We start from the raw sequence: 45,801 nt of genomic DNA, 5'->3' as shown, positions 1-45,801 counted from the left end.
CAAGCGAATGCACAAGCAGAGGCACAGAAAGCCCAAGCTTCAGGTGCACAAAGTGCAAATGCTAGCTATGGTACAGAATTTGCAACTGAAACAGATGTACATGCAGTGAAAAAACAAAATGCACAATCAGCTGCAAAAAAATCACAATCTTCTAGCTCTAATCAATAATGAAGGGAAAACACTTCTCTATCTTAAGAGAAGTGTTTTCTCAGGTTGTGAAGAAAGTCTTCTCTACAACCTATTTTTGTGTCTGAACAAATACATAATGTATCACTAGCAACTTTAGATGATGAGTTTGCCACAGTTTTAAAAACTGAAGATTTCTTTTAGAGATACTGAAATTGTGCCTTTAACTGGTTCACATCCTTCAGCAAATATTTCATATGAAATTGAGTGTAAGTTGTTATCATTTTCTAGAGGTTCTGAGCCATTTAGATGCTGTTCTTTTATTTTATTTTTTAGAGATACAACAGCTATATGGGTATATGGATGTATGACATTATTATAGCCACCAATAAATCCAACCAATAAAAATTTCACGTATCATAATAGTTATGAAGAAATTCTTTCAACAAATGGTTATACAATTCAAAACAAAAAAATGAACATCTTCAGAGGAAATATAGGATTAGAGGTTCCTTTCATATTCTTCATATATTCTGGTAGTAACATCCTTAATGCAATGTCCATTCTGATTTTCCCTGCACGTATCAAGGTATGAATTTCACTGCCATGGAATCCGTCTAAATCTGTACGAAGCCCAGCTAAAAGCATCTCAATATCCTCTTTATCTGTAGAGCGAGGTGGCAATTGATAGCCTGGTAAAGTGATTTGGTCGGTATAGAAAGGATTATTATTCTTATCTATTGAACTACCCCCATTTTCACTTCGTTTAGAAGAGAGGGATTCCTAAGTAAAGAGTTCTATCGAACTCTAATTGATTAGGCTAGCTCCACAGTCCTTGCGGTTAGAAGCCTTACCGCTTCATTCTTTAGATTAATACTTGCGTTAATATCCCTCTCATGGTGTGTGCGACAAGAAAGACAGTCCCATGTACGTAGGTTTAGATTTTTAACGTCTTTGTTTTGATATCCACAACAAGAACATAATTGACTTGAAGCAAATGTTTTCGATACGACAATGACTTGTTTGCCGTACCATTTTGCTTTGTATTCTAACATGGCTCGAAACTGTGATCATGATACCTCACTAATTGCTTTTGCTAACGTATGATTCTTTAACATATTCGATACTTGCAAATCCTTTATACCAATAACATCGTGGCTTTTGATGATTTCAGTCGAGATTTTGTTCAAGTAATCTTTTCTAGCATTCGTCATATATTCATGAATTCTAGCTACCTTTACTCGTTGTTTATTCCAGCGAAAAGATTCTTTCATTCTTCTAGAAAGAACACGCTGCGCTTTCGCCAATTTCTCTTCTAATGATAGAAGAAATTAATAAGGTGCATCAAGCAAACCTATTAGAAATGGAAAAGAGACTAGGTGATCGCATAGACCAAAAGAACAAATTGATAGAAGAGGATATAAAAGAAAGAAATAGATTGATAGAGGAAGATCTGAAAGATTGTAAGGAACGTGAAGAAAGGATAGAAAAAAGGTTAGAGCTAAGAGATGATAATCATATGAAGATGGTCAGAGAGGTTCAAGCTGCTAAACGTACTATTGTATCAGCACAGGAAAAAATAGCGGCAAATCCTGGTGGAAGTTTTGGAAATGAGTACATTCATTGCTAAATGTACTTATTTCTGGGATAAAAGGAAAAATATTCTTGCCCTTTTTATTTATACTAAACTATAATTTCACATACCTTACTATGTATAAGATCAGTAAGGCGCTTGATAAGAAAGCTTTTGTAGAAATGGTCTTAAACAATGGTTCACTTCCAGCAAAAGGGATTGCACCGTTCAATTTTGCGAGGGGAACGGATGAAAAAAACTTCGGGAAAGTGAGTGGGAATTTAGTAAAATATGATGTGAATGCAGCGAAGGAAAGCTGGAAAAAAGCCAAACAAGAACTAGGTAAAGGGGAAGTAGTATTGGAATTGTTAACAAGCGATAATGCGTTAGCAAAGAGAAATGCAGAGTATTTAAAGGGTGAACTTGAAAAGAATTTGAACGGACTAACCGTGAATATTAAACCTCAGTCACGTAAACAACAAATCGAATTGTTATTCAATAGCGATTATGACATAGGTGTTGATGTATGGGGCCCTGATATTCCGGATCTTTTTACTTTCTTAGATTTATTTACGACAGATAGTACATATAACTTTGATAAGTATACCAATAAGCAATATGATGAACTAATACATAAGGTGAAAATCGATTTAGCTGATGAAGAAAAGGCACGTTGGGAAGCAATGAAACAAGCAGAGAAAATATTATTAGAAGATGAAGTAGTAGCGCTGATCTACCAACAAGGAAGGTCATATTTACAACGTTCTTTTGTCAAAGGTATTGTGACCAACGATTTTGGTGGAAAAATTAACTATAAATGGGTTAAAGTTAAAAGGTAGATGGGTAAATTTGAAGTATGATGAAGAAAAGGAATACGAAAAAAGGAGTCGATATCCGAATCCTTTTAGTTATAAATAACGTGGAGTTAGAGTATAATTTTATATGGGTATACGGTATTAGATGAACACTTTATCCTTTAATGGTGATTAATGAGGGATTGTGGGAGGGGCTTACAGCCCTTTTTTTTATGGTATTCCATAAACTTTCTTTTATAATTAGATACAGTTTGTATCAAGCAAATTGTTAAATATCGATCTAAGTAATTTTAAATTTGAAGCAAAACCCAAAGTACTTTATCATTCTAATCAATGAACATAATGTAGATTAGTAACAGGTTGTTGCTGTTTTTAAGCATATAATATGATGAATTCTATTATTATTTTAAATTAACTGAAATGTACATTAATAAAAGATATAGCTCTAGTTCCTATTGGTTTGCTATGAATAACTGATGTTAAGTAAGAAAGTTGGTACAAGTTAATAGACGACAATAGATAAGATGACTTTAACGAGTAATTCAAGGGTTAATCTCATTTTATTTATTATATATTTTAATATAAGGTATTAAGAAGGAAGTTATGGATAACTGGTATACCCATTTCAGAGAAACCTACAATATGGTGAGAATCTAATGTTATTTTTTTACTTACTTTGTATGTAAATTAGTTGGCGAGCCACATACCCATCAAGCTAAGAAATTCATTGTTCCTCAAAAAGAAAAAATGAGCTGATTTTTCAAAATAACTAACTGTAGATTGCCTTTTTTGCAACAAAGAAAAAGCTTATTAAAAATCGCTATATGATTTTATATATGGGCTTCTTTTTAAACTATTTTTCATGGGAATTTGACGCATTACTGGTAATAATACTTACAAAAACTTACCCTATATAATTTTAGTTACCATAACCCTACTTATCAGCAGGCCATCTATCTAAAAACTTAGAAAAGTCCTTTCAGAAAATCTGAAGGGACTTTTCTTTCACATAATTTATATTTATCAGTGGTGTTTATTTTCTATTTTTAAACACTTCTAATGTTCTAATTTAATAGATAAGACGGCACAACATTCCGTACAAACATCAATAATTAATCTAGAAAATTGATTAAAGAGATTATTTGTACTAAAAGATTTTAAATATACTTGAGAATCTAATGAACCTTGTCTAATTGCTCTAGAACCGCAATTACAACATATCTTATTCATTTTCAATGCCTTCTTTCTAAAATTTAGTCCACATAAACTCCGTTAGCCGTAATATAAAAAGAGGGATTATCCCTTCTCATAAAGAATGATCATTCTCCTTATTTATCCAATTATGTCGTAGGAAAATTTTTCTCCTCTAATATTTCAAATTTAATCTCTCCATTTTCATAATATATCCGCTTTATAATCGGTATAGTTTCCATTTCATTTTCTTTGTCACTTGTATAATAATTTTTTGTTTCTATGTGAACGATATTCATCAGACATAACCTCCTTTTTTATCCATAACAAAAAACAAAGAACACATTTTTCTCACAGTTGTATATGTATTCTCATATTTTTCTTTTATTCTTCTTATTTTATGGGGGTTAGTTCAGTTGGATTTCCGATTCCGTAAAAAATAAATTACCAAAAAGAGAGCTAAATGGCTCTTTTTTTGTGCTTTATTTTGGAAAATATTTCTTTTATGATGAAATCAAATTGCAGAATGTGTTTATTGTTGTCATGTTTTCAGAGTATAAAATACTTTTTTAGGGCGTCGATTAAGCGAATATATATAAGATGAAGTCATTATTAATATCGTTTTGTCAGAGAAAAATGAGTTTAAATCACATGAGATTGTGCACGAATGGGTATTCAATCTGAATTTAATTGGTCCGACAATTCTACCAATTCCTCCTTTTACATTTCCGACGGAATCGACTGGGGCAACGGGATCAACCGGGTCAATATCTACCAATCGAATTTACGTAAGAAATCCAAATAGTAACAACGTTTCCGTGATTGATAGGATAACAAATAGCGTGATTAAGACTATTCCGGTGGAGAATGCTCCAGTTGGAGTAGGAGTCAATCCCTAAAGCGAATATAAAACACTAACAGTGATAATTAAAGGTACTTTTGCATCCGGAAACTATGTAAATATTATGAGAAAAGACTCTACCCCTTAGGAGATTCTTTTTCGTTGTTAGAGAAATCTTTTAATCAGGTATGACTCACAACATTAGCTTGGTGGTCCATGGATTGTACCAAAAATTAAGCTAATATCTCATGTAAAAAATTGCATTTAGCATTTTTTAAGAACAACATAAATAAAAATAAACTAAAATGAGGTGATTTTATGGGAGAGAAAAATCTACATTTAGGTTGTGGCCGGACCATTCTCGAAAACTGGATAAACCTTGATGTAGTAAAACAAGATGGAGTAGATGTTGTCGCTAATTTAGATAATTGTAAAAATAAGCGTTTACCCTTTGAAAATGATAGTATTGATCAATTTTTAGCTGAACATTTATTAGAACACATACAATATCCTTTATTTTTAATGGAAGAGTTACATCGCATTGCTAAACCAAATGCAAAAGCAGTTTTTAAAGTGCCTTATGGATCAAGTGATAGTGCTTTTGAAGATCTAACGCATGTAAGACAATATTTTTTACATTCTTTTGATTATTTTTACCAACCTTGTTATTGGCGTGCAGATTATGGGTATTGAGGTGATTGGTTAATTGAAAAAATTATAATTATTGTAGATGCAAACCAATATCAAGGGAAAACTAGGGTAGAGATATTAGATGATGTGAATAAGTACCGGAATATTGTTCTTGAAATGATAGTTGAACTACGAGCTATAAAACCAATTCGAGAACTACAACGCGAACTACTTAGAGCCCCACCTATTGAGATTCGTTTAGGTACTACGTTTTAGGTGGAAAATCTAAATTCAAATAAAATAAAGATATCTATAACAGAGGTGCTCAGATGATTACAATTAGTTTATGTATGATTGTAAAAAATGAAGTTGAAACACTTAATAGATGTTTAGAATCAGTTAAAGACATTCCTGATGAGATAATCATTGTAGATACAGGCTCAACAGATCAAACGAAACAAATAGCTAGTAAATGGACGAAACAAATTTTAGATTTTAAATGGATAGATGATTTCTCAGCAGCTCGAAATTATTCTTTCCATCAAGCTTCAATGGATTACATTTTATGGTTAGACGCTGATGATATACTTTTACCAGAAGAACGTAAAAAGCTACTTAATTTAAAACAATCACTCACTCAAAAAATTGATGCGGTTTCCATGATTTATCACGCAGAAATTGATAAATTCAATAATGTTTTAACCAGCATTCGCCGCAATAGATTAGTTAAAAGAAGTGAAAATTTTCAATGGCATGGCGTTGTTCATGAAGATCTAAGTATTCATGAACAGTATAATTGTCTCGAAAGTGACATTATAGTCACCCATAAAAAAATTTATGCCGATTATGAATCAGATCGAAATCTCAAACTATATGAACAATTTTTGAAAAAAAATAATGGTAAGATGACAGTTCACGATATATTTCATTATGCTAGAGAATTACATAAACATAAAAAATATAAACAAGCCATTGAATTTTATAACAAGTTCTTAGATTACGAAGATATCCAATTAAAACACAGGCTTTTTGTTATGCATAAATTAGCTAGTTGTTATCATCTAATCGGAAATTTTAAAAAAGAAATAGAAATAACATTTCAGTCTTTAGAATACGATGTTCCTCAACCGGAATTTAGCTGTCGCTTAGGTGAATTCTTTCTTAAGAATAATCAGTTTTCTCAAGCTGCCTATTGGTATAATCAAGCTATAGAAGCACCTTCAGCAAATTCTGCTCATTTCATTGAACAACAGCCCTTTAAAACTTGGTTACCGCATAAACAATTAGCGTTTTGCTACTTACAGCTAAAAGACTATAAACAGACTTATCATCATAATCAAATGGTTCTTCGTTTCTTACCAACTGATGAGGAGACCCTTAATAATATTAAAGTAATTGAGGAGTTAATGATAACTGATTAACAATTATAGGATGTTTATTTATCTGTAAAGTGAAATTTTTTCGGAGGATTTAAACATCCTATAGACTTAATAGTTTTCATGTTCATAAAGATTTGAAATCCCTTTAAAGACATTTTTGATAATTTATACCCCATTAGAAATGTTATGAATAAAATCAATTAGTTACAGTTCTATGCTTCTAGCTTCGTTTTTATATTATCCAGCACGTTCTTCTTCAGATAAAAAAATACTGTTTCCTCTTCTCTCTTCATTTCTGGCTGTTTATGCAGCTCATCCAAGAATTATTACTCCGCATCTTCTACGATATTTTAATAATATTTTTTGTTTTCTCTATAAACTAATCGTTTGAATTGATTCGACAGTATACAGTACATGTGAATAATGCTAGGTGCCCCTCTAATATTATTTTGTGGTATGGAGCCAGACCCTCAGAATGAGTCTATGTGTATGTAAAGTAACAATATATATTCTCATACAATAAAATAAGCGAAGGGGACAATGAATTGGATGATACACATATTAATGATTTACATAAAGACAGAAATAGGGAATATCTATGACATATCCAATTAGAGTAAGAACAAGTGCATTAATCATTAAAAATAGCAATTTACTATTAGTTGAATTTAAAGATGAGAATGGATTACATTATAACTTGCCAGATGGAGACGTTGAGAAAGGAGAGACTTTGATCGAAGCAGTTAGAAGAGAAGTATTAGAAGAAGCTTCTGTTTTAATTAATGTGGGACAAGTGGCATTTTTATATGAATATGGACCCTTTAAAAATAAAGAGAAATATGGGACAGTTCATTCGCTAACAACGATTTTTGAATATGAGTTAAAAGAAGGAGAAACACATTGTCTTTCGGATAATCCAGATGAAAATCAAACAGGTGTTAAATGGATGCCGTTAGATGAATTGTAAAACATCCTTCTATATCCTAATCTTTGTAGCGAAATTCAAACATACATAAATAATAAACGAAACATTGAACTTATGGAAGAACAACAATTAAATGGATATTAATAAAGTTTTTGGAGAAAAAATAAGAGCTTAAAATAGTATCTTTAAATTAAAATACTATATAAAAATATTTTAATTATTAAATAGAGGATTAGCCATGGAACGAATCTTTGTAGTATATGCGCTTATTTATCATTTTAACCAAGAAGACTCCTTCCTCAAGGACCGTGAAGGGGCACAGCCCAGTGAGTAGGCGGGAGGCGTTCAATTGTATATAACCCCTTTTATGTTCAATTAATATTAGAACATATAAAAAGACACTATGTATACATAGTGTCTTTTTATATGTTGACTTATTCTGAAAGAAAATGTAGTGATTAATCATAATTTGTTGGATACTTCTTGGTTAATAATATTATAACATTATCATAGAAGAATTTAAATGTATTTATTCATATATATGATTTTGGTGTATTTTAGACTCGTCTTAATTTCATTCTATTACCAAAAATTCCAGTTTATTTATTTTCATATCTATAATATAATTTAACTGCTAAATCGTAAAAAGGAGTTCTAATAGATATGGAGATGAGAAACTTACAAAAACTAATTGAAGACAAGAAAGTAGAATTAATTAAACTTGTAGATAAATATGGATTTAGACATCAGCAGGTGCTAGATTTAAGTCAAGATATAGATGTGTTAATAAATCAGTTTATTTATATAAAACATAAAAACGAGTAGAACTTTGCATTTTAATGAGGATTACTTTGGGATATTTTAAATTGCTTAAAATTAGTACAAATGCTGAATAGGCATTTTTGAAGCTTTTTAAGATAAAGGGAGGTTTTATAAATAAATAGACGGTCTTTATTTGATAAATAAAGAAGTTTGTGGAAATGAATGGCTTATATGAAAATATTTTTACGTGATTGCATATAAAAGAGCAGCTAGCAAAAAATAACTACTTAATACAAGGATATACAGAGAAAACCACATTTAAATGAGTTTCGATATATAGTCTACATACAGTGTTAACGTAACACTTATTTTAAATCCAATTTATTTAAAGTAAACATACCAATACATAAAATGGCTGCGCCTACTGCAGAACCTAACCAGTCTCTCCAGCTTAATGTACTTAAAGGTGTATCTTTTAAATCCATAATTAAGAAGATAACAAAAATTAGTACACCGAATGCTAAGCATCCCCAAAAGTTTCTAGAGATTTAATATTCTTCTTTCGAAATCTGTTCATCTAAATCACCTCTATTAATCCTTAATACTTTTATAAACAAATTATTGCTTGTATAAAAATTGAAGTTACAAAATACACAATACGTCAAATTACAACTCAATAAAATAGGAACTTTGTGGCAAGGGATAATTAAATTAGAAAAACCGAAACAGATAATACTTATTAAAAGAACATATTTTACAAATTAGATTATGATAGTTGATATTCTTCATATTGACCAGAAAAGAATTAAAAACTCTAGTGAAATTCCAAGTGTCCTTTTCCTAGTTTTTTGAAATTCTTTAATCAAATAGCCAATGGCACTAATTGCTATAAGAATAAAGAGAATAAGTTCTAGTGTAACTGGCATTTTATCTACCCCTAGATAATTTTAAAAATTAAATATATAAAAATTATAATATATTTTATAGTTAGTTGCGAGAATTAAATGAAAAATATAGTTCAGCAGAAAAGAAGATTAGATAATACAAAAGTATTCGGGAGAAGTGGTTAATAAGTAAAAAAAAGAGTAAAGATGAAAAAGAGCAGTTTTCAAAAGCTAACTGCTCCAATCATGGAATATGGTTAAGAAATGGGTTGTCTACATTATTGCCGGAATATTTAATTTTATCAAGGAGCCGCGATTAAACTACACAAAATTTCTGATTAATATCCAGGTAGTAAATATAAGAACTAAAGTCTCAGCAATTGTCTAGGATTTGTTTTTATGCGTTTTTTGACTTTATTTATAAAAGTGATTTTGAACGTAAGGAATTTGTAAGGAAGAGGTAAGAAAAAGGAGATTTTCATTGTGTATGATTAAAATGTAAAGAAGAGTGAGAGGAGGAACAAATACTATATATTTATATGAAAAAACAAATCAATTAATAAGACTTGTATGGGAGAAAAGAGAGATTACAAAGGTTAACACACTTGTAAGAAAAGGATAGGGCATTTTCAGGTCAGAAATTTGTTTATGAAATAGTGGGTATAAGAATAATTACAAATTCAATATCGTACTTTTGTCTTTAGTTAAGATGAAAGCCGTGTGATTAGTTTAAAAACAGTAAAAAACCATCTATACAATATGAATAGGGGAGAGGAATATTTTAATGAAAAAGCACTGTCACATTACATGTACAGGTTTAGCCCTTTTAATAACTGGAGGTTCCCTGTTATATACAACGCCAACCGTAAGTGTAAAAGCGGAGTCCATTCAAAATGTATCTAGTTCGTTACAAAGAAGCAACCAAAGAGATCGTAATTCCGTCAAAGAGGCAATGCGGGATACATTAAAACTTGGATATCCAGGGATACTTGCTAAAACTTCTGAGGGTGGAAAAACATGGAGTTATGCGGCTGGTGTAGCTGATCTGAGTACCAAGAAACCAATGAAAACAGATTTTCGTTTTCGGATTGGCAGCGTGACAAAGACGTTCACTGCAACAGTTGTACTTCAATTAGCAGGAGAAAACCGCTTAAATCTAGACGATTCTATTGAAAAATGGTTGCCTGGTGTCATTCAAGGAAATGGATATGATGATAAACAGATTACTATCCGGCAATTATTGAACCACACAAGTGGTATCGCTAATTACACAAGGTCAAAGGATTTTAATATGATGGATACAAAAAAATCTTATACTGCTGAAGAATTAGTAAAGATGGGAATATCCATGCCTCCAGATTTTGCTCCAGGAAAGAGCTGGTCGTATTCAAATACAGGATATGCATTACTAGGAATTCTTATTGAAAAAGTAACTGGGAACAGCTATGCAGAAGAGATTGAAAATCGAATTATTGAACCACTTGAATTATCGAATACATTCTTACCTGGAAATTCAAGTGTCATTCCAGGAACCAAGCATGCCCGTGGATATATCCAATTAGACGGAGCAAGTGAGTCAAAAGATGTTACTTATTATAACCCAAGTATGGGGAGCTCGGCCGGAGATATGATTTCTACAGCTGATGATTTAAACAAATTCTTTTCTTATTTACTTGGAGGCAAATTACTGAAAGAACAGCAACTAAAGCAAATGCTTACAACAGTCCCTACAGGAACAGATGAACTTGGTGATTCCGGGCTTGGAATTTTCAAAATGAAGCTTTCAAACGGTGTATCGATATGGTGGCATGGAGGAACCATTCCTGGCTTTTTAACTTTTGCTGGGGGCACACTTGGAGGTAAGCATACCTTGGCCGTCAATTTGAATAGCCTTAAAGCTGATAGTCCTGATCCTTTTAAAAATATTTTACTTGCTGAATTTACTAAGTAGTTTAAAAGTAAAGACGAGTAAAATTTATCATAGTTTCATAGTTAAATAAATTAATAATAAAATCGATCAATTATCTAAGGAGGAAATTTCCTCATGAAAATTAAGCTAACTGGTGTGTTAGTCGCTACATTAGCGCTTATGATCCTACCAACAGGGGCGAAAGCATTCTCTGATAATAAGACTACAGTTGTAACTAATGAAGAAGTAGCTAGCCGAGAACTGAAGAAGATTGCAGCAGAGAAAAGAATGACCGTGACGTTGCCATCAAATGGTTCATTTGCGGTGTATGATGAGAAGGGAGTTTGCGTCAACTTCACCATTCTGAGTGGCAATAACAAGGTGAAACTGCCGAAGAACGGAACAATCGTATTCGCTGGGGCACCGAACTCAGAATTTGCAATCTCGATGAACTAGCATACAAAAAATATATAAATAATTATTATCAATTTTATTTATATATTAAAAAAACTGAATGTCTATTCAAAAAAACTGTGCATAAAAACTTGCATTATAACAAGTTTTTATGCACAATTTTTTTATTTTATGCCTTTCATTAAACCGTGAATCTTTGGGGCCATAAAATATAAAATTACATTTAAAATGATTGAAAGGCCACCAATTACACCGAATTGAACTACCCCCACTTTCACTTCGTTTAGAAGTGAAAGTGGGTTAACCTAAGTAAAGAGTTCTATCGAACTCTTTACTTAGGTTAACCCCGCAGTCCTTGCGGTTAGAAGCCTTATTGCTTCATTCTTTAGATTGATACTTGCGTTAATATCCCTATCATGGTGTATACGACAAGAAGGACAGTCCCATTCACGTAGGTTTAAATTTTTAACGTCTTTATTTTGATATCCACAACAAGAACATAATTGGCTGGAAGCAAATGTTTTCGATACGACAATGACTTGTTTGCCATACCATTTTGCTTTATATTCCAACATAGTTCGAAATTGTGACCATGATACCTCACTAATTGCTTTTGCTAACTTATGATTCTTTAACATATTCGATACTTGCAAATCCTCTATACCGATAACATCGTGGTTTTTGATGATTTCGGTTGAGATTTTGTCCAAGTAATCTTTTCTAGCATTTGATATGTATTCATGAATTCTAGCTACCTTGACTCGTTGTTTATTCCACCGAGAAGATCCTTTCATTCTTCTAGAAAGAACACGCTGTGCTTTCGCCAACTTATCTTCTAATGATCGGAAAAACTTCGGATTTTTATAGGGTGTTCGATCTGACAAAATAGCGAAATCTTTTAGTCCTACATCTATTCCAATGTAAGAATGTGTTTTCGGAAGTTCTTGTACTTCTGTTTCAACTAATAGTGACACAAAATATCTGCCAGAATGGTTTCGTCTAACAGTGGCACTTACAATACGTCCCTCTACTTCACGACTTTTGGCACATCGAACAAGGCCTAGTTTCGGCAACTTTATTTTGTTCCCTACAACGGCAATATTTTCATTTGTTTGTTTTGTGGTATAAGATTGTACGTTGTTCTTCTTAGATTTAAAGCGCGGGGCGCTGTTTTGTTTTTTGACAAAGCGCGTATAAGCATCCGCAAGGTTGCGAACAGACGACTGAATCGCAATACTATCCACTTCTTTGAGCCAAACAAAATCTTTCTTCATGGCAGGGAGTTTGGCAGAGCATGTACCATAGGTCAAGCCTTGTCCTGTCTCTTTGTATGCGTGATCCCATAAGGATAGGAAATGATTGAATACAAAGCGGGAACAACCAATCGTTTTGTTGATTAGAATTGCTTGTGCTTGATTTGGATAGATACGAAACTTATAGGCTTTATTAATCATCATTTCATTCACCTCCATTTCGGTATATAACCATTATAAACCAAACGTACATTCGATAGTTAGTAAAGTAACACTTTCTATATGTCGAACAATTAAGATGGCTTCCTGCCATCCCTTGTTCGAAGCCAATTTAGCTCCCACCTACTCCTGGGCTGTTGCCCTTCACACACTCCTTGAGGAAGGAATCTTCTTGGCTAAAATGATAAAAAGAAAATTAGATGTTTAGTATTAAATAAAATTAGTATCAATACAATCTTGGTCCTTTAAGGAAACCAAATTAGAGAGCAACATTTCAAAGGGTATCTTGTGATATAACTAAGTAGAATTTTTAAGCAAGGGGATGATGAGATGAATAAATTGAAGGGGAAAATTGCATTAGTAACAGGGGCTAGTAGAGGAATAGGCCGAAGCATTGCCTTACATTTGGCACAGGCTGGTGCGTTAGTCGTTGTTCACTATAGTAAAAGAAAAGAAGAAGCAGAAAGTGTAGTGGATAAAATTAAACAAGATGGCGGTTCCGCATTTGCGATTAGTGCAGACTTAAGTACCTTTAACGGTATTAATAAATTGTATTCAATGATGGATCAATCTCTTCAAAAATATATAGGCGATACTACATTTGATATTCTTGTAAACAACGCTGGAATTGGGCAGATTTTAACGTTAGAGGAATCTACAGAGGAGTCTTTTGATGAGGTTATGAATATTAATGTGAAAGCTCCATTTTTCATTATTCAAAAGGCTTTGCCACGTTTAAAAGATGGAGGCCGGATTATCAATATTTCGTCTTTTGTCACACGGGTAGCCTCCCCAAGTGTTTTTGCCTACAGTATATCTAAGGGGGCAATTAATACACTCACTCATACTTTAGCACAACAACTTGGTGCCCGTGGTATTACAGTAAATGCAATTCTCCCGGGTATAATTAATACAGAAATGAACGCTGAGACATTGGGGAATAGAGATGGACAAAAATATGCCGCAGGTTTATCGACATTTAATAGGTGGGGAGAACCTAATGATATAGCTGATATTGTAGGTTTTCTTTCTTCATCAGACAGTCGTTGGATAACTGGTGAGTTAATCGATGCAAGTGGTGGATCTTGCTTATAATACTTAGAGGAAAAGCCAACTTAAATTAAGGTGACTTTGCAATTCTATTATTTATTTGTTAAACCTGTGGACTATGTACCATTTTTTAGTTCTTAGAATAGTCACCTTGAGATGGGGCCAAATGTGGTAAGTCAATTAGGGGAGAGAACTAATTATGCTTTAGTATGATTTATTTTAAGTATAAATGGTAAAAAGCAATGAATATGCACAATTTCATATGTAAATAGGTACTTTTTGTTAACACTTTCATAGAGAAGGAAAGGTATGAATTTAGTATGATAGAATCAATTTGTATTAAATATAAAGGGGATGAGTATATGCTAAAAAGAATGATTTTAGGAGTTTCATCATTAGTAGTGGGAGCAACAGTTGGCTTAGCGACTGATGTATCCGCAGCACCTGCACCACCATTAACATCATTAAATGTGGTAAAAGTTGAATCTCAATTAGGCGGGGTTGAATTTATTGGTCCTAATAATTTAAGTACAGTTAAAGATCATGGAGGGAGCTATTTATACATTTATACAAATGAAATGGGATATGGTAGAAATCCAATTGCTCAAATGAGTGGTCAAAAACTAAAAAAAGTAGATTCTAAGATGATTGATATAAATGGGGATAGAACAGTGGATGGATGGGAATATAAATGGGATGCTTCAGGACAGCAAAATGGGCAATTTAAATATCAAAATACATCTACAAATGCACCTTGGAATACATTATCTACGTCATTAAATATTAAATAAACTAACAGAAGAATTCGATGTTAGTTTTTTATGTTTGTTATATATGTAATGTTTAGATACCTAAAGGAGTCTACGTTTTTAAGTAGGCTCTTTCTAACTAATGATAAGATATCAGCAAATTGATAAACTATTTTGTCTAATCGGCAAATCAGAAGTTTACATAACATTTTTCTGGTAAACAATTCTAGGTTTAATTAGTGTAATCAATAAAAGAAGGAAATCTTTCATAAAATCAATTAAGTTATTTAGTGGGTCTTTCATCATAAATATCTAAAACTACATATTTATGAAATTTTATAAAATTTTCACTTTATATTTAGTCCTAAATCATACGATTTTAATACAAAATACTATAATTTGATTAGTAATAGCAGTGAAAAAAACATTAAATATATCTAGATTTTAAAGTTAATGTTACTTTATTACATAATTTGTTTAAAGGGATATATAGGGTTATTATTCAATGTAACTAAAATAATTTAAAAGGAGATAGAAAGTTATGTTTAAAGTAAAAACAAGGGGAAAAATAAAAAAAATTGTTATGGTTTCAACGGCTTGTACCATGTTGTCAATGTATGGAGCACCAATTTCTAGTACAAAGGCAGCAACCCGATCGCATGCCCCATCAGTTTATGTAACACCACAAAATACTGCTGCTTCAGATATTATTAGCATTGACTGGTCACCAGTCCAAACAGCACCTTATACATATTGGGCTGTGCATAACTGGAATCAGGGAGGAGAGGGTGGTGGTTATGCGGGCTTCCAACAACAAAGTGGTTTTGATCAATTCGGTAAACGAACCCTTCATTTTGCACTTTGGGATCCAATAGCATCAGACCAAGCAATAAAAGCTGAATATTTATCGCCGTCTTCAGAAGCCAGTAGATTTGGTGGAGAAGGGACAGGTCTAAAGGTACAAACAACTTATAATTGGAAAGATAGTGAATGGTATCGAATGACTCTACGTTCTTGGCAAGAAGATGGCCATACAAAGTTTGGCCAGTGGATAAAAGATAATACATTAAATCAATGGAAGTTAGTTGCTATTATGGATCATCCAGTTGCGAATGTTGCATTTAACTATGGTTTATCGATGTTTCAAGAGGACTGGGCTGGTAATGGACAAGATGTAAGAGAAGCACGTCTTAAAAATGGATACAGCAGAAAAGTTTCAGATAAACAATGGAATTCTTGGAATAATCAGCATATCTCTGGACAACATGATACGTCCTATCAATACGATGGAGGATCAACTTCAGAATATCTATGGGTTAGGGCAGGAGGAAATACTCAATCAACTATTGGTACTGGAAAAACTTTTAATATAAATCAGCCTAGTCAACCAGAAATGGGCAATTTAGATTTTGATATCCAAAATACTCGCTTTGAAGCTGGAAAATTAAATGTTTCATGGAAATTGAAAGAACAAAGTACTCCACAGTTTAAAGGGAAAATTGAAATCTATGACAATGAAAAGTTAATGGGACAACCTTTAAAAGTAATTGATAATATTAAGTCCTACCAAACTGAGGTAAGTCAAACTATGCAATTGCCTCAAACAGCTTTTGCTAAAATTACATTAACAGATATATTTGATCGAACTGTAGAGAAAAAAGTAGAAATTATAAATGGAAATTCTGATATTTTAGTAGGGAATCGATTTGCATGGTCCCTAAAAGGAATTAGTGATTTCGAGTTTGCAAAAATCAATTTCAATAAGTCGACAGAAGAAATGCAAATTGACTTAAAAGCAGGCGTACCGCATCATTATTTTAATGAAACGTATGCAAGTATTAAAGTACAAAATGCATCAGGAAAAGTAGTATATAGTAAAGATATTTATGGAAACAAACAACAAAATGCTGAATCGCAAAAAGTCCCAGTCAAAGTAGGAGATTATATTGAGTTAACACATCTAGAAGGTGTGCATAGAGCAAATTTCACAAATTTAGACAACAGTAAACAAGAAAGCTTTGGAAAAAAAGCAATGTATGAAGTCACAAAAGAAGGCTTGAAGAAAGTAGAAAAAATGCCAGAGACAACAATTCTAGATGGAAAACAATTTGCATGGTCATTAAAAGGATATAGTGATCGAGAAATTGCAAAAGTAGATTATAATCAAACAGCAGAAGAGCTGAAAATCAAATTAGAAGCTGGCGTACCGCATTCTTACTTCAATAGTACGTATGCAAGTATTAAAGTCCAGAACTCGTCTGGTAGCGTTATGTACAATAAGGAAATCATGGGAAATAGACAACAAAATGCTGAAACCCAAACAGTACCTATAAAAGTAGGAGATTATATAGAATTTACTCATATAGAAGGGGAAGCAGCAAAGGAAAAAACAAGAGCGACTTTAACTAACCTTGAGAATGGAAAACGGGAATATATAGGAAAGAAAAGAACATATCAGGTTACATCTACAGGATTAATAAGACAATAAATGTATAAAAAAGTTGGGGGGAATCCCCAACTTTTTTGTCATTATTATGGTTACAGTAAAATTTCTGACACCGAGCAAATACAAGTCATAACGATCAAACAATAGAAGTACAAGATATTAGAAAAAACAAATAAGATAAAAATAGATACAGTAAAAAGTTTACTACAGGAAGTAATTAATCTTACTGTGTCAGATGAAAATCTTAAAGTGAAAACGCCGATTCTATTAGAAGTGCAAAAACGTAAGGCTGTTACTTCGCGCATAGCTTAGTGAGTGCGTCAACCATCCATGTGTATTCGAATTGTCGAGGCTTGTAGCACACGTCGGATTCATCTGAGTGTTAGCTTCTTCCACAAGGAAGAATTGCTCTTTTTTGAAAGGGTGGTGCAAGTGGGAAAGCAATAGTTCGTTGCTAGTACCAACCAAAAACATACTTGGGGTGTTACCGTACGGTGGCATGAATTCTAGAGCGTCAAACTGTCTAGCGATAGAAGAAAAGACCTAGAGTTCTAACTCAAGGCCCCCACTGAAATGTTTCATCTCAGTGGGGGCTTGAGTAGCATGCATGTGTCTGTTAACAGAGAATACACGTGACTAAAATGGAAAACTTTTAACCTATTTTTATTTATTCGTAACCTTTAGAGTTTCTAACACGATTTTAGTAGCGTCTGCAATAAGTGTATCATCGTATTCTGCATCTTCTTTATCATGATTAGAAAGGATGGAAAGAACAATCGGCTTTTTATTTGGTGGCCAAATAATTGCGATATCATTCCTTGTTCCATAAGATCCTGCACCTGTTTTATCAGCTACTTCCCATCCTTTTGGTACACCCGCACGAATTAATTTATCCCCAGTCGTATTTCTCTTCATCCAATCTACTAACAGTTCACGTTTCTCAGATGGTAGTACAGTTCCTAATGTAAAAGATTGAAGCGTCTTAGCGATTGCTTTTGGTGTACTCGTATCATGTGTTTCTCCTGGATTTACTTCATTTAATTCAGGTTCAAATCGCTCGGAATTAGTAACAGTATCACCCATTTCCCTCAAGATTTTTTCAAATGCGGATGGACCACCTAACTTTTTAAGAATTAAATTATGTGCCGTACTGTCACTATATCGAACAGAAGCATCTGCAAGTTCTTTTAACGTCATTCCTGTATCCACATGCTTTTCAGTAATTGGATTATAATTAGATAGGTCTTCACGTGTATACGTAATTCTTTCATCAAGAGCTTCTATTGAATTCTGACGTAAAAGAGCTCCCACTGCTAATGATTTAGATGTAGAGGCAAATGCAAAACGATCATCTGCATGGTAAGCAACAGTCTGATTCGTACTTGTGTCCAGTGCGTAAATACCAAGCTTAGCATTATATTCTTTTTCAAGTTTAGCAAAAGCATGATTACCTATATTTTCTTGCTTAACTTGATTGGTTTGATTTGTTTGTTTAGTTGATTCTGATTGCGTATTACTATTAGAACAGCCTATCAGTGTCGCGCATGAAAGTAATACGACAGGTACAATCTTTTTGTAATGTGAATTGGTAAAGAACTTGTTTAAAACGAACATAAATTTTCAACCTCTTTCAAGAATATATGGATTTAGTCTAGTTTTTCATACTGATGCAATTGTAGAGAGCATACGATAACGATACTCTGCAGTTAAAATATTTCAGGTTAAAAACGTTTACGGAACGAATAACCCACTGTTCAAGTGAATCGTTTTTATTACCTATTCACTTGCAATGAATAACCCGTAAAAGTATGAACTGGTAACATGTAAACGTAGTATTTCAATACACACCTTTTTTACATCCTTCTCCTTTGTAAAATAATGAATCCTTTCATTTTTTTATTAAACGTAAAAATAGGTGTCAAACGAGATTCATTGTATCCAATTAGGACATCTATTTTTAGTAATACACGTAATAGACATTCTAAGTAATGTATTTGTTCCACTTTTAGATGAAGAAGAACTTGATTAGGGTAAAAAAATATTATGAATTAATATATAGAAACCTAGTTCGGTAAAGGAAAGTAATCGTGTAGCATTCTTTTTGCTATCTCCTCAAAAAATACGCTCACTGACTTTATAAACTGTATTTTCAGAAATATTGCAAGCGTGTAAGACAAATGAAAGGTAATTCAATATGAGAAAAACAACCTTACTACTACAATGAAAAAACAGAAACATGAATAAAAATCATGTGTTACGATATGAGATTTAATTTGGTGCTTAATACATTTGACCAAGTATTCCAGTTTCAATAGGAGAAGCTGAAACAGACCAGTTGTGAATGGTACATGATTCGTATTAAAAAAATCATAATGTAGGCAGATATCTTCTATCAAATCTTATTCGTAGTGTGTACATTTGGAGGGAATTTCTTATATGAAAATAGTAAAAGTAAATGATCTTAGTAAAGAATATACAGGAAAGGTTCCACATACAGCACTTTCAAATATAGACTTAACAATTACGGAGGGGGAATTTGTTGGGATAATGGGACCTTCGGGAAGTGGGAAAACAACATTATTGAATATGATTTCTACTATTGACTCGCCAACATCAGGCAGTGTATGTATTCATAATCAAAATCTGTATCATCTCTCCCCTGATGATTTGGCCTTATTTCGCAGAAAGGAATTAGGATTCGTCTTTCAGTCCTTTAATTTGTTGCATACCTTAACAGTAAAAGAGAATATGGTTCTTCCGCTCGTATTAGATGGCATCGATGTGAAGAGAATAAATAAACGAGTAGAATCAATATCGGAGAAATTAGGAATCAACGAAATCTTAAACAAACGAACTTATGAAATATCAGGAGGGCAAGCACAGCGAACAGCAATTGCACGTGCGCTCATTCATTCTCCAAAATTAGTTCTTGCCGATGAGCCGACAGGTAACTTAGATTCTAAAGCCTCTCAGGATGTGATGGATATATTATCACTATTAAACAAAGAAGAAAAGGCAACAATGATGTTAGTAACGCACGATCCAGTTGCTGCAAGTTACTGTGACCGCATAATTTTTATTAAAGATGGCCAGTTATACAATGAAGTTACTTACAAAGATAATCGTCCATTATTCTATAAAAAAATTATGGATAGTCTTTCTATGTTAAGGGGGAATAAACATGACTTTTCGACAACTCGCATTTAATAATGTTTTACGAAATAAAAGAATATATCTTGGTCATTTTTTTAGTAGTACATTTGCGGTATTGATTTTTTTCACTTATGGGCTACTTGTCTTTCATCCGAACCTACAAGGTGAGTTGACTCATCTAAGTACCATCATGAGTGCATTTGGAAAAATAGGATTTTATTTATCCTATTACTTAATCTTTGTTTTTTCTTTCTTATTTATTTTCTATTCTGTTAGTGCATTTTTAAAAAATAGAAAAAAAGAGTTTGGATTATTAATGTTACACGGAATGTCTAATAAGCAGCTTCATCGATTAATTTTCTTCGAAAATATGTTGATTGGAATCCCTTCAGTCGTAGTAGGCATCGGACTAGGAATGGTTTTTTCTAAATTGTTTTTATTAATTAGTGGGTCTTTATTAGGGATAGAGCAAACGTTAGTATTTTACTTTCCAATCAAGGCAATGGTAGTAACAGCAATATCCTTTTTTGTTTTATTTCTACTCATTTCATTGTTTACATCAAAAATGGTGAAAATGGATAAGCTGGTAGAACTCATAAAATCAGAGGAAAAACCCAAACCTGAGCCACTAGTGTCTGTTTGGATATCTTTGGTGGTCATTATTTTATTAGGAGCGGGTTACTCCTGCGTTCACCACAGTATCGCCGCGGTCGATTACATGCGTTTAAATCAATTATTCCTACTCGTAGGAGTAGGTGTCTTATTAATTGTATGTGGAACCTATTTTTTCTTTACTCAATTGTGTGTATATGTGTTATCTGCTTTAAAAAATAGAGAAACTACATTCTTTAATAGAACGAATCTCCTTGTTATTTCAGAATTGATGTATCGAATGAAAGATAATGCTAGAACGTTCTTTATCGTTACAATTATATCTGCAGTTTCTTTTACAGCAATTGGAGTTTGTACGGCTATTGCAAATCCTGAATTGGCTAAGCATGAGACCCCATATGCATTTACCTATCGTTCAGATAAGGGGAATATAGAAGAAAAAGCTCATATTGAAGAGATAAAGAAACAATTAGAAGAATCTGGATTTTCATATAACATTGTAGCAACAAAATTTAAAAGGACACTAAACGGATTGTCGTTAATTAATCTCTCTACGTATAATGAATACGCAAAAACATTAGGTTATGAAATAGAAAAATTAGCAAATGAAAATGATAGCATAGGTATCCGACTAAATAAGAACGAGAAAAGTGGAGAGTATATAAAAACTTTTGAAATAAAACATGGCGAACTAGAGGTTCCACTTTCTGTGCAAAAAACAGTTTATATCCCAGAGTTAGCAATGGTTGAAAGCCCTGTTATTGTATCTGATGCTGTTTATAATAAGGTCCTACATGTTCAAGAAGAAGGCGTACTCCGAGATTACACGATTTACGGTTTTATCGTTAAAGATTGGTCTGAAACAAGTGCGATTTCCACAAGTCTTAAGAAGTTCATTGGAACGAATCAAGAAGACTATTATAAATTTTCATCACTGTATTTAAGATGGATTGAAATGAAACAACAAAACGGACTACTTTCTATTTCAAGTGTAATGGTGGGAATTGTATTTTTCGTATTTACGCTAAGCTTTTTATATTTCCGTCTATTTACTGATTTAGAACGCGATCAAGAGCAATATGAAATGATCTCAAAATTAGGTTTAAGTAAAAGAGAGTTAAAGCAAATCGTGACAAGACAAATGATGTTACTATTTTTCCTGCCGATAGTAGTGGCTATGCTTCACAGTAGTTTTGCATTTCTAACGTTTCATCAATTAGGACAAACAGTAAGTAGGGAAATGTCTGTTTTACAGAGCTCAATTGTAGTATCAGTAAGCTTTATTTGCATTCAAATGATTTACTTCTTTATTATTAGACACCACTATTTAAAACGCATATGTACAAAAATGTATTCATATAATAGATAGGCAAAAATTTAAGGAGGCATACTCAATCATTAAATTTGATTGGGTATGCACTTTTTAATTTTTGGGAAATATATCTAGGTTAATGAGGAACACAAGAAAAAAGATAGTTAAAGCCAACCTATAAAATTGGTATTTTTTTATGAAATCAATAATGTACCTCTTTCATTTCTACTTAAGAAATAATTGTATCCATAAAATAAAAAAACAACATCACTCTAATTCCGTTTTTATCCCCTTATTCTTTAAAGTGTATCAAAGAGGTATTGTTTTAGGATACAATAGAGTCAAGTGTTTAAATATTAGAATAGTCTGAAATTAAGGTGCATCAATATTAAAAGGGAGGGTAATTATATGATTCGAGAAGCTGAAACAAAAGACAGTAATGCAATTGAAAATCTATATAAAAAATTAGCACCACACAGTAAAAACATTAAGGTTTTACCAGAAAGAATTGAGCAAATCAGAAATGATTCTAATAATTTTTTATTTGTATATGAAGAAGATTGTAGGGTTAAGGGAAGTATTTTTATGACTTTTTGTCTCGATCCTGGATATCAATTTAGACCATATACTGTTCTAGAGTATGTGATTGTAAATGAAGATTTTAGAGGTAATGGAATAGGTGAGAAATTGCTAAAACATGTAGAACAGCTATCAGTTGCCAGAGGATCCACAAGAATTATCTTATTAAGTAGTATAACCAGAATAGAAGCACATAAATTCTTTTCTAAAAATGGTTATAATGGAACTATAAGCAAAGGTTTCAAGAAGTATATACCTATTCATTAAGTTTTATATAAAAGCCATTCTCAGCTATGAGGATGGCTTTCCTAATTTTCTTTAAATTAACTAACAAGGTTTTAAACGAAGTTAGCGAAGTAGAAAATTTTCGTTATGAGGATAATTTAAAACCTTAAGCTGATTGATGTGTGGTGAGAACTCATTAAGTAGAAATACGCTGTAGTCATTAAACAGTGGCAAAATACGCGTATATTATCACTATATTAAATCCTTAAACAAAATAACTAATCGTCTAGTTGTGTGAAATTCACATGTCACTAAATCGTCATAATTAGATAAGTGAGTAACTTGGAAGAGAGATTACAAATTATGGAATCAAAGAAATCTACATTTACCGAGAAAGTACAATCTATTAAAGGAAAGAAAGCCGCAAAGTATGATGAATTAGAAATTAATTACATTAAGCTGAAGGCTAAACTAGATGCCATAGAGAATCTACCCGAGGAGAAACCTGCAGAAGTTGATGACGCTGAAGAAAAAACCTGTTGAGAAGGTGGAAGAGGCGCTGATTCAAGATAAGGAGCCAGAGAAATCTGAAGAGGAAACACTCAAAGAGGAGCAATATGCAGCCCGAGAAAAGAAAGCATATGCGAATCTCCATTCTCTAGGAAGTTTAGAAGCGCAGGAGACATACAAAGAACTAATTAAGCCGAAGCTTTCAAGATGGGCTAGTAAGGATATGTTACAAGTAGCTAAGGAGGGTGTAAACTTTTGTGAGATAGATGATAGTAACCTACCATGGACAGATGTTACTGAGCTGGATGGAACAAGTACGAAGCATATCTATAAGAGTGGATTCGACCAATTAGAGATTTCATACAACTTTGACGGGACCATTACAAAATCTGAATGGAAAACAGGAGTGAACAAATAAGATGAAAAACTTAATGTCTACACTTAAATCGTTAAATTTTGATAAAACTGTTATCGCATACTCGAACGGGGTGCAGGTCTTTAAAGGAACATTACAGGATTACTTATTTATGTCCCACCAAGAGAAGCAGGCACTGAAGGTAACAACATTCCGTATCTGCACTAAAGATGGGAACTAATATTTCTACATTTGAAAGATGACAAGAAGCGTAATCTTATAGCAGTAAGCGACATTCATAATATTAATGCAAGTAAAAACCCAGTTGTAGTTACAAATTTCGTAGGCTGGAGTAACGATGCTGTATAGTGTGCGTATACATTTGTATGGAGACCACACAATTATTTATGAGCATGATAATGCACAAGGGCGTGGACTTGCACTTGCACTTGCGAACACGGGTGCCGTCTATGATTTGACGAAGTATAGTATGGGTGGCGGAGTTAGAACGTGGAATGATGAAGCACCTTCAACGATAGTAAAATCAAATTAATTACTAATAGTATCTTTCAATATTTTAGAAGAACTTGCTACAATTGTTCATAATTTTACAGCGGATACCATCCATTGTTACAATCATGGCATTGTAGAAGAAATAGGATAACAGAAGAAAACACACGCTTCCTAGTTAATATTTCGTGTGTTTTTGAACATACAATCCTTATTTGTAATGTTTATATTGAATATATAGATATACAGTGTTATAATGTGAGGTAGAAACTCGCGTGTTTCAAATACAACATTTTTATCTTCTTGATGACCTCTTATCTTTCCGTAAGAGGTCCTTTTTTTGCAATGATAATGTGCATTGAATCATAGTACTGAAACTGTAAATGAGAGGGATCAGGGTCGAAACAGATAGTAAGGAAAGTAAAATAGTAATAGTAGACAATACTTAAAATGAAAAAGTTCATAATGGACTGTCTATGGATGGAGAAAAAATACGAAATGATAAATAAGTACTCCTAATTACTTTTGTTATTAGGAATACATTCTCCGCACTATTTACTTGCACACCCCATTAAGATTGTTCTTTCTTCTTCCTCATCATACAAATCTGTAAATGAGCATCACTATTTAAATTTTTACCTGAGAGTAATTCAGTTAATTAGTTGAAAAAGGAAGGGGCCTATTTGGCTCCTTCCTTTTTCTCATACATAACGCTTGTTGACAACTTATGAAATAATAGCATTCATCGCTATTAAAATATAACATTAAAAGCAATTAATTAGATATGTAATTTTGCATACATTGTACTATTTCATGAATGGGAACAAAACTATTTATCTCTTCCTGTATGGAAACAAATAGATTTAGGTTTACTTAGGGTAAGAAGACCTGATCATTGATTTCTGGTTAAACCATATTTCTACGTATTTGAAACAAATTATTTCACTGGATTGCATGTTAAGGAGAGTGAGGACTTTATGAAATGTAGATTGTTCCTTGGTTTCTTACTCCTGATTTTACTAGGAGGATGCACCGAAAGGAGAAGTTATGTTATATACATACGATTTCAAAAGGAGATATTAGTCAGTGTATCCAAAGACGCGCTCCGTTTCCTGTTTCCTATCCTACTAAATTACCATCCAAGCAGATTCCTTCTCTTTCAAACAATTCATCCATTGAATAAAGATAATTCCGCCATACGTATCGGAGGGCATGAAACTTTCTTAATACTATTTGGAATATATTTCAATCTACTTCCGATACTATAACAGATCTAAAATTTCTCTATTGGAGGTATATAATGGCATATTCATTTCGTAACTTAGTATTTGAAGGTGGCGGGGTAAATGGAAGCGCTTATATAGGTGCCATCCGTGCACTAAATGAAGAAGGGATTTTACCAGGAATACAACGATTTGAGGGGACTTCAGCAGGAGCGATTACTGCATTACTTTTAGGTCTTTCCATTCCTTTCGCAGATCTTGTAAAAATCCACAAAGACATGAATTTCAAAGCGTTTAAAGATGATGATTTTTCGATTGCACAAGACAACATTCGTTTATTTTTTGATGGTTTTGGTATCTATAAAGGGGGTTTCTTCACTGAGTGAGTAGGAAAGATTGTTGAAAAGTGGATAGGTAGTAAGGACACAACCTTTCAGCAGTTGTATGACAAAACAGGAAAAGACATGTTTTTCCAAGGAACGAACATTTCTACACACCAGCTTCGTACGTTTTCTCGCGAAACGACAACTGATGTCCCGTTAGTAGTTGCTGTGCGGATTTCGATATCACAGAAGAAGAAAAGAAAACACTTATGAATTCAGGCTATACTTCTACTAAAGACTATCTACATCAGTTTAATACGTCTGAAGTAAAATTGTTTAATTGACCATAAAGCTAAGTGCAATGCACCTGGCTTTTTTTAAGTATCCTGTAACTTCTTTTTTTAGTAGCCAATAAAAATTTAGATAGACTATGCATAGAATAAGAGAGAGGAGATAACGGGAAGTAATAAATATAAGTTTGGATGACTTCTTATTTTGTAAAACTTGGGTGTAGAAAGGGTGAAACAGGTGGAAGAAAAACGAATTATGATTTATGTAGTGGATGATAATGTCAAAGTCGCGAGCACCCCCCATGCTGTTGTGTTGGATATCGTTGATTTTGATAACTTAGAAGAATTCGTAGAACCCGCTTTTACAGGTATATTGTATTAAGAACAGGGGAGAAGTATGATTCAATAAGAAGTAATGGTAGAATACATCTCAAATGCCTGCTTTAGCCAACCTGCCACCAATTGAAATGGTTGTTTATACAATTTTTCGGCTAACACAGTACAAAAGAGAACCGCTTGAATCTAGATGACTCCATCGAAAAATGGTTGCCTGGCGTCATTCAAGGAAACGGATATGATGCTAACCAGATTACGATTCGGCAGATATTGAATCATACAAGTGGGATTGCTGAATACTTAAAGTCAAAAGACTATGATATTATGGATACAAAAAAATTGTATACGGCTGAAGAATTAGTAAAGATGGGAATTTCTCTTCCACCAGACTTTGCTCCAGGTAAGGGCTGGTCTTATTCAAACACAGGATACGTAATACTGGGTATCCTTATTGAAAAAGTAACTGGAAACAGCTATGCGGAAGAGGTTGAAAATCGGATTGTTGAACCGCTCGAATTGTCGAATACATTCCTACCTGGTAATTCAACTGTTATTCCAGGTACCAAACATGCCCGTGGATATGACGGAGAAAGTGAGCTAAAAGACGTTACTTATTCTTACCCAGGTAGCTCGGATGGAGATATGATTTCTACTGCTGACGATTTAAACAAATTCTTCTCTTACTTACTCAGTGGCAAATTACTGAAGGAACAGCAACTAAAACAAATGCTTACTACAGTTCCTACAGGAATTGCTGAAATCGGCAGATATGGTCTTGGAATCCATGAAACTAAACTTCCAAACGGTGTCTCGATATGGGGACACGCAGGTGCCTCTCCAGGGTTTTCTACTTTTGCTGGAGGCACACTTGGAGGCAAGCATACATTGGCTATCAATTTGAATGGCCATAACACTAGTTATAGTCCTTCTGATCCTTTTAAAAATATTTTACTTGCTGAATTTAGCAAGTAGGTAAAAAGGAAAAACAGATAAATTTTCCCATAGTTTTTATAGTTAAAAATATACCTTTCTGGTTCAAAAAAACAACTTACTCTCAAAAAACTAGGGGGTAAAACAAGTTCTTAAGTTGATGGACATGGGGTACCGACACATATCCATCAAGCTAAGATTTTAAAATATTCTCTAAATGGAAAGTTTGTGTTTTTATCGTTTGGAGGTAACAGTTGTTGTAAGTTATTATAAATCGAAAAAACGAAGTTTGGTTGTTGCAAACTTCGTTTTCGTTTATATCTTTTTATTGTTTTAAAAACTCTCCCATTATTTCCATTACGTCCTCTGAATCGTTTACTTTACCTTTAGAAAAACGCCATTGTTCTTTTCCATATCGTTCCATCTCAACCTTTATTACTTTTTCTTTATTTGAAACTTTTGCTTCTGGCAAAATAGATATGAAGTAACTAAACGATTGGCTAAATAATTTAGGCTGTTCGATTCCTGGATTTTCTTTTAACAATTTTTCATTTTCCTTATTTAATTTTGGCTGCAATTCGCTTAATAATAATGGTTTTACTTTTAATTCCAATTCAACTTTATCTTCCTCAGGAGAAGAACCTACTGATTTTACTGTAAATGTAACTTTTTCCTGCAGTACAGATTTTAACTTTTTATAATAGCTTTCAAATTCCTGGTCACTAATTCCATTATGCGTACTGGACATTGCATCTTTTTTAAATTCTTGTTGTATATTTTGAGTAAATTGTTTTCCATCTTCACCGGACAATTCATTAATTTTGTCTATATCTTTATCATAATAAACAGCGTTTATATAGGTCTTTAGAGCTTCAGCTGGTTTGTTTAAGTCTTTTGTATTCTTTTCTATTTCTTGGGTATCAATTTTGAAAGAAACTTTTTCTGTTTCCTCGTCTCTTTTTTTTGTTTCTTCATTGGAATAAACGAGCTCATATGATGAGGCTTTATTCACTTCATAGTAGAGAATCCCCGATGTTTTTTTACCAGGTTCTAATTCTATTAAACGTAATTTATCTGAATCAGCCTTATCATATTTCTTCATTTTTTCATCACCTTGATATAGTGTAAAGAGATAAGGTGATATCTCTAACATTTCATTCCCTTTATTTTTCAAACTCACTTTGAATTTCAATACTTTATCTTTATTTATTCCTCTCATTGAGCCACTTAATGGTAATACGTACTCAGCATTTTCAACTTCAATCTCCACATTCTTCGAAGACGAAGATGCCTTTCCATTTTTTACAGTTGTAGAACTTTGTGAAGAATTACAACCAGTCACAATAGTTAATGTGAATATAAATAAAAAACAAATCATAAAAATCTTTCTAAGTTTCACTTAAAATCCCTCCATCCCCTTATTTAAAAACATTTACTATTTTACCATGAAATTCTATTCGTTTGTCTATTGAGCGACAAGATAGCCAAACTTAGAGATAGAAGAACTAGAGATCCTCCAAGCCATACTGGTGACATTGTGCACTTGTTACCTTGCGAATACAGAAACGAATGAAATTCTTATTTGTAGAGGGAAATTATTAAAAATTTACATCTGATGTGTTCGGATTAGCTTGAATTAATTAATTTTGCTAAGGTAGTGCAAGTTACCAACTCAATGCATCTCAAATTATCATAAAAGGAATGCAAAGATAAAAAGGACAATCCTATATATAAGAAATTTGTTGATAAATCGGATTTGAAAATAAATGAAGCGGTATTAAAAGACATGTATAAAAAGAAAGGAGTAATTGAAAAGAGCTCACCAAAATAAGAAAGCCTTAAGCGGTATCAATCTATAATTCATTATAAAAAATACCAAACAAGATGATATTGTTTTCCAATGAGATAAAATGTATAATGAGAGTGTAGACATAAACCTTTTATTAAAGGTTTTAACTCACTAACTATGTGCATAATAATAAAAGACGAGATGCTGGTAACATCCCGTCTAATTTGTAACTGCTGCCGTTAGGTGGTAGATTGCAAAGTTTAATTATTTCTTCTTTGAACCACCTTTCTTACGTTTGGCAGACGTCTGGGTGGTTCTTTTACTTTTATTATTACGTTTTGCCACTAGCTTGTTAGCACAAGCTGTTGCAAAAGTTGTTATGAACACTGTTACGAATAGTTTCGTAGCGTCCTGTAATAATTGTTGTAAAAATTCCATATCGGTTACACCTCCTTTCCCTCTAAATTAAGAGAAAGAAAGGCTGCAACCTCCCACCACACGCCTTCAGTTACTAGCTATATTATATCATAATTAGAATTAGTTATAGTTTATATTTTATTGCGAAACTTGTTATTACAGAAAACGTTACTTCAACAATAAAAATGCTTTTATAATAAGGATTTTAATGTTTTCTATGTTCCATTTAGATATGAATGAGAGTAGTTTGTCAATGATATTGTGGACAGTACCATTATATATAATCATAGTTATTTTATTGGTTTTTGGGCCTTTTAAAGGGATTATATATGTATTACAAGGAAAAGAGTTTCATTACCCAATTATCTCCAAATGGACTAGCAAGTAAAAATAAATAAAGAAGAATCCAGCACAGCAAATTATCAATCCGTTCTTATTATATATGAATTGTCTATTTGCGGAATTTATATATACTTTACGTTTAAAATTTTCACTTCAATCTAAATTGTTTTAACTTTCTGTATTAATGTGAGTTTAAATAAAAAGATTTACAAGGACTTACTATAAAGGGCACTTACAACGAGTTTCTTCCTATTATATAGAAGGTGGTCGGTGATATGAATTAAAAACGAAACACGAATTAGCTTAAGAAGATAAAATGTAAGGTATGAAGTATAAGGATGTAGCTGAGAAATATGATGTAAGTGATAAAAACATAAAATTATAGAAGAACAGATACCAATGGGACAGAAAAGGTGTACGAACAAAAGAAGACAGGTGCACCCATTGGGAATAAAAATAAGTGGGTAATTTGGATAATAAGAACCAAAATGAAGAAACAAGAATGTCGCGGGGCGTGACGCTCCCACAGAATAGAATGATTAAATTGAATAATTTAAGAAGCGTAGAAAGGTTTAATTTCTACGCTTCTTCTAATTTATAACAAATTTAATGTTTTTCTAAATTTGTTATATAAGATTTTACAGCTTGCAATAAGAATTCTTCCTGCCCCATACCGGCACCGGCTGCCATCTGAACTACTTTTTGCTTGAATTGATGATCTACATGAAAAGTTAATGGCTCTACATTACTTTTAAAGTAAATACCTTCTACATGTGGAAGGATCGTGCCAGATTTCATATGAGAATGTAAGTACTTAATCTCCTCTTGAAACTGCAATGGATCTACTTGTAATACGAAAGGCTTAATTTCTAATTTAATAGTATCTGATGAAATACTCAATCGCATATTTGTGACACCTAGCTCCTTATAAAATAAGTTTATTAAATTATAAGTAATGGAATTAAATAATTGAGGTTTTTTAAATGAAAAAGATAAATACCCTCGTTTAGTAATTACCGCTTTTTTATTGAAAGGTTCAAAGGAGTAATCATGTTCCTTATAAGTGGATAGAGGGAAAATTTCTTCGTCCTCTGTAAGAATCTTGCCGTCTCCTCCATTAATCTCTATTACCCTAGCGGTTTTTCCAGTGTGTAGATGTTTTAATAATTGATATAAATATATATCTTTATCTTGAATCTTAGTAATAAATGTTTTTCGTTCTTTTGTTTTAGTTTTTTCATAATCAAGCATAAAAATCTCTAGCTCTTCCTCATCGATAATATATACTTGTTTTCCTTGTTTTTCTACCATAGTTGCGGGTAATTTTCCAGATTTGATGTATGTAAAGATAGTAGATGGTGCAACATTAAGAATTTCAGCTACTTCTTTCGTGCTAAGGCCTTTAACCTCATTTTTATTTTTTAAACGTTCAATATCCTCTAAATAGAAAATCTTACTACCGAATTGCTTCCAGTTATCTTTATATACACATTCTATTAATCCATCTTTTTCTTTTTTTAAAATTGTTTGTACCGTTACTCCTAATAAGTCGGCTGCCTCTTTTGTCGTTACAGTAGGTTTTGTAATGAATAATAAATCTTGTGTCATGAAAGGACACCTCCATAACTATCGTTTGTTAATATTTTAGGTATGTATATATCATATCAGAATCTGATTTATATTTAAAATAAGAAATAGATTTTATTAAATATCGTATTCATTATTATGGCTTGAAAACCTTTTTCATTTAATTTATATGTAAATTAAAATTAATAGTGATTTTTATTATAAAATCGCTGTTAATTTTAATTAGTTAACTGTTAAATAATATCTATTCGGTAATAAATTATAAAAAAATATAATTATAAGTAAATAAAGAAGAATATAACGTTCTTACAGAAAGTAAATGAATTATCATTTGTATAATTAATAGAAGTGAAATAAAATGATAAGTATAGTTATTAAAAATAATTATATTCATAATCTACAATAGGAGAGGTGAATTTGAAATATGGATAATAAAATTGTAAAAGAAAATTTACCTATCATAAATAATCAAAGTAAATATATAGATGCATATTTAGAGAATATAAGAGATATTGTCCCATACCTGCATAATAACCGTTATGTAGATATGGTGGAAGAGAAGATGGAGGTTGCGGAAAAAGAGGGAAAGAGTAAATATACGTATTTAAGTGACCTGGAGGTCATTTATCATTTCGTACATTTACAAAAAGATATGGATGAGAAGAAGAATAGAAAAGAGGATACGAAAAAGAGTTATATATCTGAAATCTTGTCATTTTGTCAGTGCATGGTGCAGTATGCAGAAGAATTTGAATTAAATGGGGAAGAGGTACAGAAAAAGGACTCTTTATTGAGAACATTACAACCTTGGCATATTCGCAAATATAATTCTTGGTTGAAGAAGGTAGAGAACGGTAGGAATGGTGACACATATGCAGTCGCAACACTTGCAAAGAAAACAGTGCTCATTCGTTCTTTTCTAAAACATCTTCATGTATTTTCTTATATTGAAAAGCCTCTTCATGAAGAACTACAGCGCGCAAATGTGAATGAGCAGGATCGGCCAAATCGGGACCTATCCTATGATGAGGTTATGAAAATTTTAGGATTTTATAAAGAAAGAGGACATTTAGTAAACTATACAATTTTACTGGCTCTAGCAAGTACTGGTTAAAAGTCACTGGAAAAGGGGATAAAGTGCGTGAACTTTTTATTTCGGAACATTTATATCAATGTATTTGTGAAATGAGGCTAAGAAGAGGATGCAAAACGGTATTGGATAAAGGGGATGAGAGTCCGGTATTTATAAATCAAAGAGGAAATGCTTATAACTCTAAAATATTATCGAATCAAGTAACAGATATGATAAAAAAGACAAACTTAGAGTTTCTACTGTATCGTGAAAATCCAGTAACGGCGCATACATTCCGTCATGCTTTTGCAATTATGGCAGTAGAGCAAGGTAATGCAGATTTATATCATTTAATGCAAACACTTGGCCATGAAAATATTCAAACGACTAAAATATATTTAGAAAAGCATATGAAGCGTAAAAACAACGTTGGTTCTACTTTTGCTGATATGCTGGTTTAAATTTTATGTAGTTTATAGGGGTGTTTAATTATGTATTTTTTATATAATTAAACAATGTATATGTTTGTTTATTTATTGTGAAGAAATATATAAATTAGGGAAATAAATAAAAATAACGAAATTCATTTTATACAGAAAAAAACAGGATGATTTTAAAAAGTTATCCTGGTTTTTTCTTAAATACACATAATTATTCATATTTTATAAAGTTAATTTGAGCTAATTATAAGTTAGCAGAATTTATATCTATTTCAATCTTGATAGTGTTAATAACATTATATAGTTTGTAGAATTAGTTTATAGAGATTATGAAACTATTTTTCATTAGGTGTATCTAATTGATGATTGATTACAGTGCTGGACTTTTTATTCATAAGTATATAGATCCCACCTATGAATGATAAGATTACTGGATAGAAAATCGCCCAACCACTAAATGAGTATACAAAAATACATATAACTAAAGATAGGAAGGCCATCCACCAACCTATATCTTGAACTTTTAATAACTTAAGAGCAGCTAGCATTGTAAAAATATACGAGGCAATAAAAATTACACTAGGGCCTTTTAGAAGTATCTCTAAATTTGGTCGTGCTATACCATAAAAAATTAAAATACAACTAAAAATTCCGCCTAAAACTAGTAAAACCCTAGTTGGAGTTTGGAATTTAGAATGTAATTTAGCAAAGAAGGAAGGGAAATGTCCTTCTCTAGCCTGAGCGTAAATCATTCTTGAAAAACCTGCAATGTTAGCATGTACAGCACTAAACGAAATGAAAATTGCTAAAATAGTGGTTATATATGTACCTATTGGTCCTAATCCTTTTGATATTAGAATGCTAAGGGAAGCTATCTGGTTCTTATTACCATATGAGTGAGTCCCTATTGTTACAAAAGATATTGCAATGTACATAATTGAGATGCAAATTGCCCCTAAAAATAGACTAATGGAAATATCTTTAGCAGGTCTTTTAAACTCTTCAGCTAATGGGGTAATCATTTCCCATCCTACAAATGAGAAAAAGATAATTACAGAAGAAGCTCCAACAGAAGACCATCCGTTTGGTACAAAAGGTGTAAAAGAACTTAATTTTACATAGGGGATAGAAACGACAACAGCCACAATTATTAGAAGTGAAATTATACAAATGACAAACACACTTACTTTTGATGATAACTCAATTCCTTTAATATGTAAGAGTAAAGAAGTAATCAAAAGTAATGCCGAGATGCCAATAACTCCTGCATTACTTATTGGAAAAACATAGCCAATATATTGGGCACCTGTTAAAGCGATAATAGGTACTCCAATAGGAATAGATCCTAACATAATCCACCCTAGGATGGCACTCGTATTTGCATTAAATGCCATTTGAACATAAGCTGTAATTCCTCCTGCGCTAGGAATCATTTTAGCAAGACGTGCCAGAGTCGCGACAATGGGAAAAGCTAATATAGACATGATAACCCAAGATAAAAGCGAAGCTGGTCCAGCGCTATTTGCAGTAATTGAGGGCAATATAAGAATTCCACAACCCAATACAGCTCCTATAGTTAATGCAGTCCCTTGTACCCAAGTAATTGAACGTTTCAATGATTGTTGTGTCAAGATATTCAGCCTCTCTTTCGTTAATTGATATCAATTATATAAAGTTTTAAAAAAAGATAACATGCTATAATTTATGTATTAATTATAAATTTCTTAAAAAATTTAAGAATTATTAATTGTATTCTTAATTTATCAAGGGGAGATACATTAATGGATCAAACAGATTTAAAGATTCTTTCACATCTTCAGAAAAATGCACGTTTAAGTATGGTTGAAATAGGAAAGTTGGTAGGTTTGAGTTCCCCTTCTGTTACAGAGCGGGTCAGAAGACTAGAAGAACAGGGTGTCATTATAAGTTATCGTACGATTGTTAATCCGAAAGAATTAAAAAAACATATTACCGCGTTTGTTTTAATGGAACCAAGAGATTGCAACAAATATAAAAAATTTGCAATGGAACATCCAGATGTAGTCGAATGCCATCGTATTGCCGGTTTATATAGTTATATAACAAAGGTAGTGACAGAATCAGTACATACACTCGAAGACTATATTAATTTGTGCTTAGAGTATGGAAAGCCTACAACCTTAATAGTGCTTTCTTCTCCAGTAGAACATAAAGCACTTTTTACAGAGAGTGAAAAACCTTAATTACATATGAGAGAGTATTCTAAATAAAAAGCGTAAAAATAATACCTAGTGGGAAATAGAGTCCTATTAGGTATTATTTTTCAGAAAAAACTTTTTAGAAAATTCTTAGTTAATTGGAGGTAGGATTATTATGAAATATGCATTGCTCACAGATGACTTACAGTACCATTTGGTTAATAAAATGAGGTTAGAATTGCAGCTGTGGAGGCGTTTACACCTAAAATGGTGGCTTTCTTAGATACTATGAGAGAAAATGATGTTTCTATTGTTCACCTACAGTTAATTAACTTAGAAGATGATCCGAAAGCTGAACGATATGGTGATTTTTTACCAGTCACAAAGGGATCTAAAGGTGCAGAAATCTTACCTGAGTTTCTTCATGAAAAAGATATTATTGAGAAAAATAAAGATAGTGGTTTTTTTGAGAGAAATCTTGATGAAACCTTAAAAAATTTAGAGGTAGATACAATTATTATTACGGGTATGCAAACTCAAATTTGTGTACAAACAACTGCAGCAGATAGATTTTTCCGTGGTTATAATGTAATCGTACCAGAAGATGCAGTTGTTTCAGCGAAACCTGAAGATAAAGAACGAGATTTAAAGTGGTTAGGTTCATATTGTGCAAAGATTATGAGTATCGAGGAAATCTGCAATTCGATCTCTAAAAATGAAGAGATTTCTTTTGATGGAGTTGCAATTCCTTAAGTAAATACGTTGTAATATCACTTGTTCTATGTAGCAAGTGATATTATTTTTCAAAAATAAAAATGAAAAGGATTCATATTTTTTATATTTAGAAGTTCCATTACATGTAGAATCGTTATTTAGTAAGCGTTAAGGAGTGCTTGTCCAGAGCACTCTTTAACGCTTACAACACCTATAAGGGTATATGAGTTTTTTGAGTAAACATGTTTTTGAAAAAAAATCCATATTTAACGATAAATTTGTAAAGCATCTTGAGAAGAAGATGCTCTGAAGGTGAATATTATCTTATTCTAAAAGATAAATGTCGTGAAATGATAAAATTTTAAATTATATATTTGATATAGCCATAGACTAAGGCTTCGGCACTAGCTTTCCTTTCACTTGAATATATTACTAAGTCATATATAATATGCTTATATACTTGAAAGTGAGCGAGAGAATAGCATACAGCAAGGCGCAAAATGAAGCCACAAAAAACTATAAAAAACTATAAAAAACGTAATCCAGAACAAGCGAAATACCTTAATTATAAAACTATGGCTAGAAGTTTCATCAAGAATTTAGCCACACAAGAAGATTTGGATATGCTAAAAGAATTAATGGCAGAAAAAGAGGAGAATGACCGTGCTAGAAAATAAATTAGGTATCAAAAATCAGTTAGAATTGAATCGAGTAGAAGAACGACTATCAAAAATGAAAGCCAAAGATTTATATGATTCAGGAGAAATAAACCACATAGAAGTTGGCACATTTAAGGGTCTTTCTGACATTCATAATTATCTATTTGAAGATATTTATTTCTTTGCTGGAAAGATTCGAAAGGTTAACATAGCGAAGGGAAACTTTCGATTTGCTCCTGTTATGTATCTAAGCCATTCACTAGAACATATAAACACTATGCCACAAACAACCTTTGATGAAATCGTTGAAAAGTATGTTGAAATGAACATTGCCCATCCTTTTAGAGAAGGAAACGGTAGAGCGACTAGAATATGGTTAGATTTAATCTTTAAGAATGAAATTCAACAGGTGGTTGACTGGAATAGGATTGATAAAGAAGATTATTTACTGGCAATGGAACGCAGCCCGATTAAAGATATTGAAATTAAGTATTTACTCAAAAATGCACTAGTAGATAAAATTAATAGCCGTGAAGTATTCATGAAAGGCATTGATATTAGTTACTATTATGAGGGATATACTGAATATGATATAGAGGATTTATAAATAAAAAAGGGCTGAAATTGCCCTTTTTTATTTGTGTTTTGAAGAGGATTTTTCATATAAAAACAGTATAAAATGGATTCCACTAGGGATCCCTAGTGTTATTTGGAACTTATCTTTTATAGTATTACTTTATGTAAAGATCTGCAAAAAAGAAGTTCCTCTTTTCTGACAATAAATATTAATGAGTAATTATTAATTAATATACATAAATTACTTTATGGTTCATTCATGTATTCCTTTCCATCTACATCAATCATTTATTGCAACAGGTTTCCCGTCCCAAATAAGATATCCTAACTAAGGACAATGTAAGTATCTTTATAATGATTTTCCAATATAATCAATGTGTTTATGAAAGGAACTCTGTGTTATTTTTGCTTTTTTACTAACTAATACAGCTTCAAACAAAGGACACAATTGCTACATACTAAGTGTAATTTATTACCCATTCAAAATTCTGTCTATTCAATCTTTCTAAAAATAAAAAAAGATTAAACTTATAAATATACAAGTTATAATGAGGGCGTCGAGACATAATTCAATACCTCTAGAGAAAATACCAAACCTCGTTTGGGTTTAAAAATTTGATATATTGATATGATTACTATACGGAGGGTAGTGGATCAGAAGGGAAGTTTATTCAACTCAATAAAGAAAGCGCTATCAAACAAATTTTATTTTAAATTGGTCATTCCAATAACTTAGATTCAACTGTAATTAAAAATAATAAATTATGGGGGTGTTTATATGGACATGAATGTAGCATCTATTAAAGAAAAAAAGATTGTTAAATACAAAAGTTGTTTTGATGTGATTGGGCCCATAATGATAGGTCCTTCAAGTTCACATACTGCAGGTGCTTTGGCTATTGGAACAGTTGCTAATAGATTATTTCAAGGTCTTCCCAAAAAAGTTGTGGTAAAGTACTATGAATCATTTGCTGAAACCCATAAAGGTCACGGAACTGATTTTGCAATTATTGCTGGTATATTAGGCTTTGCTGCCGATGACAGCAAAGTGCCAGATGCTATTAAAATAGCAGAGTCTAAGGGAATTGACATTACCTTTATTGAAAAATCGGGTAATAGTCCTGCTGGTCATCCAAATACGGTAGATGTATATGTAGAGGATGAAAGTCGAAGTATTAGAACGATGGGTATTTCGGTTGGTGGTGGGTTGATTGAAGTCAAACATGTTGAAATTGATGGTTTTAGCTTAGATCTGCAGGGGCCATTGCCAGTTGTTATTGCGATTTCGGAAAGAGCTGACTTTGAATTTGTTTTACGCAGGATCTTTAAACAATATGATGTTGAAATTAACAGCTTTCATAGTTTGGAAGATAAAACAAAATATTTATATGCATTCGCTTTGGATTCGATATTGCCTGGTAATGTTCAGAAGGAATTAGGGGATTTAAGCAATATAGCTAACCTTATTATTCTTTAGTTACATTAAGGAGTGAAAAATATGTATATGTCCATAAAAGAGATTGTGGATTCAGCTAATAAAAACCAAAAGCCAATTTATGAATTAGCAATCGAACAGGAAATCAAACAAACTAAAACTTCTTATGAAGAAGTTTGGAGTAAAATGGAAAGAAATTTAGCGACTATGCAACATGCAATTAATAAAAGTATCGAAGGCGACGGTGTATTTTCTCCAACCGGGTTAACCGGAGGGGATGCTGTAAAACTTAAAAACTATCAAGAAAATAGGAAAACTCTTTCTGGAGATTTGATGGTGTTAGGGATTCAAAGTGCTATCGGTGTTAATGAAGTAAATGCTGCATTAGGAGCTATTTGTGCAACTCCAACAGCAGGTGCGAGTGGGACGATTCCGGGAGTCCTATTTAGTATTAAAGATACGTTGCAGTTAAATCATGAAGATATGATTCATTTTCTATTCACTTCAGCGTTATTTGGAACGATAGTCGCAAACAACGCTTGTATTTCAGGAGCGTACGGAGGATGTCAAGCTGAAGTAGGAAGTGCCTCAGCGATGGCGGCTGCAGCTGCGGTAGAAGCTGCGGGTGGAACCCCACAGCAATCTTCTGAAGCTTTTTCGACCGCATTACAAAATTTACTCGGTTTAGTTTGTGATCCGGTCGCTGGTTTGGTAGAAATTCCTTGTGTAAAGAGAAACGCCATTGGAGCGACAAATGCTTTAGCAGCAGCAGACATCGCATTAGCCGGCGTAAACAATATCATCAATGCTGACGAAGTTATTGAAGCAATGTATAGGGTTGGAAGACAGATGCCCCGTGAGTTAAGAGAGACAGGTTTAGGCGGAATTGCGGCTACACCTACAGGGATTGCCATTAAAAATAAAATCTTTGGGGAGAAACAATCAAATCAATAAACAGCTATCGAGCATATTGTGAAATATTTAACAATATGTACTCTATAGTTCGCCTAAGGATGTCTGTATGCTGGGGGAATTATCAATAAAATATACTACTATATAATTAAAATATTTTGTAAGTGGCAAAAAATCTTCAGGTTGATGCTTCGCTAACTTTTTGATTTTGATTAATTTAGAAGAGGGATATTCGTTGTGGTGCACTATATAAGCAATTCATTTTTCAAGAACGGTCTATATTCCTATACCTTAAATAGAGAATTGAGAATAGGACATAAGGAGGAATTATTATATGAATGGGAATACTGCAAAAAACATAGAATTTCAAGCTGATAATACTGCAGTACAAAATGAGAATTATCTAGACCCTAAAAAGTGGCATAAACAGGATACTACCTGGGCATTGAGCCTTTTTGGAACAGCAATTGGAGCAGGGGTACTTTTTTTACCGATTAATGCAGGTTCAGGTGGTTTATTATCATTGCTGTTAATTACCATACTTGCCTATCCTGTTATGTATTATTCACATAGAGCGCTCGCTAAAATGATTTACGCTTCGAACTCTGCCGATGAGGGGATTACAGGTACTATAAGAGAGTATTTTGGAAATAAGGCAAGTATCATTTTTAACATTGTATATTTTGTATCCATTTATACGATTGTGCTGATGTACTCGGTCGCACTTACAAATACCGCTAGTAGTTTTATCGTGCATCAATTGCACATGCCGGAGCCTCCAAGGGCCATTTTATCGCTTGTCTTAGTACTCGGTCTTATCGCTATACTAAATTTTGGTCAAGATATAACTGTAAAGATCATGAGCATGCTAGTGTATCCTTTTATAGCTTCTCTACTTTTTATCGCAATATCTTTGATTCCGCAGTGGAATACGTCAATGCTTAGTTTTTCAAGTGTTTCTACTGCCTCAACAGGAACAGGATATTTAGGAACTATATGGATGATACTTCCAATTATCGTATTTTCATTTAATCATTCGCCTATGATTTCATCATTTGTTGTGAAGCAGAGAGCTAGTTATGGAATAGACGCTACTGATGCCAAGTGTGCTCAAATACAAAAAGTTTGTTATATCATGACATTCGCTGTTGTTATGTTCTTTGTTTGGAGCAGTACTTTAAGTTTGACTCCAGATGATCTTAAGGTGGCAAAAGAACAGAACTTGTCAATCCTATCATACCTTGCTAATGAGCTTAATTCGCCAGTAATCACTATTGCAGCTCCTATGATTGCATTTGTGGCTATTACAAAGTCTTTCCTTGGCCATTATATAGGAGCGTATGAGGTAATGCGTGACATGATTATCAAGTCCGGTAAAAAACGTGGGAAAGATATAGGAGAAAAAACAGTTAAGACAATGATTCTTACTTTTGTTGTATTAACATGTTGGTATGTTGCTTATACAAATCCAAGTATTCTTGGAATCATTGATGCCCTTAGCGGTCCGTTAGTTGCTGCTATCTTATGTCTATTACCAATGTATGCAATTCGTAAAGTACCTGTACTAGCTAAATATAGAGGTAAGATGAGCAATGTATTTGTCATTATAATAGGCATACTTACTGTCCTAGCAAGTATTAAGTCATTATTCTAATTCACTATTGGTAGTACTGATGCAAAAAACGTGGGATATGGAAAAAATAAAAATTCTTATTGGAACTGAATACTATATTGTTGAACTAAAGAGATTATGGTTTTGGACAAACTCCCCATCTTGGAGGGTTTGTCTTTTTAATTATATGCATAACTTTTATACTAGTTTAAACAGACTAGAATAGTAAATCAAAACTTCATACAAACCACACATTAACTCCACTACTAGCACAAACTAAAGTTGTATACTTTAAGTATCATTTTTTAACAACAAATATTCAAACATACTAATATTATGTAATAAGGAAGTTACACTACATTAGAAGAAAACAAATAAGGGAGAGCGGATACTATGACAAGATTTGCGAATCAGCATGTAGAGAACACAATTTTAGAAGAGGATGTAGAGCTTTTAAAACTTATGGCACACCCAATGCGTTTAAAACTGATCAATGAGCTTTCTAAACATAAAACACTAAATGTAACCCAAATGACCGAAATTTTAAACATTCCACAATCAACAGTTTCCCAACACTTATCTAAAATGAGAGGGAAGGTTCTAAGAGGAAATCGTCAGGGGTTAGAAATTTACTATAGCATCGAAAACCAAAAAGCTGAAGAAATTATGGGATTATTAGGACCAATACAATAAAATATTAAGTCTACCATTTAAAGATTATTTATATAGAATACTAAACCCTCCTTGTTGTGGAGGGTTTTTATTTATTAATTTTTTAAGTAATTATTACTTTAATCCAATGACATCAATATCTAAAATATGTCACGATTTAAAAGAAGAGGGAATATCAGCCGTTTTTTATATCTTATCAAATTGCGAAGTTACTAAGGGAGGAGTAATCACGGAAGAAGGGATATTAGACAATACCATCTATACAAGCACAATGTGTATGGAGTCTGGTGCATATTATTATTATACCTACGATTGTAGACAAATTACAGCCATTCATTTATTTGATTAAAACTTAGATTCGAAAGAGATTAAAACCTTTCCGTTCCTGTGTAAACAGAAGATATTTTATCAAAACTAATTAGAATAGTAAACTGTATACAATACAAATTCAGGGTTCTTATGTGGTTTTTATCTATTTTCAAATGAAAAATCAATAATTAATAAACATTACAACATGCCAAAAATAAAAAAGGAAGTGTAATTAGCTTGTAGATTAAGCCTGTTTTAAAACTGATGCATACGGGGGACAATCCCATATACAACAGTTTTAAAAAATTAGATACTTTATTTATCAAGTTAATGCAAGTTAACACCAGTATAGGAAACAGTGGAAATCTAAATTATTGTTTATATGTTAATTACTTCAAACGTATCCCGTCGAATGCGTTTATAACCAAGTCATGTACATAGGAATCATCCAACTTTTCACCAGTTACTAGCAAACGATAAAAAATTGGTCCGTAAATGAGATCGATGCTTAATTCAACATCGAGGTTTTCTTTTAATTCTCCTCTGTTAATTCCCTTCTCCAGAAGTTGCTTTGCTTGCAGTCGGCGTGGCTGGAAATATCGAGTACGGTATTCCTCTGCTAGTTTCGAATCAAATTGCCCTTCGCCAACTAACTCATTGATAATGGTTCCTTCTCGACTGATTAAAAAACTGGCTAAACTTGTGGCGTGAGTTAAAATATCATTCAACGCTGAACCTGTATCAGGTACAGGCAATCTGGCAGCAGCAGCAGAAAGAAAACCATCCATTACCACAGCAGCCTTATGAAAGGTCAACATAGCGAAGGGGAATTTTCGCTTTGCCCCTGTTATGTACTTAAGCCATTCATTAGAGCATATTAGCACTATGCCACAAACAAACTTTGATGAAATTGTTGAAAAATATGTTGAAATGAATATTGCCCACCCCTTTAGAGAAGGAAACGGTAGAGCGACTAGAATATGGCTAGATTTAATCTTTAAAAATGAACTTCATCAGGTGGTCGACTGGAATAAAATTGATAAAGAAGATTATTTACTGACAATGGAACGCAGCCCAATTAAAGATATTGAAATTAAGCATTTACTCCAAAATGCACTAGTTGATGAAATAAATAGTCGTGAAATATTCATGAAAGGTATTAATATTAGTTACTATTATGAGGGATATACCGAATATGATATAGAAGATTTATAAAACAAAAAGGGCTGAGATAGCCCTTTTTGTTTTACACTTTGACGAGTATTTTTTATAAAAAAATACGTTATTCTTTTTGTAAAATTATAAGAAAGGATGGCGTTTTTGTATGTCTATTTCTTTATCCAATGAATTACAACTATTTGCTCAAGAAATTCAAAGCTTTTTATCGCCAAATATCTTACGAAATCTTGCCAGAGAGTTTGATTTCTTGCGACAAACCCGTAAATTTCAAACAAAAGATATATCCAATTGATGAGTAAGGATGAAAAAAAGAAAGAAATTCTATAATATTTTATTTAATATCAATTTATAGGGAAATTCATTTAATAAAATATGAAATAATACATATTATAATAATTTATTAAGATAAAATGTTATATTTTTGGGTGGAATATATAAATGGAGGAAATGTAATGAACAAGAATTTAAAATTTACTCAAATGATAATCGGAATTAGTACGATGGCATTATCATTTGGAAGTATTCAAACACAGGTATCAGCAGAAGAAACAGCACCCTATAATATCTTACAGATGAAACCAATGGGGACAGAAACTTCAAAAGATGAAATTGTACATGCTACAAAAGCGGACGAAACTTTGAATTTTGAAGAGCGTTTAAAAATAGGAGATTTTTCACAACGTCCTACTCTGGTTATGAAACGTGATGAAATTCAATTAAAGCAAAGCTATACTTTGGCAGAACTGAATAAAATGCCTAATAGCGAACTCATTGATACATTATCAAAAATTTCTTGGAATCAAATTACGGATTTATTTCAATTCAATCAAGATACGAAAGCATTTTATCAGAATAAAGAACGCATGAACGTTATCATTAATGAATTAGGACAACGAGGAAGGACGTTTACGAAAGAAAATTCAAAGGGCATTGAAACATTTGTTGAAGTATTACGTTCTGCTTTTTATGTGGGATATTATAATAATGAATTAAGTTACTTAAAAGAGAGAAGCTTCCATGACAAGTGTTTACCAGCATTGAAAGCAATCGCGAAAAATCGAAACTTTACATTAGGTACAGCTGAGCAAGATAGAGTAGTAACTGCGTATGGAAAATTAATTGGTAATGCCTCTAGTGATACTGAAACAGTACAGTATGCGGTAAATGTTTTAAAACAATATAATGATAATCTTTCTACGTATGTAAGCGATTATGCGAAAGGACAAGCCGTATATGAAATTGTAAAAGGAATTGATTATGATATACAGTCTTATTTGCAGGATACGAATAAGCAACCTAATGAAACAATGTGGTATGGAAAGATTGATAACTTTATAAATGAGGTTAATAGAATTGCTCTCGTGGGGAATATAACAAATGAAAATAGTTGGCTAATTAATAATGGCATTTATTATGCAGGTCGTTTAGGGAAATTTCATAGTAATCCATACAAAGGATTGGAAGTTATTACACAAGCGATGAGCTTGTATCCTCGTCTAAGTGGACCTTATTTTGTAGCAGTAGAACAAATGAAAACAAATTATGGTGGAAAAGATTATAGTGGAAATGCAGTAGATCTACAGAAAATACGTGAAGAAGGGAAACGACAATACTTACCTAAAACATATACATTTGATGACGGATCAATTGTCTTCAAGACGGGAGATAAAGTAACAGAAGAAAAAATTAAGAAATTATATTGGGCAGCCAAAGAAGTAAAAGCACAATATCACCGTGTAATTGGTAATGATAAAGCGCTAGAACCAGGTAACGCTGATGATGTACTAACAATAGTAATTTATAATAATCCAGATGAATATCAATTAAATAGACAATTATATGGATATGAAACAAACAACGGTGGAATTTATATTGAAGAGAAGGGGACCTTCTTTACATATGAGCGTACGCCAAAACAGAGTATTTATAGTTTAGAAGAGTTATTCCGTCATGAATTCACTCATTATTTACAAGGAAGGTATGAGGTTCCTGGTTTATTTGGAAGCGGAGAAATGTATCAAAATGAACGATTAACTTGGTTCCAAGAAGGAAATGCAGAATTTTTTGCAGGATCTACACGTACAAATAATGTTGTTCCGCGTAAAAGTATGATAAGTGGCTTATCATCTAATCCAGCAAGCCGTTATACAGCAAAGCAAACTTTGTTCTCAAAATATGGATCATGGGACTTTTATAAGTATTCCTTTGCACTACAGTCATATTTGTATAATCATCAATTTGAAACATTTGATAAGCTTCAAGATTTAATCCGTACAAACGATGTGAAAAATTATGACTCATATCGTGAATCATTGAGCAACAATACACAATTGAATGCAGAATATCAAGCATATATGCAGCAGTTGATTGATAATCAAGATAAAT

General features: G+C 32.6%; 32 protein-coding genes and 14 pseudogenes. 35 read left to right on the top strand and 11 right to left on the bottom strand.

The features are described from left to right. Positions 1–168, top strand: a 168-nt coding sequence (locus ACTFSL_RS29070; RefSeq protein ID WP_440042826.1) for a gamma-type small acid-soluble spore protein, incomplete at its 5' end; no start/stop codon positions are given. Positions 169–306: 138 nt separating this feature from the next. Here ACTFSL_RS29070 and ACTFSL_RS29065 read toward each other — a convergent pair. Both ACTFSL_RS29065 and ACTFSL_RS29060 read right to left on the bottom strand, forming a co-directional pair. Next, complete coding sequence (locus tag ACTFSL_RS29065) at positions 307–528, bottom strand: hypothetical protein (protein WP_142292835.1); 222 nt, start codon at positions 526–528, stop codon at positions 307–309. A 413-nt stretch (positions 529–941) separates the two neighbouring features. Then, a pseudogene (locus ACTFSL_RS29060) lies at positions 942–1,457 on the bottom strand (RNA-guided endonuclease TnpB family protein); the annotation flags it as partial. Between ACTFSL_RS29060 and ACTFSL_RS29055 the strand changes: the two are divergent. Both ACTFSL_RS29055 and ACTFSL_RS29050 read left to right on the top strand, forming a co-directional pair. Beyond that, positions 1,445–1,740: pseudogene (locus tag ACTFSL_RS29055) on the top strand (DUF3967 domain-containing protein); the annotation flags it as partial. The pseudogenes ACTFSL_RS29060 and ACTFSL_RS29055 overlap by 13 nt on opposite strands. Positions 1,741–1,845: 105 nt before the next feature. Continuing rightward, a pseudogene (locus ACTFSL_RS29050) lies at positions 1,846–2,538 on the top strand (ABC transporter substrate-binding protein); the annotation flags it as partial. Positions 2,539–3,854: 1,316 nt separating this feature from the next. On the opposite strand, the gene ACTFSL_RS29045 reads toward ACTFSL_RS29050, so the two are convergent. Then, positions 3,855–4,004, bottom strand: coding sequence for a hypothetical protein (locus ACTFSL_RS29045; protein ID WP_001028234.1), 150 nt, complete (start codon positions 4,002–4,004; stop codon positions 3,855–3,857). Positions 4,005–4,364: 360 nt separating this feature from the next. Between ACTFSL_RS29045 and ACTFSL_RS29040 the strand changes: the two genes are divergently transcribed. The 5 genes from ACTFSL_RS29040 to ACTFSL_RS29020 all read left to right on the top strand — a co-directional run bounded on the left by ACTFSL_RS29040 (position 4,365) and on the right by ACTFSL_RS29020 (position 8,305). Beyond that, positions 4,365–4,604 carry an exosporium leader peptide-containing protein gene (locus ACTFSL_RS29040; RefSeq protein WP_306426818.1) on the top strand — a complete coding sequence of 80 codons (240 nt, stop codon included), beginning with the start codon at positions 4,365–4,367 and terminating at the stop codon, positions 4,602–4,604. A 260-nt stretch (positions 4,605–4,864) separates the two neighbouring features. After that, entirely contained in the window at positions 4,865–5,239 is a 375-nt protein-coding gene (locus ACTFSL_RS29035) for a class I SAM-dependent methyltransferase (RefSeq protein ID WP_063538733.1), read from the top strand. Positions 5,240–5,505: 266 nt separating this feature from the next. Next, entirely contained in the window at positions 5,506–6,597 is a 1,092-nt protein-coding gene (locus ACTFSL_RS29030) for a tetratricopeptide repeat-containing glycosyltransferase family 2 protein (RefSeq protein WP_088338846.1), read from the top strand. Between the two features lie 556 nt (positions 6,598–7,153). After that, positions 7,154–7,522, top strand: a complete 369-nt coding sequence (locus tag ACTFSL_RS29025) for an NUDIX domain-containing protein (protein ID WP_063538729.1) — start codon at positions 7,154–7,156, stop codon at positions 7,520–7,522. A 621-nt stretch (positions 7,523–8,143) separates the two neighbouring features. Continuing rightward, entirely contained in the window at positions 8,144–8,305 is a 162-nt protein-coding gene (locus tag ACTFSL_RS29020) for an aspartyl-phosphate phosphatase Spo0E family protein (RefSeq protein WP_063538727.1), read from the top strand. Between the two features lie 302 nt (positions 8,306–8,607). On the opposite strand, the pseudogene ACTFSL_RS29015 reads toward ACTFSL_RS29020, so the two are convergent. Then, positions 8,608–8,819 (bottom strand): annotated as a pseudogene (locus tag ACTFSL_RS29015) (hypothetical protein). A 1,091-nt stretch (positions 8,820–9,910) separates the two neighbouring features. Here ACTFSL_RS29015 and ACTFSL_RS29010 point away from each other — a divergent pair. Together ACTFSL_RS29010 and ACTFSL_RS29005 are read left to right on the top strand one after the other, a co-directional pair. Next, the gene (locus tag ACTFSL_RS29010; RefSeq protein WP_063538725.1) at positions 9,911–11,077 is read left to right on the top strand and encodes a serine hydrolase domain-containing protein; all 1,167 of its coding nucleotides are present in this window, start codon (positions 9,911–9,913) and stop codon (positions 11,075–11,077) included. Positions 11,078–11,308: 231 nt separating this feature from the next. Further along, positions 11,309–11,491: pseudogene (locus ACTFSL_RS29005) on the top strand (hypothetical protein); the annotation flags it as partial. A 293-nt stretch (positions 11,492–11,784) separates the two neighbouring features. On the opposite strand, the gene tnpB reads toward ACTFSL_RS29005, so the two are convergent. Then, complete coding sequence (gene tnpB / locus ACTFSL_RS29000) at positions 11,785–12,906, bottom strand: IS200/IS605 family element RNA-guided endonuclease TnpB (RefSeq protein WP_063538721.1); 1,122 nt, start codon at positions 12,904–12,906, stop codon at positions 11,785–11,787. Between the two features lie 345 nt (positions 12,907–13,251). Here tnpB and ACTFSL_RS28995 point away from each other — a divergent pair, with 345 nt between their 5' ends. The 3 genes from ACTFSL_RS28995 to ACTFSL_RS28985 all read left to right on the top strand — a co-directional run bounded on the left by ACTFSL_RS28995 (position 13,252) and on the right by ACTFSL_RS28985 (position 17,208). Beyond that, on the top strand, positions 13,252–14,016 hold the full coding sequence (locus tag ACTFSL_RS28995) for an SDR family oxidoreductase (protein WP_063538719.1): 765 nt from the start codon (positions 13,252–13,254) through the stop codon (positions 14,014–14,016). Between the two features lie 317 nt (positions 14,017–14,333). Beyond that, the gene (locus ACTFSL_RS28990) at positions 14,334–14,762 is read left to right on the top strand and encodes a DUF4879 domain-containing protein (RefSeq protein ID WP_000919890.1); all 429 of its coding nucleotides are present in this window, start codon (positions 14,334–14,336) and stop codon (positions 14,760–14,762) included. Positions 14,763–15,261: 499 nt separating this feature from the next. Beyond that, entirely contained in the window at positions 15,262–17,208 is a 1,947-nt protein-coding gene (locus ACTFSL_RS28985; protein ID WP_063538713.1) for a DUF3472 domain-containing protein, read from the top strand. 621 nt (positions 17,209–17,829) lie between these two features. On the opposite strand, the gene blaIII is transcribed toward ACTFSL_RS28985, so the two are convergent. Continuing rightward, on the bottom strand, positions 17,830–18,780 hold the full coding sequence (gene blaIII, locus ACTFSL_RS28980) for a class A beta-lactamase BlaIII (RefSeq protein ID WP_063538711.1): 951 nt from the start codon (positions 18,778–18,780) through the stop codon (positions 17,830–17,832). An 822-nt stretch (positions 18,781–19,602) separates the two neighbouring features. On the opposite strand from blaIII, the gene ACTFSL_RS28975 reads away from it, so the two are divergent. The 9 genes and pseudogenes from ACTFSL_RS28975 to ACTFSL_RS28935 form a co-directional block, all read left to right on the top strand. Beyond that, entirely contained in the window at positions 19,603–20,373 is a 771-nt protein-coding gene (locus tag ACTFSL_RS28975) for an ABC transporter ATP-binding protein (RefSeq protein ID WP_063538709.1), read from the top strand. Further along, positions 20,348–22,300, top strand: coding sequence for an ABC transporter permease (locus ACTFSL_RS28970; protein ID WP_088338847.1), 1,953 nt, complete (start codon positions 20,348–20,350; stop codon positions 22,298–22,300). The genes ACTFSL_RS28975 and ACTFSL_RS28970 overlap by 26 nt, the downstream gene beginning before the upstream one ends. A 351-nt stretch (positions 22,301–22,651) precedes the next feature. Further along, on the top strand, positions 22,652–23,089 hold the full coding sequence (locus tag ACTFSL_RS28965; protein ID WP_063538705.1) for a GNAT family N-acetyltransferase: 438 nt from the start codon (positions 22,652–22,654) through the stop codon (positions 23,087–23,089). Positions 23,090–23,410: 321 nt separating this feature from the next. Further along, the gene (locus ACTFSL_RS28960) at positions 23,411–23,590 is read left to right on the top strand and encodes a hypothetical protein (protein ID WP_230396912.1); all 180 of its coding nucleotides are present in this window, start codon (positions 23,411–23,413) and stop codon (positions 23,588–23,590) included. Beyond that, positions 23,565–23,975, top strand: a complete 411-nt coding sequence (locus ACTFSL_RS28955) for a hypothetical protein (RefSeq protein WP_228546537.1) — start codon at positions 23,565–23,567, stop codon at positions 23,973–23,975. Before ACTFSL_RS28960 ends, ACTFSL_RS28955 begins: the two co-directional genes overlap by 26 nt. A 240-nt stretch (positions 23,976–24,215) precedes the next feature. Then, a pseudogene (locus ACTFSL_RS28950) lies at positions 24,216–24,465 on the top strand (hypothetical protein); the annotation flags it as partial. A gap of 1,257 nt (positions 24,466–25,722) precedes the next feature. After that, positions 25,723–26,214, top strand: a pseudogene (locus ACTFSL_RS28945) (patatin-like phospholipase family protein); the annotation flags it as partial. Positions 26,215–26,496: 282 nt separating this feature from the next. After that, positions 26,497–26,640: a hypothetical protein gene (locus ACTFSL_RS28940; protein WP_179205499.1), complete on the top strand. Its 144-nt coding sequence runs from the start codon at positions 26,497–26,499 to the stop codon at positions 26,638–26,640. A gap of 125 nt (positions 26,641–26,765) precedes the next feature. Beyond that, positions 26,766–27,566, top strand: a pseudogene (locus tag ACTFSL_RS28935) (serine hydrolase domain-containing protein); the annotation flags it as partial. 283 nt (positions 27,567–27,849) lie between these two features. On the opposite strand, the gene ACTFSL_RS28930 reads toward ACTFSL_RS28935, so the two are convergent. Further along, positions 27,850–28,923 (bottom strand): DUF5105 domain-containing protein, encoded by a 1,074-nt coding sequence (locus ACTFSL_RS28930; RefSeq protein ID WP_063538699.1) that lies wholly within the window; start codon positions 28,921–28,923, stop codon positions 27,850–27,852. Between the two features lie 654 nt (positions 28,924–29,577). Beyond that, entirely contained in the window at positions 29,578–29,751 is a 174-nt protein-coding gene (locus tag ACTFSL_RS28925) for a hypothetical protein (RefSeq protein ID WP_000395068.1), read from the bottom strand. A gap of 163 nt (positions 29,752–29,914) precedes the next feature. On the opposite strand from ACTFSL_RS28925, the pseudogene ACTFSL_RS28920 reads away from it, so the two are divergent. Next, positions 29,915–30,118 (top strand): annotated as a pseudogene (locus ACTFSL_RS28920) (hypothetical protein); the annotation flags it as partial. Positions 30,119–30,678: 560 nt separating this feature from the next. On the opposite strand, the gene ACTFSL_RS28915 reads toward ACTFSL_RS28920, so the two are convergent. Beyond that, the gene (locus tag ACTFSL_RS28915; protein ID WP_063538697.1) at positions 30,679–31,680 is read right to left on the bottom strand and encodes a helix-turn-helix domain-containing protein; all 1,002 of its coding nucleotides are present in this window, start codon (positions 31,678–31,680) and stop codon (positions 30,679–30,681) included. Between the two features lie 403 nt (positions 31,681–32,083). Between ACTFSL_RS28915 and ACTFSL_RS28910 the strand changes: the two are divergent. Continuing rightward, positions 32,084–33,192: pseudogene (locus ACTFSL_RS28910) on the top strand (tyrosine-type recombinase/integrase). 314 nt (positions 33,193–33,506) lie between these two features. Here ACTFSL_RS28910 and ACTFSL_RS28905 read toward each other — a convergent pair. Further along, positions 33,507–34,802, bottom strand: coding sequence for an APC family permease (locus ACTFSL_RS28905; protein ID WP_088338280.1), 1,296 nt, complete (start codon positions 34,800–34,802; stop codon positions 33,507–33,509). A gap of 150 nt (positions 34,803–34,952) precedes the next feature. Here ACTFSL_RS28905 and ACTFSL_RS28900 point away from each other — a divergent pair, with 150 nt between their 5' ends. The 9 genes and pseudogenes from ACTFSL_RS28900 to ACTFSL_RS28860 form a co-directional block, all read left to right on the top strand. Beyond that, the gene (locus tag ACTFSL_RS28900; protein ID WP_088338281.1) at positions 34,953–35,393 is read left to right on the top strand and encodes an Lrp/AsnC family transcriptional regulator; all 441 of its coding nucleotides are present in this window, start codon (positions 34,953–34,955) and stop codon (positions 35,391–35,393) included. A 130-nt stretch (positions 35,394–35,523) separates the two neighbouring features. After that, a pseudogene (locus ACTFSL_RS28895) lies at positions 35,524–36,101 on the top strand (isochorismatase family cysteine hydrolase). A 461-nt stretch (positions 36,102–36,562) separates the two neighbouring features. Then, entirely contained in the window at positions 36,563–36,739 is a 177-nt protein-coding gene (locus ACTFSL_RS28890) for a hypothetical protein (RefSeq protein ID WP_256942729.1), read from the top strand. After that, positions 36,720–37,328, top strand: a complete 609-nt coding sequence (gene fic / locus ACTFSL_RS28885) for a protein adenylyltransferase Fic (protein ID WP_033690372.1) — start codon at positions 36,720–36,722, stop codon at positions 37,326–37,328. The genes ACTFSL_RS28890 and fic overlap by 20 nt, the downstream gene beginning before the upstream one ends. A gap of 747 nt (positions 37,329–38,075) precedes the next feature. After that, positions 38,076–38,774 carry an L-serine ammonia-lyase, iron-sulfur-dependent subunit beta gene (gene sdaAB, locus ACTFSL_RS28880; RefSeq protein ID WP_088338282.1) on the top strand — a complete coding sequence of 233 codons (699 nt, stop codon included), beginning with the start codon at positions 38,076–38,078 and terminating at the stop codon, positions 38,772–38,774. Between the two features lie 21 nt (positions 38,775–38,795). Then, positions 38,796–39,686, top strand: coding sequence for an L-serine ammonia-lyase, iron-sulfur-dependent, subunit alpha (gene sdaAA, locus ACTFSL_RS28875; RefSeq protein WP_088338283.1), 891 nt, complete (start codon positions 38,796–38,798; stop codon positions 39,684–39,686). Between the two features lie 292 nt (positions 39,687–39,978). Beyond that, positions 39,979–41,298, top strand: a complete 1,320-nt coding sequence (locus ACTFSL_RS28870; RefSeq protein WP_088338284.1) for an aromatic amino acid transport family protein — start codon at positions 39,979–39,981, stop codon at positions 41,296–41,298. 351 nt (positions 41,299–41,649) lie between these two features. Beyond that, entirely contained in the window at positions 41,650–41,949 is a 300-nt protein-coding gene (locus ACTFSL_RS28865; RefSeq protein WP_000196515.1) for an ArsR/SmtB family transcription factor, read from the top strand. A 133-nt stretch (positions 41,950–42,082) separates the two neighbouring features. After that, positions 42,083–42,346: pseudogene (locus ACTFSL_RS28860) on the top strand (linear amide C-N hydrolase); the annotation flags it as partial. Positions 42,347–42,626: 280 nt separating this feature from the next. Here the strand turns inward: ACTFSL_RS28860 and ACTFSL_RS28855 are convergent. Beyond that, positions 42,627–43,043: pseudogene (locus ACTFSL_RS28855) on the bottom strand (TetR-like C-terminal domain-containing protein); the annotation flags it as partial. Position 43,044: 1 nt separating this feature from the next. Between ACTFSL_RS28855 and ACTFSL_RS28850 the strand changes: the two are divergent. Both ACTFSL_RS28850 and colA read left to right on the top strand, forming a co-directional pair. Then, a pseudogene (locus ACTFSL_RS28850) lies at positions 43,045–43,452 on the top strand (Fic family protein); the annotation flags it as partial. A gap of 416 nt (positions 43,453–43,868) precedes the next feature. Then, positions 43,869–45,801: collagenase ColA (gene colA / locus ACTFSL_RS28845; RefSeq protein WP_440042817.1), on the top strand; the 1,933-nt coding region annotated here is incomplete at its 3' end.

This window comes from Bacillus cereus group sp. MYBK108-1 (assembly GCF_051917185.1).
Lineage (GTDB): Bacteria > Bacillota > Bacilli > Bacillales > Bacillaceae_G > Bacillus_A > Bacillus_A cereus.
Note: the sequence above shows the minus strand (reverse complement) of the source record. Positions and strands in the feature narration are given on the sequence as shown.

Bases quoted from the DNA above. Each gene is read 5' to 3' on its own strand.
- ACTFSL_RS29010 (WP_063538725.1), top strand. From the start codon at position 9,911: ATGAAAAAGCACTGTCACATTACATGTACAGGTTTAGCCCTTTTAATA.
- fic (WP_033690372.1), top strand. From the start codon at position 36,720: ATGACCGTGCTAGAAAATAAATTAGGTATCAAAAATCAGTTAGAATTG.
- ACTFSL_RS28870 (WP_088338284.1), top strand. From the start codon at position 39,979: ATGAATGGGAATACTGCAAAAAACATAGAATTTCAAGCTGATAATACT.
- ACTFSL_RS29030 (WP_088338846.1), top strand. From the start codon at position 5,506: ATGATTACAATTAGTTTATGTATGATTGTAAAAAATGAAGTTGAAACA.
- ACTFSL_RS28915 (WP_063538697.1), bottom strand. From the start codon at position 31,680: ATGACACAAGATTTATTATTCATTACAAAACCTACTGTAACGACAAAA.
- sdaAA (WP_088338283.1), top strand. From the start codon at position 38,796: ATGTATATGTCCATAAAAGAGATTGTGGATTCAGCTAATAAAAACCAA.
- ACTFSL_RS28970 (WP_088338847.1), top strand. From the start codon at position 20,348: ATGACTTTTCGACAACTCGCATTTAATAATGTTTTACGAAATAAAAGA.
- ACTFSL_RS29035 (WP_063538733.1), top strand. From the start codon at position 4,865: ATGGGAGAGAAAAATCTACATTTAGGTTGTGGCCGGACCATTCTCGAA.
- ACTFSL_RS28990 (WP_000919890.1), top strand. From the start codon at position 14,334: ATGCTAAAAAGAATGATTTTAGGAGTTTCATCATTAGTAGTGGGAGCA.
- ACTFSL_RS28900 (WP_088338281.1), top strand. From the start codon at position 34,953: ATGGATCAAACAGATTTAAAGATTCTTTCACATCTTCAGAAAAATGCA.
- sdaAB (WP_088338282.1), top strand. From the start codon at position 38,076: ATGGACATGAATGTAGCATCTATTAAAGAAAAAAAGATTGTTAAATAC.
- ACTFSL_RS28865 (WP_000196515.1), top strand. From the start codon at position 41,650: ATGACAAGATTTGCGAATCAGCATGTAGAGAACACAATTTTAGAAGAG.
- ACTFSL_RS28965 (WP_063538705.1), top strand. From the start codon at position 22,652: ATGATTCGAGAAGCTGAAACAAAAGACAGTAATGCAATTGAAAATCTA.
- ACTFSL_RS28975 (WP_063538709.1), top strand. From the start codon at position 19,603: ATGAAAATAGTAAAAGTAAATGATCTTAGTAAAGAATATACAGGAAAG.
- ACTFSL_RS28925 (WP_000395068.1), bottom strand. From the start codon at position 29,751: ATGGAATTTTTACAACAATTATTACAGGACGCTACGAAACTATTCGTA.
- ACTFSL_RS28960 (WP_230396912.1), top strand. From the start codon at position 23,411: ATGGAATCAAAGAAATCTACATTTACCGAGAAAGTACAATCTATTAAA.
- ACTFSL_RS29020 (WP_063538727.1), top strand. From the start codon at position 8,144: ATGGAGATGAGAAACTTACAAAAACTAATTGAAGACAAGAAAGTAGAA.
- ACTFSL_RS29025 (WP_063538729.1), top strand. From the start codon at position 7,154: ATGACATATCCAATTAGAGTAAGAACAAGTGCATTAATCATTAAAAAT.
- ACTFSL_RS28890 (WP_256942729.1), top strand. From the start codon at position 36,563: ATGAAGCCACAAAAAACTATAAAAAACTATAAAAAACGTAATCCAGAA.
- tnpB (WP_063538721.1), bottom strand. From the start codon at position 12,906: ATGATGATTAATAAAGCCTATAAGTTTCGTATCTATCCAAATCAAGCA.
- ACTFSL_RS29045 (WP_001028234.1), bottom strand. From the start codon at position 4,004: ATGAATATCGTTCACATAGAAACAAAAAATTATTATACAAGTGACAAA.
- blaIII (WP_063538711.1), bottom strand. From the start codon at position 18,780: ATGTTCGTTTTAAACAAGTTCTTTACCAATTCACATTACAAAAAGATT.
- ACTFSL_RS28995 (WP_063538719.1), top strand. From the start codon at position 13,252: ATGAATAAATTGAAGGGGAAAATTGCATTAGTAACAGGGGCTAGTAGA.
- ACTFSL_RS28955 (WP_228546537.1), top strand. From the start codon at position 23,565: ATGACGCTGAAGAAAAAACCTGTTGAGAAGGTGGAAGAGGCGCTGATT.
- ACTFSL_RS28985 (WP_063538713.1), top strand. From the start codon at position 15,262: ATGTTTAAAGTAAAAACAAGGGGAAAAATAAAAAAAATTGTTATGGTT.